50 protein-coding genes and 2 riboswitches (1 of these 52 cut by a window edge) are annotated in these 43,214 nt (G+C 36.4%); of the genes, 24 read left to right on the top strand and 26 right to left on the bottom strand.

Annotated features, from left to right (window positions below):
* Positions 1 to 493 precede the first annotated feature (493 nt).
* Positions 494 to 595: riboswitch (TPP riboswitch) on the top strand.
* Positions 596 to 728: 133 nt separating this feature from the next.
* Together thiT and JOC83_RS17415 are read left to right on the top strand one after the other, a co-directional pair.
* Entirely contained in the window at positions 729 to 1,307 is a 579-nt protein-coding gene (gene thiT, locus JOC83_RS17420) for an energy-coupled thiamine transporter ThiT (protein ID WP_205188666.1), read from the top strand.
* 176 nt (positions 1,308 to 1,483) lie between these two features.
* Positions 1,484 to 1,675, top strand: a complete 192-nt coding sequence (locus JOC83_RS17415; RefSeq protein WP_205188676.1) for a hypothetical protein — start codon at positions 1,484 to 1,486, stop codon at positions 1,673 to 1,675.
* Here the strand turns inward: JOC83_RS17415 and JOC83_RS17410 are convergent.
* Positions 1,643 to 2,578 (bottom strand): DMT family transporter, encoded by a 936-nt coding sequence (locus tag JOC83_RS17410; RefSeq protein WP_338038940.1) that lies wholly within the window; start codon positions 2,576 to 2,578, stop codon positions 1,643 to 1,645. The genes JOC83_RS17415 and JOC83_RS17410 overlap by 33 nt on opposite strands.
* 168 nt (positions 2,579 to 2,746) lie before the next feature.
* Between JOC83_RS17410 and JOC83_RS17405 the strand changes: the two genes are divergently transcribed.
* On the top strand, positions 2,747 to 4,399 hold the full coding sequence (locus tag JOC83_RS17405) for an AMP-binding protein (RefSeq protein ID WP_205188664.1): 1,653 nt from the start codon (positions 2,747 to 2,749) through the stop codon (positions 4,397 to 4,399).
* A gap of 80 nt (positions 4,400 to 4,479) precedes the next feature.
* On the opposite strand, the gene JOC83_RS17400 is transcribed toward JOC83_RS17405, so the two are convergent.
* The 11 genes from JOC83_RS17400 to JOC83_RS17350 form a co-directional block, all read right to left on the bottom strand.
* Positions 4,480 to 5,181, bottom strand: a complete 702-nt coding sequence (locus JOC83_RS17400; protein WP_205188663.1) for an MgtC/SapB family protein — start codon at positions 5,179 to 5,181, stop codon at positions 4,480 to 4,482.
* 109 nt (positions 5,182 to 5,290) lie between these two features.
* The gene (locus tag JOC83_RS17395; protein WP_205188662.1) at positions 5,291 to 5,905 is read right to left on the bottom strand and encodes an NAD(P)-binding protein; all 615 of its coding nucleotides are present in this window, start codon (positions 5,903 to 5,905) and stop codon (positions 5,291 to 5,293) included.
* 1 nt (position 5,906) lies between these two features.
* Positions 5,907 to 6,650 carry a sirohydrochlorin chelatase gene (locus JOC83_RS17390; RefSeq protein ID WP_205188661.1) on the bottom strand — a complete coding sequence of 248 codons (744 nt, stop codon included), beginning with the start codon at positions 6,648 to 6,650 and terminating at the stop codon, positions 5,907 to 5,909.
* 14 nt (positions 6,651 to 6,664) lie between these two features.
* Positions 6,665 to 7,444, bottom strand: a complete 780-nt coding sequence (cobA, locus tag JOC83_RS17385; RefSeq protein ID WP_205188660.1) for a uroporphyrinogen-III C-methyltransferase — start codon at positions 7,442 to 7,444, stop codon at positions 6,665 to 6,667.
* 19 nt (positions 7,445 to 7,463) lie between these two features.
* Positions 7,464 to 7,664, bottom strand: coding sequence for a DUF3906 family protein (locus tag JOC83_RS17380; protein ID WP_205188659.1), 201 nt, complete (start codon positions 7,662 to 7,664; stop codon positions 7,464 to 7,466).
* Positions 7,665 to 7,682: 18 nt separating this feature from the next.
* Entirely contained in the window at positions 7,683 to 9,311 is a 1,629-nt protein-coding gene (locus JOC83_RS17375; RefSeq protein WP_205188658.1) for a nitrite/sulfite reductase, read from the bottom strand.
* Positions 9,312 to 9,324: 13 nt separating this feature from the next.
* Positions 9,325 to 9,924, bottom strand: coding sequence for an adenylyl-sulfate kinase (gene cysC / locus JOC83_RS17370; protein WP_205188657.1), 600 nt, complete (start codon positions 9,922 to 9,924; stop codon positions 9,325 to 9,327).
* A 12-nt stretch (positions 9,925 to 9,936) separates the two neighbouring features.
* Entirely contained in the window at positions 9,937 to 11,088 is a 1,152-nt protein-coding gene (gene sat / locus JOC83_RS17365) for a sulfate adenylyltransferase (RefSeq protein ID WP_205188656.1), read from the bottom strand.
* Positions 11,089 to 11,131: 43 nt separating this feature from the next.
* Complete coding sequence (locus tag JOC83_RS17360) at positions 11,132 to 12,208, bottom strand: inorganic phosphate transporter (RefSeq protein WP_205188655.1); 1,077 nt, start codon at positions 12,206 to 12,208, stop codon at positions 11,132 to 11,134.
* Positions 12,209 to 12,228: 20 nt separating this feature from the next.
* Positions 12,229 to 12,942, bottom strand: coding sequence for a phosphoadenylyl-sulfate reductase (locus JOC83_RS17355; protein ID WP_205188654.1), 714 nt, complete (start codon positions 12,940 to 12,942; stop codon positions 12,229 to 12,231).
* 97 nt (positions 12,943 to 13,039) lie between these two features.
* On the bottom strand, positions 13,040 to 13,183 hold the full coding sequence (locus JOC83_RS17350) for a YezD family protein (protein ID WP_205188653.1): 144 nt from the start codon (positions 13,181 to 13,183) through the stop codon (positions 13,040 to 13,042).
* Between the two features lie 103 nt (positions 13,184 to 13,286).
* Positions 13,287 to 13,393, bottom strand: a riboswitch (SAM riboswitch).
* A 170-nt stretch (positions 13,394 to 13,563) separates the two neighbouring features.
* Here JOC83_RS17350 and cdaS point away from each other — a divergent pair.
* The 4 genes from cdaS (at position 13,564) to JOC83_RS17330 (ending at position 17,210) form a co-directional block, all read left to right on the top strand.
* On the top strand, positions 13,564 to 14,190 hold the full coding sequence (gene cdaS, locus JOC83_RS17345; protein WP_205188652.1) for a sporulation-specific diadenylate cyclase CdaS: 627 nt from the start codon (positions 13,564 to 13,566) through the stop codon (positions 14,188 to 14,190).
* A gap of 255 nt (positions 14,191 to 14,445) precedes the next feature.
* The gene (locus JOC83_RS17340) at positions 14,446 to 15,864 is read left to right on the top strand and encodes an alanine/glycine:cation symporter family protein (RefSeq protein WP_205188651.1); all 1,419 of its coding nucleotides are present in this window, start codon (positions 14,446 to 14,448) and stop codon (positions 15,862 to 15,864) included.
* Between the two features lie 103 nt (positions 15,865 to 15,967).
* Positions 15,968 to 16,354: a VOC family protein gene (locus tag JOC83_RS17335; protein WP_205188650.1), complete on the top strand. Its 387-nt coding sequence runs from the start codon at positions 15,968 to 15,970 to the stop codon at positions 16,352 to 16,354.
* Positions 16,355 to 16,418: 64 nt separating this feature from the next.
* A complete protein-coding gene (locus JOC83_RS17330; RefSeq protein WP_205188649.1) occupies positions 16,419 to 17,210 on the top strand; it encodes a potassium channel family protein in 792 nt (263 codons plus the stop codon).
* Between the two features lie 22 nt (positions 17,211 to 17,232).
* Here the strand turns inward: JOC83_RS17330 and JOC83_RS17325 are convergent, their stop codons facing one another.
* From JOC83_RS17325 to JOC83_RS17315, 3 genes are all read right to left on the bottom strand, one after another.
* Positions 17,233 to 17,637, bottom strand: a complete 405-nt coding sequence (locus JOC83_RS17325; RefSeq protein WP_205188648.1) for a YugN-like family protein — start codon at positions 17,635 to 17,637, stop codon at positions 17,233 to 17,235.
* A gap of 114 nt (positions 17,638 to 17,751) precedes the next feature.
* Positions 17,752 to 19,101, bottom strand: coding sequence for a glucose-6-phosphate isomerase (locus JOC83_RS17320; RefSeq protein WP_205188647.1), 1,350 nt, complete (start codon positions 19,099 to 19,101; stop codon positions 17,752 to 17,754).
* A 359-nt stretch (positions 19,102 to 19,460) separates the two neighbouring features.
* Positions 19,461 to 19,736, bottom strand: a complete 276-nt coding sequence (locus JOC83_RS17315) for a hypothetical protein (RefSeq protein WP_205188646.1) — start codon at positions 19,734 to 19,736, stop codon at positions 19,461 to 19,463.
* Positions 19,737 to 19,951: 215 nt separating this feature from the next.
* Here JOC83_RS17315 and JOC83_RS17310 point away from each other — a divergent pair, with 215 nt between their 5' ends.
* Genes JOC83_RS17310 through mnhG form a run of 7 tightly spaced genes read left to right on the top strand, consistent with a single transcriptional unit; the run spans position 19,952 to position 25,721 of the window.
* A complete protein-coding gene (locus JOC83_RS17310; RefSeq protein ID WP_205188645.1) occupies positions 19,952 to 22,354 on the top strand; it encodes a Na+/H+ antiporter subunit A in 2,403 nt (800 codons plus the stop codon).
* Entirely contained in the window at positions 22,351 to 22,773 is a 423-nt protein-coding gene (locus JOC83_RS17305) for a Na(+)/H(+) antiporter subunit B (protein WP_205188644.1), read from the top strand. The genes JOC83_RS17310 and JOC83_RS17305 overlap by 4 nt, the downstream gene beginning before the upstream one ends.
* Positions 22,773 to 23,114 carry a Na(+)/H(+) antiporter subunit C gene (locus tag JOC83_RS17300; RefSeq protein ID WP_205188643.1) on the top strand — a complete coding sequence of 114 codons (342 nt, stop codon included), beginning with the start codon at positions 22,773 to 22,775 and terminating at the stop codon, positions 23,112 to 23,114. The genes JOC83_RS17305 and JOC83_RS17300 overlap by 1 nt, the downstream gene beginning before the upstream one ends.
* Positions 23,107 to 24,588 (top strand): Na+/H+ antiporter subunit D, encoded by a 1,482-nt coding sequence (locus JOC83_RS17295; protein WP_205188642.1) that lies wholly within the window; start codon positions 23,107 to 23,109, stop codon positions 24,586 to 24,588. The genes JOC83_RS17300 and JOC83_RS17295 overlap by 8 nt, the downstream gene beginning before the upstream one ends.
* Before the next feature lie 6 nt (positions 24,589 to 24,594).
* Positions 24,595 to 25,071: a Na+/H+ antiporter subunit E gene (locus JOC83_RS17290; protein ID WP_205188641.1), complete on the top strand. Its 477-nt coding sequence runs from the start codon at positions 24,595 to 24,597 to the stop codon at positions 25,069 to 25,071.
* A gap of 1 nt (position 25,072) precedes the next feature.
* Positions 25,073 to 25,357 carry a Na(+)/H(+) antiporter subunit F1 gene (locus tag JOC83_RS17285; protein ID WP_205188640.1) on the top strand — a complete coding sequence of 95 codons (285 nt, stop codon included), beginning with the start codon at positions 25,073 to 25,075 and terminating at the stop codon, positions 25,355 to 25,357.
* Positions 25,341 to 25,721 (top strand): monovalent cation/H(+) antiporter subunit G, encoded by a 381-nt coding sequence (gene mnhG / locus JOC83_RS17280; RefSeq protein WP_205188639.1) that lies wholly within the window; start codon positions 25,341 to 25,343, stop codon positions 25,719 to 25,721. The genes JOC83_RS17285 and mnhG overlap by 17 nt, the downstream gene beginning before the upstream one ends.
* Positions 25,722 to 25,763: 42 nt before the next feature.
* On the opposite strand, the gene JOC83_RS17275 is transcribed toward mnhG, so the two are convergent.
* Positions 25,764 to 26,927, bottom strand: a complete 1,164-nt coding sequence (locus JOC83_RS17275; protein ID WP_205188638.1) for an iron-containing alcohol dehydrogenase — start codon at positions 26,925 to 26,927, stop codon at positions 25,764 to 25,766.
* Positions 26,928 to 27,088: 161 nt separating this feature from the next.
* Between JOC83_RS17275 and JOC83_RS17270 the strand changes: the two genes are divergently transcribed.
* Positions 27,089 to 27,319: a DUF378 domain-containing protein gene (locus tag JOC83_RS17270; protein WP_110113728.1), complete on the top strand. Its 231-nt coding sequence runs from the start codon at positions 27,089 to 27,091 to the stop codon at positions 27,317 to 27,319.
* Positions 27,320 to 27,412: 93 nt separating this feature from the next.
* On the opposite strand, the gene JOC83_RS17265 is transcribed toward JOC83_RS17270, so the two are convergent.
* Together JOC83_RS17265 and yugI are read right to left on the bottom strand one after the other, a co-directional pair.
* Positions 27,413 to 28,609 carry an ornithine--oxo-acid transaminase gene (locus tag JOC83_RS17265; protein WP_205188637.1) on the bottom strand — a complete coding sequence of 399 codons (1,197 nt, stop codon included), beginning with the start codon at positions 28,607 to 28,609 and terminating at the stop codon, positions 27,413 to 27,415.
* A gap of 170 nt (positions 28,610 to 28,779) precedes the next feature.
* Complete coding sequence (gene yugI / locus JOC83_RS17260; protein ID WP_205188636.1) at positions 28,780 to 29,187, bottom strand: S1 domain-containing post-transcriptional regulator GSP13; 408 nt, start codon at positions 29,185 to 29,187, stop codon at positions 28,780 to 28,782.
* 464 nt (positions 29,188 to 29,651) lie between these two features.
* Between yugI and JOC83_RS17255 the strand changes: the two genes are divergently transcribed.
* On the top strand, positions 29,652 to 30,995 hold the full coding sequence (locus JOC83_RS17255; RefSeq protein ID WP_205188635.1) for a sodium-dependent transporter: 1,344 nt from the start codon (positions 29,652 to 29,654) through the stop codon (positions 30,993 to 30,995).
* 132 nt (positions 30,996 to 31,127) lie between these two features.
* Positions 31,128 to 31,508 (top strand): helix-turn-helix domain-containing protein, encoded by a 381-nt coding sequence (locus JOC83_RS17250; RefSeq protein WP_205188634.1) that lies wholly within the window; start codon positions 31,128 to 31,130, stop codon positions 31,506 to 31,508.
* 152 nt (positions 31,509 to 31,660) lie between these two features.
* On the opposite strand, the gene JOC83_RS17245 is transcribed toward JOC83_RS17250, so the two are convergent.
* Both JOC83_RS17245 and JOC83_RS17240 read right to left on the bottom strand, forming a co-directional pair.
* The gene (locus JOC83_RS17245; protein ID WP_205188633.1) at positions 31,661 to 32,821 is read right to left on the bottom strand and encodes an aminotransferase; all 1,161 of its coding nucleotides are present in this window, start codon (positions 32,819 to 32,821) and stop codon (positions 31,661 to 31,663) included.
* Complete coding sequence (locus JOC83_RS17240) at positions 32,821 to 33,321, bottom strand: Lrp/AsnC family transcriptional regulator (protein WP_205188632.1); 501 nt, start codon at positions 33,319 to 33,321, stop codon at positions 32,821 to 32,823. The genes JOC83_RS17245 and JOC83_RS17240 overlap by 1 nt, the downstream gene beginning before the upstream one ends.
* A 168-nt stretch (positions 33,322 to 33,489) precedes the next feature.
* Between JOC83_RS17240 and JOC83_RS17235 the strand changes: the two genes are divergently transcribed.
* Positions 33,490 to 34,314 (top strand): alpha/beta fold hydrolase, encoded by an 825-nt coding sequence (locus tag JOC83_RS17235; RefSeq protein ID WP_205188631.1) that lies wholly within the window; start codon positions 33,490 to 33,492, stop codon positions 34,312 to 34,314.
* 65 nt (positions 34,315 to 34,379) lie between these two features.
* On the opposite strand, the gene JOC83_RS17230 is transcribed toward JOC83_RS17235, so the two are convergent.
* Positions 34,380 to 34,643, bottom strand: coding sequence for a DUF1871 family protein (locus JOC83_RS17230; RefSeq protein ID WP_239583604.1), 264 nt, complete (start codon positions 34,641 to 34,643; stop codon positions 34,380 to 34,382).
* A gap of 110 nt (positions 34,644 to 34,753) precedes the next feature.
* Between JOC83_RS17230 and JOC83_RS17225 the strand changes: the two genes are divergently transcribed.
* Positions 34,754 to 35,926, top strand: coding sequence for a MalY/PatB family protein (locus JOC83_RS17225; RefSeq protein WP_205188630.1), 1,173 nt, complete (start codon positions 34,754 to 34,756; stop codon positions 35,924 to 35,926).
* A 72-nt stretch (positions 35,927 to 35,998) separates the two neighbouring features.
* Here the strand turns inward: JOC83_RS17225 and JOC83_RS17220 are convergent, their stop codons facing one another.
* Entirely contained in the window at positions 35,999 to 36,586 is a 588-nt protein-coding gene (locus JOC83_RS17220) for a superoxide dismutase family protein (RefSeq protein WP_205188629.1), read from the bottom strand.
* 113 nt (positions 36,587 to 36,699) lie between these two features.
* Complete coding sequence (locus tag JOC83_RS17215; RefSeq protein WP_205188628.1) at positions 36,700 to 36,909, bottom strand: hypothetical protein; 210 nt, start codon at positions 36,907 to 36,909, stop codon at positions 36,700 to 36,702.
* 82 nt (positions 36,910 to 36,991) lie between these two features.
* Between JOC83_RS17215 and kapB the strand changes: the two genes are divergently transcribed.
* Positions 36,992 to 37,381, top strand: a complete 390-nt coding sequence (gene kapB / locus JOC83_RS17210) for a kinase-associated lipoprotein KapB (RefSeq protein WP_205188627.1) — start codon at positions 36,992 to 36,994, stop codon at positions 37,379 to 37,381.
* 37 nt (positions 37,382 to 37,418) lie between these two features.
* Here kapB and kapD read toward each other — a convergent pair whose 3' ends face one another.
* Entirely contained in the window at positions 37,419 to 38,042 is a 624-nt protein-coding gene (gene kapD, locus JOC83_RS17205; protein WP_205188674.1) for a 3'-5' exonuclease KapD, read from the bottom strand.
* A gap of 387 nt (positions 38,043 to 38,429) precedes the next feature.
* On the bottom strand, positions 38,430 to 38,810 hold the full coding sequence (locus JOC83_RS17200) for a hotdog fold thioesterase (RefSeq protein ID WP_205188626.1): 381 nt from the start codon (positions 38,808 to 38,810) through the stop codon (positions 38,430 to 38,432).
* Positions 38,811 to 39,088: 278 nt separating this feature from the next.
* Between JOC83_RS17200 and JOC83_RS17195 the strand changes: the two genes are divergently transcribed.
* From JOC83_RS17195 to JOC83_RS17185, 3 genes are all read left to right on the top strand, one after another.
* Positions 39,089 to 39,370, top strand: a complete 282-nt coding sequence (locus JOC83_RS17195; protein ID WP_205188625.1) for a YuzC family spore coat inner layer protein — start codon at positions 39,089 to 39,091, stop codon at positions 39,368 to 39,370.
* A gap of 210 nt (positions 39,371 to 39,580) precedes the next feature.
* Positions 39,581 to 40,117, top strand: coding sequence for an HD domain-containing protein (locus tag JOC83_RS17190; RefSeq protein ID WP_205188624.1), 537 nt, complete (start codon positions 39,581 to 39,583; stop codon positions 40,115 to 40,117).
* A 129-nt stretch (positions 40,118 to 40,246) separates the two neighbouring features.
* Positions 40,247 to 40,438, top strand: a complete 192-nt coding sequence (locus JOC83_RS17185; protein ID WP_205188623.1) for a hypothetical protein — start codon at positions 40,247 to 40,249, stop codon at positions 40,436 to 40,438.
* A gap of 41 nt (positions 40,439 to 40,479) precedes the next feature.
* Here the strand turns inward: JOC83_RS17185 and JOC83_RS17180 are convergent, their stop codons facing one another.
* A complete protein-coding gene (locus tag JOC83_RS17180) occupies positions 40,480 to 41,796 on the bottom strand; it encodes a Na+/H+ antiporter family protein (protein ID WP_205188622.1) in 1,317 nt (438 codons plus the stop codon).
* Positions 41,797 to 41,974: 178 nt separating this feature from the next.
* Between JOC83_RS17180 and JOC83_RS17175 the strand changes: the two genes are divergently transcribed.
* Positions 41,975 to 43,214, top strand: partial view of an FAD-dependent oxidoreductase gene (locus tag JOC83_RS17175; RefSeq protein WP_205188621.1) — the 5' portion only. The gene runs 86 nt beyond the window's last position; only the first 1,240 of its 1,326 coding nucleotides appear in the window; the start codon lies at positions 41,975 to 41,977; its stop codon lies off the right edge, out of view.

Raw genomic sequence — 43,214 nt, 5'->3', positions numbered from 1 at the left:
CAAACTCTCCGAAGAAATGTTTGACTTGCTCATAATTTTAAAACTTGAATTAACGTTGACGTTTGTCGCTTTGTTCAGTTTTCAAAGTTCAACCGCCGCTCAGAAGCGACTTTATTATCATAACAAGTTGTTAATTGAATGTCAACAACTTTTTTATTTTTCTTTGTCGCTTTGTTTTACCTCTTGGCGACGAAATTAAATATACCACGATAATTTTACAGATGCAACAATTTTTTAAAAGTTTTTTTAAGTTTTTTACATTACTATTAATAAGCATAACCGCACTCCTTACTTCTACTACATAATAGAACAACCTTCCTTATATGCATCTCATTCAAAAGAACTTATTTAAGTATAGTGTGTACAACTTCTCTACATCCCTAAAGTAAGAATATATCAAGCCTCAGCAGAGCTATATATTATCATTTTTACTGTTGTAGTGTGATATTTTTTTTTGTATAGTTAACAGTATCTAAGAAAAGCAATGTAAATAAACATCCACAAGGGGAGCCACATGGCTGAGAGTGATCGCTAGAGTTCTAACCCTTTGAACCTGTTAGTTAGTACTAACGTAGGAATGTGGCTTCGTATGGTATGCAATGTAGGTTACCTTAACAAGCCCTACATTGCTTTTTTTATTTACCGCGAGCATCTTTTATGGTTGCAAATCTTTTGTAAGCATTAAATGATTGCTCAACTTAACATATACGAAGGGAGCTTTTTTAGGTATGAAACGCAGTAACATTCTTTTTATAGTAGAGGTTGGAATGATGAGCGGACTTGCTTACTTATTAGATTTAGTAGCAAGCTTTCTTTCTTTAAGACTTTGGCCTCAAGGGGGTTCTATTTCTATTGCAATGGTTCCAGTCTTCATTATGTCCTTTAGATGGGGGCTAAAGGGAGGCATGTTTACCGGATTTCTTCTTGGCCTTTTACAAGTCACACTAGGTCCCGCTTATGTTGTACACCCTATTCAAGCATTCTTAGATTATTTTGTTGCTTTTACAGTAGTAGGATTAGCTGGTGTTGTTTATAAACAAATTCAAAGATTGAATATTGCAACTCAAAAAAAACAACTATTATCTTTTATTTTTCTAGGCGCATTTATTGCTAGTTTAGCAAGATATATAACTCATACAATTGCAGGGTTTGTGTTTTTTGCTGAAGCTGGATCAACAAAAACACAGGCACTGATTTTCTCAGCTATCTATAATGGCACCTATATGCTACCCGCATTTCTTATCAGTGCAATTATTTGTTATATCATTATTAACATGACGAAGCAGCGTTTTTTAACTACACCTTAATAACTAGAAAAGAGCATGAAACAAGCGATCAAACTTGAATTATGCTCTTTTCTATGTTTTTAGCTTTTCCATCGGAGACAATGATTCAACTTTACATACTCTTAAAAAGAGTTGCATAACTTTTCTTCCTCTATCATATTGTCTAGTAAACTATTCTTTTAGTGGAGGGAACATTTGTGAACAGTGCAGCGGAGTTGGCAATGCTTATTTCATTTTTCATGTCCATTCTATTAATCTTTTCAGCTTATTGGGAAGCCATTCACATATGTAATACACCTGGACAAGTAAAAGGGGCTTCCTTTATCTTTTTTACTACATCCGGCTTTATTTTTTCCTTATTCGCTTCCTATTTTCATAAGTTTATTTGATGCTAGAATACCCTTATTTTCTGAGAGGGTATTTTTTCTTTTTTGAATTAAATAAAGAGAAACGCCTAGAAAGATAATGCCACTACCCACTACTTGCATAGTGGACACTTTCTCATTTAATAGTAGATAAGCAAGCACCGCTGCACCAATAGGTTCAAATAATATTGCCATAGATATAACCGTTGTACTTACAAACTTTAAACTCCAATTAAGCAATGAATGGCCTAATAAAGTTGGAAAGATGGCAAGTAAGATAAAATAAATCCATTCCTGATGAGAAATAGGTATAAGAGATTGATTTGTACTTATTACATATATAAATAAAGTAACAGTACTTACACTGTAAACAATAAATGTATATGTAGTTACACTAAGCGCCCCCCTTACTCTCTGTCCACATAATAAGTAAACAGTGATAAATAAACAGGCAAGTAAGGCTAACGCATCTCCGAACAAAGCTTGTCCACTTATGTTTAAATCATTCCAACCAATGATAAAACTTCCTGCTAATGCTAGTAAGACACATCCAATCTCTAGTAAGGTTGCTTTCTCTTTAAAAAATAAATATGCACCGATTACTGCAAAAATAGGTTGTAAAGTGACCATAACAGTTGAACTTGTTACAGACGTAAATCTCAGTGATTCAAACCACAGAATAAAATGAAAAGCTAACAGTACTCCCGCTAATATAGAATAAATCCAACTCTCTTTCGTTAGCTTAATTTTTTCTTTTCTACTTGTTAAAACGAACACTGGAGCAATTATGAGCACCGAAAACAATAACCGATAAAAAGCAATGACACCGGCGGGTGATTCCGACAGCTTCACAAAAATAGCTGATGTAGAGATAAATAATATAGCTATTCCAATTACTAAGTAACAACGAATGAGCAGTGAATACACATCGACACCTCCATTTGAAAATTTTGTCGAAGAGATATTTTTGAATTTTTTCATCTCTCTTTGTTAAGATACTTGTAAGCGTATTCAAAAAATTCTGATATAATAGAAACTGTATCTATCATATCAGCTTTTTGAATATAGTAGATAACTTTTTACAGGAGGCGAACTATGACAGGCTTAAAAAAGGTAACAATAGGGGAACTACTTTTAGAAACCACAAATCAGTTTGGTTCACAAGAAGCAGTCGTATATTCAAAAGAGGGGATTCGCTATACGTACAAAGAATTTTATGACGAAACAACAAAAGTAGCAAAGGCCCTGCTCGGACTAGGCATAAAAAAAGGCGATCACATCGCTGTATGGGCTACTAATGTTCCAGAATGGCTTTTATTACAATTTGCCTCAGCAAGAATTGGAGCAGTTCTTGTAACAGTAAATACAAGCTATCAAGAGAGTGAACTCGAATATTTATTAAAGCAATCAGACTCTACTACTTTATTCTTCATCGATGGTTTTAAAGGTACATCTTATCTATCTATTATTCAACAACTAACTCAAGAAAAGACACTACACCCTACTTCAAAAGAAATCACATACTCCCGCTTACCTATCTTAAAAAATTTAATTTACTTAGGAGATGAATGTGCTGATTCAGCAATCACAACTTGGTCTATGTTTATGCAACATGGTCATGATATTAGTGATAAAGAATTAGCAGAACGCGAGCAATCACTCCACTACGACGATGTTATTAATATGCAATATACATCCGGAACTACTGGATTCCCTAAAGGCGTTATGCTAACACATTTTAATATTGTAAATAACGGATACCTTGTAGCACAATCAATGAAGCTATCTAATAACGATCGTTTATGTATTCCCGTACCATACTTTCATTGCTTCGGTTGTGTATTAGGCGTCCTTGCTTGTGTATCTGTTAGTGCGACAATGGTACCAATTGTTGAATTTAATCCCGAGCTCGTATTAGAAACCGTTGAGAAAGAAAAGTGTACAGGCCTACACGGAGTGCCAACTATGTTCATCGCTGAGCTCAATCACCCTGATTTCTCAAAGTATGATTTATCACGACTGCGCACAGGAATAATGGCTGGTTCTACATGTCCAATCGAAGTAATGAAACGAGTTATGAATGAAATGAATATGTCTGAAATTACAATTGCTTATGGACAAACAGAATCTTCACCTGTTATCACTCAAACAATCACTACCGACTCTATTACTAGAAAAGTAGAAACAGTCGGAAAGGCTCATCCTCATGTTGAAGTCAAAATAATTGACCCTGTAACAGGACTAGAAGTAGAACGCGGTACTCAAGGTGAATTGTGCACAAAAGGCTATCTTGTAATGAAAGGTTACTATAAAATGCCTGAAGCAACTCAAGAAACGATTGATCAAGATGGATGGCTACATACCGGAGACTTAGCGACAATGGATGAAGACGGCTATGTCGTCATTACAGGTCGATTAAAGGACATGATTATTCGTGGTGGAGAAAACATTTATCCGCGTGAAATTGAAGAGTTCCTTTACCGCCATCCTGATATTTTAGATGTACAAGTAGTGGGAGTTCCAGACCAAAAGTACGGCGAAAGAGTAGCAGCTTGTATTAAGGTAAAAGAAAACACTACTTTAACGGAGGAAGATGTTAAAAGCTTTTGTAAAGGAAAACTATCTCACTACAAAATTCCTGAATACATCATGTTTGTTTCATCTTTTCCAATGACCGCCTCTGGAAAGATACAAAAGTATAAATTAAGAGAGCAAGCCGTTGAATTAACGAGTCAACTTTCAATCTAAAGAACTTGTGATTTAAAAAGTGTAGCATGACCCTCTTTTCGGTCATGCTACACTTTTTATACATGCTTGAATTCTAATTACTAATCCAGACTTTCTACTTCTACTTTTAGTACTCCTGTTAAGCTCTTTAATTGATAGTAAACATCCGTTGTATAGACACCCTTACGAGTAATAATAATACAATTAATGAGAATATCATTTTTCTCTTCCTTTACCTTCACTCCTTTTACACCTAACTCTTTATTCTTAATTTCAATAAGAAGCTGTGTTAAATCCGTTGTTTTTTCTATCCATAGTCGACCTCTAATCTCTCGCTCTTTTAATTTTTTTGGTCCAATCCATTCAAATAGCAAAGGTAAAACTTTAATACCGAATATAATGAACAGCACACCCAATAAAGCTTCTATGTAAAAACCTGCCCCAATGGTAATACCAATGGCAGCTGATGCTAGTACAAGAGCAGCTGTTGTTAGTCCTGAGATTGCCTCATTGCTTCTACGAAGAATAACACCAGCACCTAAAAAACCAATTCCACTAATTACATAAGAAGGGATCCGCCCTGGGTCCATCGGCCGCGAGTATTCTTTTGAATACAAAAAAGCTGATTCGTAGGAGACAATGGTTAATAAGCAAGCAATGACCGATACAATCAAACACGTTTTTAACCCTAGTGGCTTGCCTTTTAATTCTCTTTCTAATCCAATAATAACTCCACCCACAGCAGCTAAGCTCAACTTCAATAAAACGTCGTTATAGACAATCACTTGCAGCAGTTCTCCCATTCCTTCTCCCTCCTCATTTTTTATTGTCCTTTTACTATCCTACTGTTTAGAAGTAAAAATATGTACAAAATTAGAACTTGTACATGAAGAGAAAACAACAAGCCTCCCTTCACAAAAGAGAGACTTGTTGTAATTCTTGAATAAATTCCGTTTGCAACGTAAGCGAATGACGATACTCATCGCGTAATGCTTTCTGTAAAAGCTGGCGCTTTCTCTTTGCATCAAACGTACTGTGTTTAATAATAGAACGACATTCATATAGAAAATCCATATATTGCTCATAGGAATCATCGTATTGCTCTTTGAGGTTTTTAATTAGCCCCTTTGCTAACAACGGACTCGCACCATTTGTTGAAACAGCAATTGATAACTTCCCGCGAGAAAACTGCGCAGGAAAGGTAATGTTTCCGTTCTCAGGTTTTTCTACAACGTTTACTAATTGCGAAGGCGATGCGCACTTCACAATCGCTTCATTCACTTGTGAATGATTTGTCGCTACAATAATTAAAAAAGCTGCTTCAATATCTCTTTTTTCTACTTCTTTCCTAATTAATTGAACTTTTCTCTCTTGTTCTAGTTCCAGTAGCTCCTCCGTAAACCACGGAGCAATCACTGTAATATAGGCTCTTTCTTTCAATAACGATTGAACTTTTCTCGTAGCTACACTGCCACCACCGACAATTACAATATTTTTATGTGTAAGATCTATCATTACTGCATACATGTTACTTCACCAACGAAGAATGTAGCTGATGTACTTGCTCAACTAACAAATCAATAAGATTGGAATGGTATCCTAAATAATTTGTTAAGATGATTTGCTGAGAGGAGGAACTTAGTTTCTTCACTTCCTCTATCACTTCACTCATTAAGACACCTGTAAATAATAAGTAGGGAATCACAAATACTTGTCGATAGTGTAACGTAGTAGCATTCAAAAGCCCTTCTTTAAATGTTGGTGTGGCTGCAGCAAGAAAGCATGTATTCACTCGTTGAAACTTACTTCTTTCTTCAAGTTGCTGTGCAATCTCTTGGAATTGCATCAATGCCTCTTGATCACTACTTCCTCTTCCAACTAATAAAGCCATTGCTTGATCAGTTACTTCTTGGTTTGTGTCCTTTACTTTTTCAAGCAAGATGTCGATGATTTTTTCTTGTACCCCAAACGGTTGACCATAAGATAACTCAACATGTGGATATCTCATAATCATCTTCTTTAACACATTAGGGATATCTTGCTTTGCATGAGCAGCAGTGAGTAAAAGAATAGGGATTGCCATAATACGAGTAGCACCTTGCTCTACACAGCGCTCAAAAGCTTCTTCAATGGTTGGCTCCGCTAATTCTAAAAATGCTGCTTCTTGAATAGGAATTGATACTTTTTCTTTACATCGTTGCACAAAACTCAATGCTTCACGACATCCTTCCTTGACTCGACTGCCGTGACAAATATACAACACTGCATCCATTTCTATCGCCCTCTTTAATATGCTTCTTGTGCGTAAGAGTAGTATTGTTGAGCTGATTTTTGAAACCAACTCAGTTTACTATGAAGCTTTACCACTTCTCCAATGATAATCATACTAGGATTTTCAATTTTTTCTTTTTGGACCACTTCTACAATATTACTCAGCGTACCAGTCACTGTTCTTTGTGTTTCACACGTTCCCCAATGAATTAATGCGATTGGTGTATTAGCGCTTTTTCCGTATCGTAATAGCTGTTCACAAATATAAGGAAGATTACGAACTCCCATATAAATGGCCAGTGTATCGACGCCTTTAGCCAAGCTCTCCCATCTAATTTCTTCGTCTTCTACTTCTTTTCGATGACCTGTGACAAAAGCAAAGCTTGCACTATAGTCTCGATGCGTAACTGGAATGCCTGCATAAGCAGGAGCGGCTACTCCTGAGGTGATACCTGGAACAACTTCAAATGAGACACCATTATTCACAAGTGCTTCAGCTTCTTCTCCGCCTCTTCCAAAAATAAACGGATCGCCACCTTTTAGACGCGTGACCACTTTACCTTTTTTTGCATATTTAACAAGGAAACTATTAATCGTTTCTTGCTTTAATGTATGATAATTCGGTAGCTTTCCACAGTAAATAAGGTCAGCATCACTTTTAGCATGTTCTAGTAGCTTTTTATTAACGAGCCGATCATATAAGATGACATCTGCTTCTTGAATGCACCTTAACCCTTTTACTGTAATTAAATCTGGATCACCCGGTCCTGCTCCTACTAAATACACTTTCCCCATGAATATCTCATCCTTTCAACTAGTTGCCGAGAACGAAACCTGTACCACCTCGTATTCTCTTCTTTTCATATAAAACTGTTTCTTTTACATCTGGCATCTTTAAAAAATGCTTTTCTAATTCAACGTCTACAAGTTCAAATGCATGTTCGTCGCTATTCGCTACAATGATAACGTGCATGATTTGATCCGAAATTGTGACTTCAAAGCGATACAAATGCACGCAACTCACTTCCTTTAATTACGATACTTTTTCATCTAGCTGCTCAAGAATTTCATCTAATTTTTCTTGGAGTGACTCAATACCTACTCGATTAAAAAATTCATGAAAATTCTCGCCTAATAACTTCTCTTCCTTAAAATGTGTGAGAAAATCAGCCAAAACATCAATGAGCTGTTCAGCATTGACTTTTCCTTTTAACTTCTCATTAAACTTTCCACCTGCGTTTAGTGTTCCACCTACATATATCTCAAATGCTTCAACCATTTGTTTATCTTTTGTTCGCATTTTAATTCCCTGTAAGCCAATGTCTGCAATTTGGCGCTGACCACAGGAGTTTGGACACCCAACCATATGGAAACGAACAGGAACATCTAATGTAATTGTTTGGTCAAGCTCTTCTGCAATGCGTCTCATTCTTTCTTTTGTTTCAACGAGTGCTAAATTACAATATTCAATCCCTGTACATGAAACAGAGTAACCAATAAATGAATTTGGTCTAACTGTGATGCGTTCAAATATTTTTTCTTTCAACAGTTCATCTGTTTTTTCGTTCAGAACATTCGGAATGATTAAATTTTGAGAATTACATGTACGAATTTCTCCGTTTCCGTACTCTTTAGAAATACGAGCTAACTCTAGCACTTCATCTGCATCTAGTCGACCGACAGGAACATTAAAACCTAAATAGCTTAGTCCTTCTTGCTTTTGCTTTTGAACGCCATAGAAATAGCCTGCATTCCACTCTTTTGTAGGCTCTTCCCCTTTAGATAGTAGCGGACCTGTAATCCCTTCTAGCTTCTCTTTAAATTTTTCTACGCCCCAGTCTGCAACGAGAAACTTCAAACGAGCGAGATGGCGCTTTTCACGATAGCCGTTATCGCGGAAAATCGTTGTAACCGCAATGGCAACTTCTTTGACTTGTTCGGGCTTTACAAACACATCTAATGTTTGAGCTAGAAACGGCTTAGATGATAAGCCTCCACCTACTTTTAAGTGAAAGCCGACGACTTGCTCACCTTCTATTTCTTTTACTGCCGGTGTAAATGAAATACAGTTAATCTCAGCATTCGATGCATTTCGCACGTTTGAACTAATAGACATTTTGTATTTTCGAGGCAAATTCGAAAAGTCTTCATTGTGTTGGAAAAACTCGTATACATCTTTTACAATGTCTGATGTATCAAATAATTCATCTGGGTCAATTCCTGCTAACGGGTTCCCAACAATGGTTCGAGTAATATCTCCACACGCTCCTGCCGAAGAGAGGCCAACTGCTTCAAGACGATTAAAGATATCTGGAATTTGTTCAATCTCTAACCAATGAAACTGAATAGCTTGTCGTGTTGTAATATCAAAAACACCTCGTCCGTAGTCTTTCGCAATATTTGCTAATGCGACTGTTTGTTCATTCGTTAAAATACCCGAAGGAACATTGACACGCATCATAAAATAACCTGCTTCCTTCGGCCGTTGTAAATAAAGGCCAGCCCACTTAAATAAATCCCATTCCTCTTTTGGAATTGAACTAAATCCATTTTTCGCATAATGAGGAATATCATTAAAAATTTCCAAGCCATCTTTTTCTAGCTTTTTCTTCTCTGTCGCATTAATTTTCTCATTGTTTTCCCATGTTTTTACGTAAGCCAAATGAAGTCACTCCTTAAATAAAATTCTTACTTCTCAAGTAAACTATTACTTCGTTCGCGCACTCTTCAATGCTATTCTCACCCGTTTTAATAACTAATTCTGGATTTTGCGGACGTTCATATGGTGAATCAATGCCTGTAAACTCTTTAATTTCACCACTTCTAGCTTTTTTATAAAGCCCTTTAGGATCTCTTTTCTCACACTCTTCGATTGGACAATCTACATAAACTTCAATAAACTCGCTCTCTTCTAAGATATGCCTTACTTGATCACGATCTTCTTGAAAAGGTGAAATAAAAGCGGTCAATACAACTTGCCCACTATCCACGAACAGTTTTGAAACCTCACCAATACGGCGAATATTCTCCGTGCGATCTTCTACAGAGAACCCTAAATTTTTATTTAAGCCAAAACGGATGTTATCTCCATCTAATACATAGTTACGAATTTCTCTATTGTATAGCTGTTTCGCTACCGCATTTGCAATGGTCGATTTACCAGACCCTGATAACCCAGTGAACCACAACACAAAGCTGTGATGATTATTTTGTTGTCGTCTTTGTTCCTTTGATATACCTGACTCATGCCATGTAATATTGGTTGATTGACTCATTGTTTTCCCTCCTTACTTTTGTGAAAGCACTTGTTTGTGTAGTCCTTTAATTAATACTTCAATCACTTCTTTTCGACTAAACGTACTTGGAGGAATTTCCCCATTTCGCAGCATTTCTCTTACTTTAGTACCTGACAAAATAACATGATGCTCTTGACTATGTGGACATGTCTTGGTAGATGCCATCCCTTCACACTTTTCACAATAAAAGCTATGTTCAAAGAATAGAGGAGTAATACCCAATTCATCTGGTGTAAAATGATTAAAGATTTTCTGAGCATCATAAGTTCCATAATAATCCCCGACTCCTGCATGATCACGACCTACAATGAAATGGGTACATCCATAATTCTTTCTCACTAATGCATGAAAGATTGCTTCTCTCGGTCCAGCGTAACGCATTGCTGCTGGAAAGACAGCTAAAAATGTTCGATCGTGTGGGTAATAGTTTTCTAGTAATACTTCATAACTCTCCATACGAATATCAGCCGGAATATCATCTGATTTTGTTTCTCCTACAAGAGGATTTAAAAGGAGACCATCTACAATTTCTAATGCTGTTTTTTGAATGTACTCATGAGCTCGGTGCACTGGATTACGCGTTTGAAACCCAACTATTGTTTTCCACCCTCGTTGCTTAAAAACCTTCCTCGTTTCGGCAGGATCTAAATGATAAGTAGAAAATCTTCCTTTTTCTGTGCGTTTAATCAATTTAATTGGCCCTGCAATATAAATATTTGGACGCTCAAACACTTTACGCACCCCTGGATGAGCAAGTTCCATTGTTTGATAAACAAGTTGAGCTTCTTTCTCTTTATTAGGCTCATATATTTCTTCAATGGTTAACACACCATATACAACGTTATTCTGGACTAACTTAACTTCCTCTCCTACACTCAATGATGAAGCTTTTTCTTCATCCACTGCCAAAGTAATTGGAATGCTCCAAACTGTACCATCCGCTAGCTTCATTTTCTCTACTACTGAATGATAATCAGCTTGATTTAGAAAGCCTGTGATTGGGCTGTATCCCCCTATTCCAATCAACTCCAAATCACTCAACGCTGTATTGTCTAGCTCAATTTCCTTTGTTAATTCTCCATAGTTATAACTTGGCTCGTATAAATTAATTAATTGCCCACCATGCGCTTGAATTGTACTCATTTAAAATTCCCCCTAATTTATTATTCATATAAGTTTAGTTGGTTTAAGAAGTGGCTTTCTCCTCTTTTGAAAAGCTTGGCTTCTTATTTCTGGCTGTTTTCATTAAGCTAAGAATCCCTACTGTTGCAATACAACCACTTATTAATACAACAAGTGAATAAACATCACTTTCTAACAAGAGCTTTACTAATCCATAAGAAATGACTAATGAAAAAACGGGTGAAACAATCCAAACTTTTAACATTTGTACAATCACCTTTTGTTGCCATATATAAAATCCTTCTTTAGCTGCACCGATTGCGATAATAGATGACGTTGTTACTTGAGTAAGCGGTACTGGTAATCCAAATACAGAAGCGATTGTAACAAGAGACGCGCCTGTTCCAGAAATAACAACCCCTTCGCCAAGTGAAAAGTTAGTAATTCTCTTCCCATTTGTCTCAATCACTTTTTCACCTAGAAAGAATGCACCTAACGCTACAAAGAATGCCCCATATAGAATACCATTCGATGCGTCAATCAAACCTGCCCCAACGAGCGGTCCAATTGCATTTGCAACGTTATTCATACCAGCCGAAAAGGCCTCAAAAAAACCTGTAGCAATGACAAGGAACGTTAAAAATGGCTTCCACTTCGACCGTTTCTCACCTTTTTTTCGATTGAACTTCTTCATTAAAACGCCAATAATAAAAGCGGTGAGAAAAGCTACAATTGGAACAATAATCCAAAATGAAACAATAACTAATAATTTTTGAACATACACGGATTGATAAGCAATACCGACTCCAACAACTGACCCAACTGTTACCTCACTTGTAGATAAAGGAATACCAATGACATTTGCAATAAAAAGAGATAGCGTAGCAGAAGCTAGAATAATAATAACAATCTCTACTGTTAAAACATTTTTTGGAACAATCCCTGATCCTATTGTCTTAACAACCTCTCCTCCCCCTAATACTGCTCCTAAAAATACGCCTATTGCACAAATAAATAGTGCTAACCTTCTGTTTTTTATAGCCCCAGATCCATAGGATACTCCCAGTGAAGCCGCTGCTCCACTTGCTCCTATATTCATAGCGAAAAAGAAAGCAATTATGAAAGCAAGATATATCATCATTTACTACTCATCTCTTTCTTCTAGGATTCATGTAATCCACATTCTACTTTCTTTGTTCCTGCCCATCGTCCAGCACGTAAATCATTCAAATCATGTGTTGGAGCTGTACATGGCATACAGCCGATGCTTGGGTATCCTTGATCATGAAGCTTGTTATATGGCAAGTTATTCTTATACACGTAGCGCCAAATCTCCTTCCATGTCCAGTGAATAATAGGACATACTTTTATCTTTTGAAACTTGTCATCTTTGTTTAAAAAATTCATATGACTTCGAGTAGAAGACTGTTCTCTTCTAAGACCTGAAATCCAAGCTTCGTAATCACCTAACGCTTTTTTTAGTGGCGTAATCTTTCGTATCTGACAGCATAGGTTGGGATTGGTTTTCCAAAGCTCAGATCCATGTACTTCCTCTTGCTCCTTCAACGTTAGTTCAGGTTTTTCTAACCGAATATTTAGGTTTGGAAAGCGATTTTGAATTTGCTCAATTACTTCATACGTCTCTTTAAAATGAAGGTCTGTATCTAAAAAAACGAGAGTTGCATCATCTTTTACTTTCGCAATAAGATCGATGAGCACAATACTTTCAATCCCAAAGCTTGAAGCATAAACAATTGAATCTCCATAGTGCTTATACGCCCATTCCAATACAGGCAGTGCCCCTTTTGATTCGTCACTGTCTGAAAAAGAAGGGATTTCATCATTCCAACTTTTATATGTTAATAAAGAACTCATATTTTTCTCCTCCAAAACTTTGTTATCCGATAAAAAAAGGCGGTTTTAACTCAATAAAAAGTTAAAACCGCCTCTAGTTTCTCTAGTCAGCGAATCATTATTTAATTCTTACTTTTTCATTCTTTTCTAGTTGTACCACTTTACCATCTTGAACAACTAACGTAATTGAACCGTACTTCATTGCTTCAAGCATCTTTTCAACATTTTTAAAAACCGAATCAAGTTCTTCTTTTTGTACCATCACAGTCCCCCCTCAATTTACAAACAGTATATTCATTTATCCTATTTTTTTGACAAAAAATAAAAAAGTCTTTCCCATAGAAAGACTGTTAGGTAACGTATTTACCTTATCTTTCAAAATGGTTTACATTTTGCTGGAATTAGCACCTTGCGGAATATGCAGGTTGCCGGGTTTCACAGGGCCAGTTCCCTCCACCTCTCTTGATAAGTAAGTATTTTCTAAAAATTTTAGCATATTTAAAACTTTTGTCAATACAAAAAATTCCTTCACAAACTCTCTCCGTTATTAAATGTCCATCGATAACACTAGATGAACGAATAGTTATAACCATTTAGTAAATATTACAGTTAACGACTTGTAGTAATAATGGGGGCATAATGATGGAAGCTCAATTTTTCCCGTTTAGTGCATCAATTAAAGGACAATTAAAAAAACATTTACATACCATCTCAATCGAATCAGAAAAAATGATGAAGCGGTTAGATTATGAAGATCATTGCATATTGTGTGATTTTGAAGATTTACAAAAAACATTTCAAGATATTCAATCGATTGCTGCATCTTATTATTTGCAACGCTACTTATCACCTTATACTCAAAATTACATCGCTTTGTCACTAGCTGCTCATCATTTGTCAGAAAAGCGCCACGGGGCTTTAATTTTGATTGAAAGACAACAAAACGTTGACACGCTCATTCAAAGAGGAGTTTCGATCGATGCTACGCTCTCTTCTGCATTATTAGAAACCATCTTCTATCCTGGAAATCCTTTACATGACGGAGCTGTTTTAATAAGGGGCAATCAAATTGTTTCAGCATCTAATGTGTTACCTCTTTCTTCTCAATCAATTAGGAATAAGAAAATTGGTACACGCCATCGTGCTGCAATCGGAATGTCTGAGCAATCAGATGCTCTTGTACTCGTTGTTTCTGAAGAGACAGGAAGAATTTCATTCGGACTAGACGGGAGTTTATACCCAATTCATTCAAGCAAAAATACAGTTTAACGTTGAACTCTTCAACTATACAGTGAAAAAGATTGTATACAGTATTGCTATATCCAAATAAGACACGATATAATATTTCAATGTAAGAAAACCTTACATAAAGTCTCTGTTTCACTTACCTCGTTATTTCTATCTATTAAAGCGTGTCCTATTCTACTACTGTTTGAGTACTAATCATTCGCGCCTAGCTTAGATGACGATGTAAAAAGAAACAAGGCAGCGTCAAAGAAAATTCATACAGAGGTGATTACATTAATGGATATTTTTGAACCCTTCATAGGTTGGATGAACAATCTACTATGGAGCTATATTTTAATTGGTATGCTCATTACCTTAGGTTTGTATTTTACAATTCGAACAAACTTTGTTCAGTTTCGTTTAATCAAAGAAATGGTTCGATTGTTAGGAGAAGGCGCAACTGCAACAGAAAATCGAAAAAAAGGAGTTACTTCTTTTCAAGCATTTGCTATTAGTACCGCATCACGCGTTGGAACAGGTAACTTAGCTGGTGTAGCTTTAGCCATCTCTACAGGTGGACCAGGAGCGATTTTTTGGATGTGGCTTATTGCGCTGATTGGTGCAGCTTCTGCATTTGTAGAAAGTACGCTTGCACAAATTTATAAAGTGAAAGATAAAGATAGCTTTAGAGGCGGCCCAGCTTATTATATGGAAAAAGGATTGAACATGCGCTGGATGGGTGTCTTATTTGCCGTTTTAATTACCATTTGTTTTGGGCTTGTCTTTAACGCTGTTCAAGCTAATACGATTACATCTGCATTCGATGTTGCTTTTGGAACAGATCGACTTACGATGGGTATTATTCTTGCAGTGGCATTTGCTGCTATTATCTTTGGAGGGATTCGACGTATTGCACGAATCTCAGAAATTATCGTTGTCGTTATGGCTTTAATTTATATCGGGGTTGCTTTAATTGTCATTATCATGAATATCGCAGAAATCCCTGGTGTCATTTCTCTCATTGTAAAAAGTGCATTTGGACTTGAAGAAGCGGTTGGTGGAACACTAGGTGCTGCTTTAATGATGGGAATTAAACGTGGATTATTTTCAAACGAAGCTGGGATGGGTAGTGCACCAAACGCTGCAGCAACTGCAACGGTAAGTCATCCCGTTAAACAAGGTTTAATTCAGTCATTAGGTGTATTCACTGATACAATTATTATTTGTAGTTGTACAGCTTTCATCATTTTATTATCTAATGCTTACGTTCAGCCTGATCTTGATGGTATTCAAATTACACAAGCTGCTCTAAGCTCACATATTGGTGAATGGGCTACACAATTAGTTGCCATTACTATCTTGCTATTTGCTTTTAGTTCTCTTATTGGTAACTATTATTACGGTGAAACAAATATCGAGTTCTTAAATACAAATAAGTCGTTCTTATTCTTATATCGAATCGCGGTTGTTGCTATGGTCATCTTTGGCTCAGTTGCAAAAGTACAAATTGTCTGGGATATGGCTGATTTATTTATGGGGCTCATGGCAATTGTAAACTTAATTGCCATCTTCATGCTTGGCAAAATTGCGTTTGCTGCTCTTAATGACTATATGAAACAAAAGAAAGCAGGCAAAGATCCAGTTTTTTATAAAGATAGCATTGAAGGTATTGAAGACGTTGAATGCTGGAATTATTCAAAACAGAAAAGCTTGTAATTATGATTATAGAGTTAACCAGTCGGTTAGCTCTATTTTGTTTGACACCACCTTTTTTCAGAATTAAAATAATATTTATATTTTTGAAAAGTAGGTGGAATAAATGGGAATTAGAAAGTTGGAACATGTAGGTGTACAAGTAAAAGATATTGAAGCTTCCATCCAGTTTTATCAAGACATTGTAGGACTTCAATTGCTTGATCAATTTCCTCATACTGATTCTGCGTTACAACTAGCATTTTTAGGCTTAGATAATCAGATTATTGTGGAATTGATTGAAGGTTATAACCCTGATTTACCTTCTGAGGGGAAAGTTCATCATATTGCGTTTACCGTTGATAACATTACTTTAGAACGTGAACGGTTAAAGTCATTAGGTGTGCAATTTGTTGATGAAACCATTACGACCTTACCAAACGGAGCTCAATACTTATTCTTTTATGGCCCAGATGGAGAATGGATTGAATATTTCGAGCCTAAACAAAAATAACCCTTATACCTCTAACATTTAATGGAAATACTTATGGTACGATTCCTGTGTTGGAGGTTCTTTTATGCTCGAAAAGCTATTATTTCGCTTTTTTCGTCGCTCTATCTTAATACGTTTATTAAGTATTATTATTATTATCATTATTATGTTTGGAATAACAATTCATTTTATTGAACCTGAAAGTTTCACAACGGCGTTTGATGGTATTTGGTGGGTCGTGGTCACTATCTCTACGGTTGGATATGGAGATTTCGTCCCGAAAACCATTCTTGGGAAAGTGGTTGCAATTCTTTTAATTTTAATTGGCACAGGTTTTATTACAACGTATTTTGTAACGTTAGCAACCGTTGCGGTGTCGAAAGAAAATGCTTATATGGAGGGAAATTTAAAATTTTACAACAAGAATCATCTTATCATTGTAGGATGGAATGAACGAGCAAAACTCGTAATTGAGGAGTATAAACAAGCCTTTCATGAAGAAGAAATTGTCCTAATTGATGAAACCCTTACAACAAACCCTATGGTCTGTGACCGTGTTCATTTTGTCAAAGGAAGTGCTTCTCATTACAATATTCTTGAATTAGCAAATGTAAAACAAGCTCAAAAAATTCTAATTACCGCTGACCAACATAAAGGTGAAGAGTATTCAGATATGCAGGCTATTTTAACGCTCGTTGCGGTAAAAGGTCTAAATCCATCCATTTATAGCATGATTGAAATACTTACAGAACAACAAATGAACAATGCAGAGCACGTAGGGGCTAATGAAATAATTAAAACAAATGAATTGATTAGTAAAATGATGTATCATGAAATATTCACAAGAAAAACAGAAGGAAAAAAGGTGGAAAGTTAAACACGCTTTTTTCCTTTTCGTTTTAAGATAATAATGTTGCTTCTAGCTCCGCTACTAGCTCTTTTCCAATTGAAATATACTTTTCTGGAAATGACGCATCAGGATCTTGAGGCTCTGAAAATTGATCAAAAGATGCATTTGCATTACCGACATGAACATTATCGTCAAGTCCAATTTGATATTTATGAGACAGTAAGTAAGGTGTCCCAAATTTCACCGTTGTACCACGAGAATCAAGCTGACCATCTACAGCCTGAAAAGGAATTCGTAAAAACTGGTACCCTACTTCATCATCAATTTTATAATCAAAGTAGCCATGATCATAATCCCAATTCCCGCCGATACTATATCCTAATGGTTTTAATTGATCTTCTAATTGATAAAGCGTAAACGATTGTCCTTCAAGTTTTGATGACAATTCAATCATTTCATCCAACCCCTTTTTTCTTTATCATCTCCTCTTCCAGCTATTTTATCACCGTATAATAGAACGGAAAAAAAGACGTAAAAGAGCATAGCTCTTTTACGTCTTTTTACTTAATTATTTTAAGCGTTTTTCCAACTTTGCTTTTGTTTCTTCAAAGCCTGGTTTACCTAATAAAGCAAACATATTCACTTTATAAGCTTCTACACCCGGTTGATCAAATGGATTCACACCTAATAAATAACCACTCATCGCACAAGCTTTTTCAAAGAAATAAGCTAAGTAACCAAACGTATAAGCATCCATCGCAGGAATTTCAACAACTAAGTTTGGTACACCACCGTCTGTATGTGCAAGCATCGTTCCTTGGAACGCTTTGTTATTTACAAAGTCAACTGTTTCACCAGCTAAATAATTTAATCCATCTAAGTCATTATCTGCTTCTTCAATTGTTAGTTCATGACGAGGTGTTTTGACTTTGATAATGGTTTCAAATAAATCACGACGTCCCTCTTGAACATATTGACCTAATGAATGTAAATCCGTAGAGAAGTTAGCTGATGATGGGTAAATACCTTTTTGGTCTTTTCCTTCACTCTCACCAAATAATTGCTTCCACCACTCGGCAAAATATTGAAGACCTGGCTCATAGTTAATAAGCATTTCAATCGTTTTACCTTTGTTATAGAGAACATTACGTACAGCTGCGTATTGATAAGCAAGGTTTTCCTCTAATTCAGACTTTGAGAAGTCTTCGCGAGCTGCCGCTGCCCCTTTCATCATGTCTTCAATGCTTGATCCACTTACGGCAATTGGAAGTAAACCTACAGCTGTTAATACAGAGTAACGTCCACCTACATCATCTGGAATCACAAATGTTTCATAGCCTTCTTCGTCTGCTAACGTTTTTAATGCACCACGTGCTTTGTCCGTTGTAGCATAAATACGTTTACGCGCTTCTTCTTGTCCATATTTTTCTTCTAACAGCTTGCGGAAAATACGGAAAGCAATTGCAGGCTCTGTTGTTGTTCCTGATTTAGAAATAACGTTAATTGAAAAATCTTTCCCATCAAGTAAATCCATAAGGTCTCTCATGTACGTAGAACTAATATTGTTTCCTACAAATAATACTTGTGGTGTTTGACGCTTTTCTTTTGGTAGTGCATTATAAAATGAGTGTTGTAACATCTCAATCGCTGCACGAGCTCCTAAATATGAGCCACCAATTCCAATTACTAATAATACGTCTGAGTCAGACTTGATTTTTTCAGCACTTTTTTGAATACGTGCAAACTCTTCTTTATCATAATCAACTGGAAGGTCTACCCATCCTAAAAAGTCGTTACCCGCACCTGTTTTTTCATGAATTGAATGATGTGCTACTTTTACAGCATCACGTAAATATGTAAGTTCATGTTCGCCAAAGAATGATAATGCTTTTGAATAGTCAAAAAGAACATGTGTCATGATTTGTTCCTCCATTGTTAAAATGTTTTATCCCTTTACACTTTATCGGAACTGTAAAGCGAATTCAAGTTAATCACTATATGTAAGCGAATTCAAATGATTTTATTCCTTAATTGCTGAAAAGAAGCCGAAAATTTAAGTGTTTCGTTCACTTGATACATGGATAAAGACCCTTGAGAAGAAATAGAAAAAGGTCGTCAACACCTAGTGTTTTTGATAAACACTCCTTCTTTTCCGTTAATAAGTGAGGAAATGTACATATTTTCACCGTGTTCTTTCTATATTATTTAACCTTTTATTATCTCTAAAAGCAAAGTAAAAAGCGGTTAAAAGTGGCTAAGCCTCTAACCGCTACTACCTTATTCAGCAGACTGAATGGTTGGTTCTGCCTCAGAAATAACATACGTTGTCGCTCCTACCCTTACATACTCTCTCGGCTTAAATGGAGGGAGTGAAAGAGGACGTTTTACAATAGTTGTATTAGAGTCGGGAGAGGTAGACATATTTTCGTATTGAGCAAGGGGAAGAATTTGTTCTTCACTGTAGTCTCGCTTCGTTTCTTCATTTAAAAAGTATGCACCGATTAATAACGTTGTAAAAATGGATGCACTCACGATTGTATGCTTTCGATACATAGAAAGTCACCACCCTACTCATAGCGTGGTTAACTTCACTCTTTTTTATACAAAGTAAAAAAAAATTTTTCCGTAAAAAGACGAGTTTCTATTTATTTAATAAGTAAAGTAAAAATGGTTGATACTACTGAGTAGCATGGATGCAAGTAAAAAATTTTTATTATATAATCGTTTCTAGAAAATGATTATCAGTTTTGCATAAGGAGGTTTGTCTTTTGTCGTTGTTACACTTGGTGATTCTATCACCGTTTATATTGGCAATTTTTATTCCACTTTTCTACAAATCATTCCGAAACATACATACTGGTTGGTTTGTACTGCCACTTCCAATTATTCTTTTCGCGTATTTCACACAATTTTTTACTGGCGTTTCAAGCGGAAACGCATATTTTTATTCGTTTAATTGGATACCTAGCTTAGGAATAAACTTTGATGTTTATGTAGACGGCTTAGGTTTACTATTTGCCTTATTGATTACCGGAATTGGATCATTGGTTGTTTTGTACTCCATTTATTATTTGTCAAAAACAAAAGAAGCATTACATTCATTTTATGTATATTTACTCTTATTTATGGGTGCAATGTTAGGAGTAGTATTATCAGACAACCTGATTGTACTGTATAGCTTTTGGGAGTTAACAAGTTTATCTTCTTTTCTACTCATTGGTTATTGGTATGAACGTGAAAAATCACGCTATGGCGCTCAGAAATCAATGTTGATTACGGTTTCTGGTGGACTCGCTATGTTAGCTGGTGTTGTTCTTCTCTATTTAATGGGTGGAACGTTTAGTGTAAGAGAGCTCATCGCAAACTTAGACATCATTACAGCAAGTGAATTGTTTATCCCAGCTCTTATTCTAATTTTGTTTGGGGCGTTTACAAAGTCAGCTCAATTTCCGTTCCACATTTGGCTACCAGACGCAATGGAAGCACCTACACCTGTGAGTGCTTATTTACACTCGGCAACCATGGTTAAAGCAGGGATTTATTTATTAGCTCGCTTAAGCCCTATCTTTGCTGATCATGTGGTTTGGTTTGTATTGGTGTCATCAGTCGGTATTGTTACACTTTTCTGGGGGTCATTCTCTGCTGTTAAGCAAACCGATTTAAAAGGAATTTTAGCCTTTTCTACCATTAGTCAACTAGGCTTAATTACGTCATTAATTGGTGTTGGAAGCGCGGCTTTATACTATGACTTTTTAGATGATAATATTTATATTGTCGCTATTACAGCCGCTGTCTTTCACCTTATTAATCACGCAACATTTAAAGGAAGCTTGTTCATGGTTGTTGGGATCATCGATCATGAAACCGGCACGCGTGATATTCGTAAGCTTGGCGGATTAATGAGCTTAATGCCTATTACATTTACTTTAGCTCTAATCGGCTGTTTTTCAATGGCTGGTCTTCCGCCATTTAATGGTTTCTTAAGTAAGGAAATGTTCTTTACAGGAATGGTTAATGTAACCAAGATGGATATTTATAATCTAGAGACATGGGGATTACTCTTCCCTGTACTTGCCTGGATTGCTAGTGTGTTCACCTTTGTTTATAGCATGGTCATTGTCTTCAAGACATTCACAGGTAAATATCAGCCTGAAAAACTAGAAAAGAAACCACATGAAGCACCAATTGGTATGCTCATTTCGCCAATTATTTTGGCTTCATTAGTTGTCATTTTTGGGTTATTTCCAAATCTACTATCACACAGTATCATTGAGCCTGCCATGGCTTCAATCGCTCCTCGTTTATTAGGGCCTGGGGAACAGTTCTACGTCCATATCTATCATTGGCATGGCTTTAATACAGAATTGTTTATGACACTTGGTGTGATTGGTGTTGGTATCTTATTATTCTTAACACTTCAAAAGTGGTCAAGCATCTACAACGTGTTTCCAAAAGAGCTTACACTCAACAATTTTTATGACAAAGGAATCGTTGGAATAGATCGTAGCTCAAACAAATTAATGAAGCTTTTCATGACTGGATTTATTCGTGATTACCTTGTCATCATCTTTGCATTCTTTGGTGCACTTATGCTAAGTACTTTGTTTATAAAAGATGGATTCGTTGCAGACTTTAGCGATACAGCTCCGATTGGTGTGTATGAAGTGATTTTATCAATCGTTATGGTGATTGGTGCTGCTACTACTTTATTTGCTAGATCACGATTAACAGCCATCATTTCCCTTGGTGTTGTCGGATACACACTTTCTCTATTCTTTGTTTTATTCCGAGCACCTGACTTAGCCTTAACACAGCTTGTGGTTGAAACTGTATCAGTAGCGCTATTTTTACTGTGCTTCTATTACTTACCAGAGTTAAAGAAAAAATCAAAACGATTAAAGTTTCGTCTTACAAATTTAATTATTGCCGTTATGGCAGGTACAACCGTTACTCTTTTCGGAATTTCGGCTAACAGTACAAGATTATTTGATTCAATCTCAGAATTTTTCATTGAAGCAAGCTATAAAGAAGCTGGTGGAAAAAATATGGTGAACGTTATTTTAGCGGACTTCCGTGGATTTGATACAATGTTTGAAGTTGTTGTTTTAGGAATTGCGGCCTTTGGTGTATACGCTATGATTCGTTTACGTATAAGGGGGAACGATCGATGAAACCAAATGATCTTATTCTTCAAACGGTAACAAAGGTCGTTGCCTTTATCATTGCAATTTTCGCTGTTTACTTGTTCTTTGCTGGGCACTACACGCCCGGCGGAGGCTTCGTTGGAGGGTTAATGGCTTCTGCTGCCCTTGTGTTACTCTTATTATCTTTTGATATTAAGACGGTGCAGGAGGTCATCCCTGTTAATTTTCGAACCATTATTGCAATTGGTCTATTAATCGCTGTTGTTCCTGGATTGTTCTCATTCTTTTTTGGGGTTCCTTTTCTAACACATACATTTGGATACTTCAATCTCCCAATCATCGGAAAAACAGCGTTAGCTACTGTTACACTTTTTGAAGTTGGAGTTTTTCTTGTAGTAGTCGGTTTTACAATGACCGTTATTCAAACGATTGGAGAGAGTGAATAATGGAAATTTTAATGTCAATCGTAGCAGGTATTTTAGTCACTGCTGCTGTTTATCTCATGTTATCACGCAGTATTTTACGAATTATTATTGGAACTGGACTTTTAAGTCACGGAGCTCACCTCCTTCTCCTTACTATGGGAGGATTAAAAAGAGGGACGGTTCCTTTACTTGGTGAAGATGCTTCATCTTATACAGATCCACTTCCACAAGCACTAATTTTAACGGCGATTGTTATTAGCTTCGCTATCACATCTTTCTTTCTTGTATTAGCGTATCGCGCTTATCAAGAACTTGGTACAGACGATATGGACAAGTTAAGGGGTAATGAAAATAATGACTAACTTTGTAATTTTCCCGCTGCTTATCCCCTTGTTAACAGCTATTACACTGTTAATATTGAAGAACAAAATCGGTGTTCAAAAGGTAATCAGCGTTTTATCATTCATTGTAAATATTGGTTTATCAGCTTATTTAGTTCAACTTGTATTTGATAACGGCATTCAAACACACGAAGTTGGAAGCTGGGTACCTCCATTTGGAATTGTACTAGTTGCTGACATGCTTTCAGCTTTACTTGTATTAGCCACAAATATCATTAGCCTTTGTTGTGTGCTATATGCATTCCGCTCTATCGGTGAAGAGCGCGAAAAGTTCTATTTCTATGCAGCCGTTCAATTTCTAATCACAGGCGTAATCGGTGCATTCTTAACAGGAGACATTTTTAACCTTTTTGTCTTTTTTGAAGTGTTTCTAATGGCTTCCTATGTATTGATTGTACTAGGCGGAACAAAAATACAACTAAGAGAATCTCTTAAATATATACTCGTAAACATCATCTCTTCTGCGTTGTTTGTTATCGCTGTAGGATATCTATATGCTGTCACGGGTACGTTAAACATGGCGGATTTATCGGTGAGAGTAAGTGAAGCAGGTCAGCCTGGCATTTTAACAGGAATTGGTATGATGTTTTTCGTTGTATTTGGTTTAAAAGCAGCTTTATTTCCAATGTTTTTCTGGCTACCTGGTTCATATAGTGCACCTCCAACGGCTGTACTTGCATTATTCGGGGCGTTATTAACGAAGGTAGGGGTTTATTCTATTTTCCGAGTATTTACGCTTATTTTCTATCATGAGCCTCAATTCACACATGAAATTATTGGATGGGTAGCACTTCTTACTATCGTAATTGGATCAATTGGTGCTATCGCTTACTGGGATGTTAATAAAATCATTATTTATAATATTATTATCGCAGTAGGTGTTATCGTTTATGGTGTCACTCTTTCTACTCCTGAAGGACTAGCAGGTTCTATTTATTATCTGATTCACGACATGGTTATTAAAGGCGCTCTTTTCTTATTAGCTGGTGCCATCATTGTCATTACTGGAACATCGAAAATTAAAGACATGGGTGGATTAATAAAAAATCATCCTCAGTTAGGATGGATGTTCTTTATTGCAACTGTTTCATTAGCAGGTATCCCCCCTTTAAGTGGCTTTATTGGTAAGTTCCTTTTAGTACAAAGTGGATTAGAATCTGAAAGCTATACATTTGTAGCCGTGTTACTTGTTTCAAGTTTACTTGTGTTGTATTCAGCAATGAAGATTTTCATGAACTGTTTCTGGAGAGCACCAAAATTAACTGCACGAGAAGAAAAAGGAAGTACAAAAGGATTACTGTATCCTTCAGCCATCTTACTTGCTATCTCTATTTTTCTAGGGGTAGGGGCTGAATTTGTCTATCCTTATATTTCAATGGCAGCCGAGACACTAATGGATCCTTCTGTATACATCCAATCAGTATTAAAGGAGTAGATCTATATGTCATTTCAATTACTGTTAAACTTTTTGATTGCGTTCACTTGGATGTTTTTAAAAAATGAGTGGACAGGCACAAGCTTTCTTGTTGGGTTTTTCTGGGGAGCTCTTATTCTCTTAGCATTACGACGTTTTTTCCCTCAGAGATACTATATGGAAAAGGTTTATGCAATCGTAAAGCTTCTCTTTATCTTTTTCCGTGAGTTGTTTAAGTCAAATATCGCTGTTATCAAAGATGTATTACGACCTAAGTTAAACATTCAACCAGCTATCTTTGCTCTTCCGACTCACCTTGAAAAGGATTGGGAGATTACAACATTATCTTTATTAATTACACTAACACCTGGTACACTCGTCATGGATATATCTGATGATAACTCCACGTTATATATTCACGCAATGAACGCTGGAGATATTGATGAAACGATTGAAGACATTCGAAATACATTTGAAAAAGCAATTATGGAGGTGAGCCGATAAAATGTTAGATATGTTATTAAATATTGCTCTTATCATTATATCGGTGGCTACAATTGGATTTGTGTATCGCGTTATTAAAGGTCCCTCTACCGCAGACCGTGTTATCGCTCTTGATGCAATAGGGATTAACTTAATTGCTATCACAGCCATTATCTCTGTGATTCTCCGGACAGAAGCTTTTCTAGAGGTCATTTTGTTACTTGGAATCATCGCCTTCATAGGTACAATTGCTTTTTCTAAGTTTCTACAGAGAGGAGAGATCATTGAATATGACCGCAATCAGTAGTATTGTCATTGGTATTCTTATCATACTAGGGTCTCTTCTTACACTTGTAACAATGATTGGATTCATTCGACTACCCGATGTATACACGCGAAGTCACGCAGCATCTAAAAGTGCAACATTAGGTGTCATGCTCGTCTTAATTGGCTGCTTGTTATTTTTCTGGGTGGAAGAAGGATATGTAAGTGCTCGCTTAATTCTGGGTATCGTGTTTGTATTTATTACATCTCCTGTGGCAGGTCATTTAATTAGCCGTGCTGCTTATTATGACCATGTTCCTCTTTGGAATAAAACCGTCCGAGATGATTTAAAAGATAAAAACAAGCAAGCAGAAAAAGAAAAAAAAAAGCTAGTTCGTAGTCATTAATAAAAAACCCATGCCTTTTCTAAGGCATGGGTTTTTTATTATTTATAGAGAAGCTTTTAAAATAGCTACTACGTCTTCTTTTTTCAGTACTTTAAACTTACCAAACTCGCCATTAGCCATCGCTTTGTCTGCCATTAAATCAATCTTTTCATCATTGATGTCATAATCGATTAATCGTGAAGGAGCACCAAGGCTTGTCCAGAATTCACGTAATTTTTGAATACCTTCTAACGCCACTTCTTTTTCTGACTTTCCGTTAGCGTCTACATCAAACACTCGTTCAGCTAGTTGTGCAACGCGGGTAACATTTTCATCCATCGTATGTTCCATCCAGTTCGGGAATAAAATCGCCAAACCACCTGCGTGTGGAATATCATACACGGCAGATACAGCATGCTCAATATTATGAGTTGCCCAATCACCTTGATAACCCATTTGCAACATACCGTTTAGTGCAATTGTTCCATTATATAAGATTGTCTCACGTAGCTCATAGTTTTCTAAATCGTTGACAAGCTTTGGTCCAGCTTCAATAACGGTTCTTAAAACCGCTTCACACATGCGGTCTTGAAGAGGTGTGTTCGATACATGATGGAAGTACTGCTCAAACACGTGGCTCATCATGTCAACAATTCCATAGATTGTTTGATCTTTTGGAACCGTGTACGTATTTTCTGGATCTAGAATTGAAAACTTAGGGAATGTAACAGGACTACCCCAACCATACTTTTCGTTTGTTTCCCAATTTGTAATAACAGAGCCTGCATTCATTTCAGATCCTGTTGCAGCTAATGTTAACACTGTACCAAATGGTAGTGCTTCTGTTGCTGGTGCTTTCTTTGTAATAATATCCCATACGTCACCATCATACTTCGCACCAGCTGCAATTGCTTTTGTACAGTCAATTACACTTCCTCCACCAACTGCTAGCAAGAACTCAATATTTTGTTCTTTACAAATAGCTATCCCTTTTTTAACTGTTGTTAAACGGGGGTTCGGCTCTACACCTGCAAGTTCATGAACTTCTGCATGTGCCTCGTCTAAGATTGCCAGTACTTTGTCATAAAGACCATTGCGTTTAATGCTTCCCCCACCATAAACAAGAAGCACTTTTTTACCATAATGTTCTAATTCATTCTTAAGCTGGTCCAACTGCCCCTTACCAAAGATAAGCTTTGTTGGATTATAAAATGTAAAATTATTCATTGTAATACACTCCTTCTACGCCACATTATGAACAAGATAAAAAGCATTGTAAAGAAAATAGCCTCCTTATAATGTGATAACCAATTCCAATGACAACATGCATATTTTTTAAAAAATAAAACAACCTATTAGTGAAAGATTATTACAAGGAGGTTCACATCATGAGTGGTATTCAACGTATTGCACTTGTTCTTACAATTATCGGAGCTATCAACTGGGGGCTCATTGGATTTTTTCAATTTGACCTAGTGGCTGCTATCTTTGGTGGTCAAGCATCTGCTCTTTCACGCATTATTTATGGTTTAGTCGGCATCGCAGGTCTTATCAACCTTGGGCTTTTATTTAAGCCTTCTGCAGAAGTAGAGCGTACAGAGCCAAAGACAACTCATTAATTTCATAACATAGACAGTCACTAAAAAGCCCTACCATTTCATTCAGTCAATTACTGAATAAGCTGGCAGGGCTTTGTCGTATTTATTTATGATTTATTTTGTTAATACTTGCTGAATACGCTCAATTGCCCAATCTAACTCTTCTTTTGAGATAATAAGTGGCGGTGCAAAACGAATGACCGTATCATGTGTTTCTTTACAGAGAAGACCTTTTTCTTTTAACGCTTCGCAATACGGACGCGCAGCTTCATGAAGCTCTACTCCGATAAACAAACCTCGTCCACGTACCTCTTTAATAAGCGGGCTATTTATTTCGTTTAGCTTGTTTTTCAAGTACTCTCCAAGTTCTAATGAACGTTCGACTAACTTCTCTTCTTCAATCACTTCTAGAGAAGCTAAAGATACTGCACAAGCTAAAGGATTTCCTCCAAATGTAGAACCATGAGACCCTGGATTAAATACACCTAGAATATCTTTATTAGCAACAACACATGAAATCGGGAACACCCCTCCACCTAATGCTTTACCTAAAATCAATAAATCAGGTGTAATTCCTTCCCACTCATAAGCAAATAGCTTACCTGTACGTGCTAAACCAACTTGAATTTCATCTGCTACAAACAATACATTGTTTTCTTTACACACCTCATGTGCTTCTTTTAAGAAGCCGTCTGGCGGTAAGACAATACCAGCTTCTCCTTGAATCGGTTCAAATAAAAAGCCTGCTGTATTTGGTGTAATCGCAGCTTTCAGTGCCTCGATATCACCATACGGAATAAGCTTAATTCCTGGCAGCATCGGCCCAAAACCACGTTGATACTCAGCTTCTGAGGACAGAGATACAGCCGTCATCGTACGACCATGGAAGTTTCCTTCACAAGCAATAATTTCCGCTTGATTAGCTTCAATCCCTTTCACTTCATATCCCCAACGTCGAACTGCTTTTACAGCTGTTTCAACTGCTTCTGCACCAGTGTTCATTGGCAGTGCCATGTCTTTACCTGTTAATTGACAAATTTTTTCATACCAAGGTCCAAGTTGGTCATTATGAAAAGCACGTGATGTCAATGTAACACGATCTGCTTGATCTTTTAACGCTTGAATAATTTTAGGATGACGATGCCCTTGATTGACTGCTGAATAAGCACTTAGCATGTCCATATATTTATTTCCTTCTGGATCTTGCACCCATACACCTTCTGCTTTTGCAATTACGATTGGTAGCGGATGATAGTTATTAGCACCGTACTTTTCAGTTTGTTCAATAATGTTAGTTGTTACTGTTGCCATGACATATCCCCCTGCGTCTAAATTGTTTAAAATTCTGTCATTTTTATATTGAACGAATTTTGCAAAAAAGTAAAGAGAATCAAGGGTTTTTCATATACTTTCATCTACGCGTATAAAAAAACATCGGCACCCTCTTAAGGTACCGATGTTTTTTGCTCACTTTGCTAGCATTATTTTTTAATTAAATCATTACGGTTAGACTGATCGATCCACTCTTCTAACTTTTCTTTTAATGTATTGAAACCTTGTGGAGTTTCAGTGTGGTTTTGCACAGTCGCTTGACCTTGACGCTTTTTGTTAGCTGGCTTTTTTGGTGCAGCTGCTGGCTTTTCTGGAGCTGGCTCTGTTGCACGAATTGATAAACCGATCTTTCCAGTTTTATCGTCTACTGATAAAACTTTTACATTTACTTCGTCACCTACAGAAAGATGCTCACTAATGTCTTTTACGAAACCATGTTTTACTTCAGAGATATGAACTAAACCTTGAGTTTCTTCATCTAATGCAACAAACGCACCATAAGGCTGGATACCAGTTACTTTTCCTTTTAACACACTACCAATTTCAAACTTTGACATATAAACACTCCTAATTAAGTTTTATTTTCATATTTACAGGCAATATAAAATTATACCACAGTTTCAACCACGAATCAAAGAAGTCTATATCCATTTTTATTTTTTACATTTTTAGGATATTTATGTTCTTTTTTTACTCTTCTTTCCATCATACACGCTAAAAACCTTTCAATCAATGAATCCTCCACAATACATAAATTTCCCATCTCTCAAACAAAAACGCATAATCAAAAGAATGAATACTGTTGTCTTTAATAGAAACAAAAAGTTAGGCAATACTAACTAATATTTATGGTTCTTTTTACACAATTGAACTATTCGACAAGCCGTTAATGAGTTAAATGAAATTCATCATATAAATTGCAAGAAAAGTGTGTACTTTCAAAACTTCACGTAGTATTATGTAGAAATATGTCGTTTACATTGGATTTTTCACATAATCGTTAAGTTAGGAGTTAGCATAGATGAAAAAACATGAGCAATGGACATCTAAGATTGGATTTATTCTAGCAGCTGCAGGCTCAGCAATTGGTCTAGGGGCTATTTGGAAGTTCCCTTATATGACTGGAACAAATGGTGGAGGCGTATTTTTACTATTATTCATCATCTTCACTATTTTAATTGGTGCACCTATGTTGTTAGGAGAATTTATCGTTGGACGTCACACTCAAAAAGATGCAGTTAGAGCTTATCAAACGTTTTCACCTAATGGAAAATGGCACTACATTGGCTATTTAGGTGCAATATCTGCCGGTATTATTTTATCGTTTTATAGTGTCATTGGTGGTTGGATTTTATCTTACCTTTATCGTAGCATAACAGGTCAGATGCATGGACTTTCAAATTCACAGTACGAAGATTTATTCAATCAAATTATCTCAAATCCTTATGAAGTTGTGATTGCCCAATTTATCTTTATGATTATGTCTATTCTTGTTGTACAAGGTGGTATTCAAAAAGGAATTGAGCGGGCGAGCCGCATTATGATGCCTTCCCTTTTTCTACTATTTATCGTTTTAGTCATTCGCTCATTAAGCCTAGATGGAGCGTTGGAAGGGGTAAAGTTTTTACTTCAACCTAAGTTTGATCAAGTTACTCCTAATACATTTATTACAGCATTAGGACAAGCTTTCTTTGCGTTGAGTGTAGGATTATCGATTATGGTCACATACAGCTCTTATTTATCGAAAGAAGAAAGCCTTGTAAAATCGGCTTCATCTGTAGTGATTTTAAATATTATTATTTCTGTAATGGCTGGTCTGGTTATTTTCCCATCTGTTTTTGCCTTAGGATTTTCACCAGATGCAGGACCTGGACTTATTTTCGTTGTATTACCAGCAGTGTTTAATAAGATGATTTTTGGTTCATTTTTCTTCAGCTTATTTTTAATTTTATTATTATTCGCTACTTTAACATCCGTGTTTTCAATTTTAGAAGTCATTGTGTCTGTTGCTGTAAAGGGAAAACAAGAAAAACGAAAACAAGCAACATGGGTGACAGGAATTCTTACGTTCATCATTGGAATTCCCTCTGCCCTGTCATTTGGAGTGTTAGCAGACGTCACAATCTTCAACAAAACCATTTTTGATGTTGCCGATTATATTACAGCCAATATCTCATTACCTTTAGGGGCGTTATTAATTTCTATTTTTATTTCATTAAAAATCCCAAAACAAGTATTAAAAGAGGAATTTGCCATTGGTTCTAAAACATTAGCATCTGCGTTTGCTATTTGGTATTATTGCATCCGCTTCGTTGTTCCAATTGGTATTATCCTCATCTTCTTACAAATCATAGGAGTTTTCTAAACAACAGCAGCCTTTCTGGCTGCTGTTGTTTTATTTAAAATGTCATGATTTGTTCAGAATATTTAAAAACAAATCCTTTATTTAATGATATGATAAAGTAAAGAATCTTTTTATTATAATGGGGGCGATAGCATGAAATCAGTTGGGCAAAACATTCAAATGTATCGCGAGCTTAAAAAAATGAGTCAACAAGATTTAGCATTAAAAGTTCGAGTAGGCTTATCGGCCATTCAGAAATACGAAAAGGGAGAGCAGCTACCGGACACCCAAGTGTTGTTACGAATTTCTACTGTCCTTGATATTCCTGCAAGTGAATTAATGATTAATGATGAGAAGCATACCCTCTTTTCCTTGGATGAAGAACTGCTGTTGTTAATAGAGGAAATCGGGGTTAAAAAAGCAAAAATAGTGTTACGAAAAGTGAAAGAACTAAACGATGATGAATACCGTGATTTAATGAAGACCGTGTATAAAAATAAATACGAAGAAATAAATGCACCTGATTTGAAATGAATATCTAACTCCCCAAATGTTTCGTTAGCATAACACTCTCTCATATCTCCCTTTGTATAGATTGTAAGAAGCTCGCAGAAAGAATGGACTACGTCAAATGAAGCTCTTTTGGCTTTAATTGACGTAGTCCATTCTTTTTTAGATATCTTTCATTATTGTCGCGCATGTACAAATCGGCTAATTCTCTTCATCGCTTCTTCTAACGACTCCATTGAAGAAGCATAGGAACAACGGATATGGCCTTCTCCACCTTTTCCAAACACATTCCCTGGAACCACCGCTACACGCTCCTCTAACAGAAGCTGTTCTGCAAATTGCTCAGAGCTTAAGTTCGTATGTTTAATTGATGGAAAGACGTAAAAAGCACCACCAGGCAAGTGACAATTTAAGCCCATTTCATTTAAAGATTTCACCATATAATTTCGGCGACGACGATAACTTTTTCTCATTTCTTCCACATCTTGTTTGCCGTTTTTCAACGCTTCAATTGCTCCATACTGAGCCATTGTTGGCGCGCACATCATCGTGTACTGATGGATTTTCAACATTGCTTCTGCAATCTCTTTTGGAGCACAAAGGTACCCAAGACGCCACCCTGTCATTGCAAATCCTTTTGAAAAGCCCGATACAATAATGGTTCTTTCTTTCATTCCTTCTAAAGAAGCAATAGACGTAAATGTATCATCATAGGTTAATTCGGCATAAATTTCATCTGCAATAACAAGCAGGTCATGAGCTCTAACAATTTCGGCGATTGCTTCTAATTCTTTTTTTGTTAAAGAGCTACCCGTTGGATTGTTTGGCGAACATAAAAGAAGCGCTTTTGTATTGTTAGTGATGACTTGCTCAATTTGTTCTGGCTGAAGCTTAAATTCTGTTTCTTCCGTTGTTCCAATTGCTACCGCTTTTCCTCCTGCAAGTTCAATTAATGGACTGTATGATACAAAATTAGGCTCAACAACAATAACCTCTTCGCCAGGATTTATAATGGCTCTCATCGCCAAATCCAAAGCTTGACTTGCACCTACTGTAACAATAATTTCATCTGTTGAACGATACGAAACAGAGAAGCTTTCTTGCATATATTTCTCTATTTCACGACGCAATTCTAAAAGTCCTGCGTTGGCTGTATAAGACGTATAGCCTCTCTCTAAAGATAAAATACTCGCTTCTCGAACTGCCCACGAAGTAACAAAGTCTGGCTCTCCTACTCCTAAAGAGATGACATCATCCATACTAGCTGCTAAATCAAAGAAGCGGCGAATACCAGATGGTTTCAATTGCTGTACTTTGGATGACAAACGGTCTTTCATTACGGAGACACCACGATTCTACGATCTTCATCGCCTTGTTCATAAATCGTTCCATCATGCTTATATTTTTTTAAGATAAAATGCGTCGTTGTCGATAGAACTGAATCAAGAGTCGAGAGCTTTTCTGACACAAAATAAGCAACCTCTGACATCGAATGACCTTGAACAATGACGGATAAATCATATGCCCCAGACATTAAGTACACCGATTTCACTTCTGGAAAGCGATAGATTCGCTCTGCAATCTCATCAAATCCTACTCCTCTTTTAGGTGCTACTTTTACATCAATCATTGCTGTTACACCTTCATGTCCATCTACTCGTCTCCAGTTAATGTCTGTAGAATATTGAACAATAACTTTTTCTTTTTCCAGCTTTTTTACAATTTCTTCTGTTTGTTCCACATTTAAATCCACCATTTTTGCAATGCTATCTATTGATATACGGCTATTCTTTTCAAGGATCTCAAGAATCTCCAATTCCTTTTCCTCTAAAAACATACACATTACCTCCTGTATTCTATCTATTTTGACTTTTCTATTATATCAGACGGAAAGTATCTCACCAATCTACCTTACGATATAACGAAGAAATTGGTAAAAGAAAAAATGAGCGATTTTACACCCAGAAGGGCACACTACAAAAAAACAAAGCTGGAGTGAAAAGTGATGATAAGTAAAACATCTCATATTCGCCCTATTAATGGTGTGAATATCTATTATGAAACGTACACATCTAATCCTCATAAACCAACCATGGTGCTACTTCACGGTTTTTTATCATCAAGCTTTAGCTACCGTCGTTTAGTACCATTATTATGTTCAGAGTTTCAGGTTATAGTGATAGACTTGCCTCCTTTTGGACAAAGTGAGAACTCTCTCACCTTCCTTTATTCTTATGACAATCTCGCTAAAACTGTTGTCACATTGATAGAGGAACTAAAATTAAAGGATGTAGTATTAGTGGGACATTCAATGGGAGGACAAATTGCCTTAAATGTTGCGAAACAAAAGCCAGAGATTGTTTCAAAGCTCATTTTATTATGTAGCTCTGGATATTTACAACGAGCACATTACGGACTTATTATGTCTTCTTATGTCCCATTCTTCCACCTATGGGTTAAAACATGGCTTGCTCGTAAGGGTGTAACCGGTAATCTACAAAATGTTGTGTTTGATCATCAACTTATTGATGATGAAATGATTAAAGGATATACACAGCCATTTTTAGACGATACCATTTTTATGGCTTTAACAAAGATGATTCGAGATCGAGAAGGAGATTTATCTTCCTGCGATTTAAAGAAAATTGAACACCCAAGTCTTCTTGTGTGGGGAGAGGAAGATCGTGTCGTTCCTTTACAAGTTGGAAAGAGGTTACAAAAAGATTTGAAAAAATCGACGCTCATTTCCTTTGCAAAAACAGGTCATCTATTACCAGAAGAGAAGCCAGAGATTGTTTCAAATCATATGCTGGAATTTTTGTTTGGATAAAAAGATCGCGTCGTAGCAGAAAACGTCTTTCTGCTCGACGCGACTTTTTCTATTGAGCACCCTGCTTATAATTCACAAGATCCACTATTTTTAATAAACAACAGTTCTTGTGCTTTTTTCTTACACGTTGAGAGAGGGATTAGCTCTTCAAATGAAAACTCATAAATATCTTGAATTTTTTGTGCTAATATCGAAACAGAATCATACACATGTACAGCTTGTAAAACATCTACTACTTCTGTTTCATATGAGTCTTCTCCGTAGCCTAATGGATCCCAATTTAATAAGTTCTCCATGATTTGTATGTTCATTTGTTGTGTTTTATCCATTTTTCATCACCTACTCTATTTTCAATAAGCCAATTTAATTGACAACTCTATCTACAAACAGGCAATCTAATTGTACATTGCCATTCATGTAAAGGAGGCTTTTTTCTCTTATGTCACACTATTCGTTTGATCATGTAGTTAATCGCAAGCAAACACAATCAGTGAAATGGGACAAAACAGACACATTTTTTGGTTCATCTGACGTGTTGCCTTTATGGGTAGCAGATATGGATTTCTTAGCACCACCTGATGTTCTTAATGCTCTGCAAGAACGTGTTAATCACGGCGTTTTCGGTTATTCAGCAACATCATCTGAAACATCTAGTGCGTTAACGCAATGGCTGCAAAGAAAACATCAGTGGAGTGTTAATGAAGACTCAATTGTATATAGCCCTGGAATTGTCTTTGCTATTAGCATGGCTATTCAAGCCTTCACTAAGCAAGGAGATCACATTTTAATTCAATCTCCAGTATACACTCCCTTTTTTGAAATGGTAAAGTTGAATGACCGTCAAGTTGTGGAAAATCCATTACATTTAAAAGATGATCGCTACGAGATTGATTTTACAGATTTAGAAGAAAAGCTAGCTAACGATATAAAATTAATGATTCTTTGTAGCCCACATAATCCAGTGGGGAGGGTTTGGACACGAGAAGAATTAACGAAGATAGCTGCTCTTTGTATCAAATACAATGTACTTTTACTATCTGATGAAATTCATTCTGACCTTATCTATCAATCACATAAACACATACCCATTTCTTCATTAGACGATCAGATTGCAAAGCAAACCATTACTTGTGTTGCACCTAGCAAAACGTTCAATATTCCAGGCCTACAAGCTTCTGCGATTATTATTCCAAATGAACAGCTGCGCGAAGCCTATAACAAGCAGCAGCAAAAACAAGGCTTTTTCACGTTAAATACATTCGGAATTATTGCCATAGAAGCTGCTTACCGTAAAGGCGATGCTTGGTTAAATGATTTACTTTTATACTTAGAAGAAAATGTGAAGCTTGTTGAATCATTTATTCAATCCAAACTTCCAGATTTACGTGTCATTAAGCCAGAGGGAACCTATTTAATGTGGATTGATTTTCGCAATCTTAACATGACAGATGAACAGTTCAATCACCTTCTTCTTCATAAAGGGAAAGTAGCAGTAGAACCCGGTACGAAGTATGGAGAAAATGGAAGTGGATTTGTTCGTTTGAACATCGCCTGCCCTCGCTCAACTCTTCTCGAAGGTCTTGAGCGTATAGAACGAGCTCTTTCCACCTAAAAAAAGAGAATACCCTACCTGCTCTAGCTATGTCGTGTACATGGCTAGAGCAGGTAGGGCTTTTTATCATCATTAATCTTCTTTTCCTGGTTTATTTTGACCTTCTTTTCCTGATTCTCCTTCTTTCTCTTGCTCTTGTTTATTCTTTGAGATAATGCCACATGCAATTCTTTTACCCGAATCTCCAGATGGCTGTGTCATTCCATCGTCAGGCTTATTGGTAATAACAATGGAAGAACCTTCCATACGTTTCATCAGAGACATTTTCCCTTCTTTCATCGTTACGCCAGGGGCAGTTAAACTTCCTTCAAACTTCCCATCATCCTCCACAATGATATTCGGTAGATCCCCGGCATGAGCTCCTTCAGGGTGTAACAAACCATGTGGCTTTTGATCGGGATTAAAGTGATTACCCGCTGTTTTAAATTCTGGTGCGTCACAATTTCCTTTTTCATGAATATGCACACCATGTTCACCAGGAGGCAGACCATCCATTTTAAAATCAAGCTTTACTCCATCGGCTTCCTCTTCGACCGTTATAGTCCCTACTTTATCTCCGACATCGTTATGTATTTCAACATCTTTTTTTGTGACTTCTTGTTCCATACACGCTGTTAAAAGAAAAAAAGGGATACAGCTGCTAATGATTATCTTCTTCATGACAACCTCCATTACATCAATCTTTTGAATAAATGCGACAAAAAAGCAGTTTTCTCAACATAGGTTGTCCAGGAGAACCTCGTTTTAAACGTTGAGAAAACTGCTTTATCTATTTACAAAAGCTTGTCATTTTCACTATTCAATTTTAGCTTTTCTTCAAATTCTTTTGCTTGTTGCGCTTCTTTCTTTGATACTTTAATGATAATTCTCCACGTCACAATCGCCCCAATAATAAAAACGGCCATTGTAATGGAAGCTGGAAGGTATTCGGATTTGTCTTCTGGAAAATACAAAAACAACTGTAGAATTAACGTGGTTATCAATTTGTACACCCTTTCATTATGATACAATCTACCATATCCTTTATACTATCATTATATCGGACAATTAAGGAGTGACAAGATTATGAACAAGACAGAATTAAAAATAGGGGATACCGTGTCAGCCATTTATAAAACAGGGAAATATATTGGAGAAATTACAGCTATTCGTGACCAACATTATGTAGTACGTGTAAAAGCCGTACTAAGACACCCTCAACAAGGAGATTTGCATAATCCGAAACAAACAGACGTACCATTTTTTCATGAACGTCGTGCATTAGCTTTTCGTGAGCAAGCTAATATCCCAAAGCAAATGGTTCACCTTTATGAAGAAGACGTACCCGATTATGAGTCATCCTTAAAAGGAGCTATAGACGCTCTTTATGAATCACTTGAACAAGACGATAGCGAATATGCAAAGCAAAGCCAACAACGATTAAATAGTCTAAAAGCTGATTATTTTCGCGCTTAACGATAAAAGCCAAATTCACTAATAGGTGATTTGGCTTTTATAAAGCAAATTTATTTAACACTTTTGAGAAATCAATTCGATCTCCAATTGTAGTAGGAGCCGGCTTGGATAAATACCTTTTGTCATTCTCTACTAACTTAAAAATGTTATACGTAGTCAGCGCATCATCTAATGCACAATGATGTTTTCCTGTTCCCTCTTTCCCATACTCTTGAACAGCTTTCCATAACCCTGTTTGGTTTTGATCTCCAAAGAAGCGCTTATACTCCATTGATAAGTCAATTTGCTTTCCTTGGAACGGAAAAACAAGGTTATTTTTTTGACAGCTATGCTTTAATACTTTCATATCCATGTTTCCCCATGTGATGATCGTGCTTGAAGTTTGAGTTTCATATTGAAGCATCTGATTAATTAATTCCGCAAAACTAATTCCGTCATCAACTTGCTCTTGTTGAATAGTTAAGAAGTTTTTACATCGTTCAGTTAACGTTGGAAATTGTGTCGGTTTTACAAAAGATGAAAACCTTTCACGTATTTCTTGATTAACGACTAACACAAGCCCAACTTCGATAATCTCTGGATAAAAACCTTTTGGATTTCCCTTTGACTCAGGCATTGTAAATTCAAAATCAATAAACAAGTGTTGCTGATTCGTGTCCACTTTTTTCACCTCTTTCACCTTTATTCGTACATAATCGTTACTTTTATTATATCATGACATTTATTAATATAGGCCTCTTTTTTACATACACATTAAAATATTCTAAATATTCATTTATTATACAATAAAATTTTTTTCTTACACTACTTTATTCAGAAGCGTGTCTAAATGATTGGTATGATTGCCTTATTTCTATAATTTTTATTTTTTTTGATGATGAAACCATACATTAGTAAAGGATATTTATGTATAAAAAGGGGTTCTTAGGCTTCATAAAGGCTATAAATAAACTCCCTTGCTCCATCTATTCATGTTAACTAGATTAAGCAAGGGAGTTCATTGTTGAAATCAAATCGAAAGTTCTACTCTTTTCGAGGCAGCTCTTTCTTATTTAGTTAATACAGCTAACGTACATCTAGAAATACATATTAACTTTTGCTGTTCGTCGACAATCTTTACTTCCCATATCATGGTTTTCTTGCCTTTATGTAAAGGTGTAGCGATTGCGGTGACGATTCCATCTTTTTTTGCGCGAATATGATTCGCATTAATTTCTAAACCTACACATGCTTCACGATCTTGATCAATCGATGCAAATCCTCCAATGCTTGCTACTGTTTCTGCTAATGCGACCGAAGCTCCCCCGTGTAATAGCCCGAACGGCTGTCTAGTTCGACCGTCCACTGGCATAGTGGCTTCCACTCTCTCACTACTCACATGTGTAATTTCAATTCCTAGCGCTTCCATTAATGTATCTTTTAATTCCATCGGTTCTCCCCCTTTATTAAATGTGTACAACTATCATACGTTTACTTCTCCATTCTTTCCACTATCTCCTTTTAGACCCCTTCCTCTCTCTATTTACTCATCCGAATATCGAATAATTCAATGAAATACATATATACATAAAGTAATCTTACTTCTATTAAAAAGGAGCGCTTTCACATATGAATAGATATACATACCCCTCTTTTCCTTTTGTATGCACCTATCCCATTTATCAATACAGACCACACTCTTTCTACTTCACGAGAGATTTTCCTCCAGTGGATACTTCTACATTTAAACGATCTCTTAAAATAATGCCTAAAGCGCTAGCCGATGTTAGCTTGTTTGTTGAAAAAATGAATGGACAAAAAGATTTGCCCTATAAAATGAAAGAAGCCGCACAACAGTCAAATAAAAATGAAGTTCAAAGGCTCATTAAATCGACTGGTGTTCAATCTGATGTTGATGTTTCTTTTAATCCAGATAATATCCGGATTCTCTTCTTATTTAACAGAGATGACTTTGACTGCTGTCACATTACATTAGCAATTAAGTGGTAAAACATCTTTCAAACCCTTCATGTTTTAACCTTTTACCATCAAAAATAAAAAGTTGGACGGTCCCTTTTAGTTTTTGAAGAATACTATAGATAATATGGAATAAAAACACATGTAAAAACTGATTACACCCTTGTTGTATTTATTTAACAAATATGATAGTGTTGTTTGAAATATATCTTTCACACTATTTTATATAGGAGGGTCTATACGATGAGAAATGTTACGTTACTTGAGATCTTCACACATCCAATTGCTCAAAAGTATTTAACGAGATCTGGTGTAGCTCACGCTATTTCCGTTGCATATCACGCTCTTCGCCTTTCTAAACAATTTAATGTTAATCCAGACTTAGCCACAAAAGCAGCTCTATTACATGATATCGGTCATTATGAATGGTATACAGATGGCCAATGGGATTATGAAAAATATAAGAAAAATGATATTCACGCAATTAAAGGTGCGGAGCGTGCTCATAAGCTATTAATTAGGCTCGGTGAAAATCCACAGCATGCAAAAGAGATTGCCCTAGCAATCCTACTTCATACAGATTCCTATCTTCCTGAAGGTGAGCTCCAGAAACGTCCGTTGCAGACCGTTGTACGATTAGCAGACGAAGCAGACGAAGAACCTGGAGGAAATCATCACTATCGTCATATCGATCATCACCAAGCCATAAAACAAATTAAAAGATTAGATGAAAAAGTTGAAAAAACCTTAAAAGTCACGCATTTTAAACGCCTAGGTTAAAAAAGGAGCTGTAAGAAAAAAACAGCTCCTTTTTATATTGCTTACATAGGACAACTTGTTCAATCTTCTACTCATAAATTCCAAAAATAAACTCATACTATAATCGAATCATTAAAGGAGGAATCCGTTATGCAAAAAAATGCTAGAGGGTATGTTCAAGACTCTTGTACTGCACTTAATGAAGCCAAAACTTGCTTACAAAGTGCTCTACAAACGGTTGAGGAACAAGGAAATCGCCAACGAATCGAACAATCTTTGCAAGCAGTTGAAAGCGCATTAGGTCAATGCAGCGGTACAGCTAATATTCTTGAGCAAAAATAAAAAAAGCAAGACTTTACAAACACTTGTAAAGTCTTGCTTTTTTATAAAATAACAGCCGCTAACCAACCGAAAATAATTAATGGAATGTTATAGTGTAGAAATGTTGGAACACAAGTTTCCCAAATATGATTATGCTGTCCGTCTACATTTAATCCTGATGTAGGTCCTAATGTACTATCTGATGCTGGTGAGCCAGCATCACCAAGAGCACCAGCTGTTCCAATAATAGCAATGGTTGCTAAAGGACTCATTCCTAATTGCATACATAACGGTACAAAGATCGTAGCAATGATTGGAATCGTGGAAAATGATGAACCAATTCCCATTGTAATAAGTAGACCTACTAATAACATAGCAAGTGCTCCTAGTGACTTGTTACCACCAATGACATCTGCTGCACTTTCCACTAACGTCTCCACGTGACCAGTTTCTTGTACAACGCTCGCAAAGCCTGCTGCTGAAATCATGACAAATCCGATAAATGCCATCATTCGCATACCACCTGTTAGAAGTGCATCTGCTTCATTCCACTTAATTGCACCACTAAAATACACAATGACAATCCCTGCTAACGCTCCAAAAATCATAGAGTCTAGTTGAATTTGAACAACTAGTGCAACAATAATGGCTGCAAGAGAAAATAAAATACCTCTTGTCGTATAGTGTTGTCCTTCTTCTTGTTCAGCAATTTCAATATCATTATATACTCTAGGTTTTCGATATGAAATGAATGCTGCTATCAGTAAGCCCAATAACATGCCTAATGCAGGTAAAGCCATGGCCACTGGAATGTCACTTGACGAAATCGTTAAACCATTTTGTTCAATGTTTCCACGTACAATATCATGATAGATACTACCAAACCCATAAGGTAAGAACATATAAGGAGTAATAAGTCCAAACGCAATAACTGTTGCAATGAGCCTACGATCAAACTGTAGCTCGTTGAACACCTTTAATAAAGGTGGAATGAGTAATGGAATAAACGCAATGTGAACAGGAATTAAGTTTTGTGAAAAGCATGAAATAATTAAGACAATAAGGACAATAAGTACTTTTGAAAGTGCTTTTCTTTTTGTATCACCTTTTTTACTTACAATCTTCAGCGCTAGCCTTACAACCGCATCAGGTAGTCCTGTTTTTGATACCGCTACAGCAAAGCCTCCTAATAAAGCATAGCTTAAGGCGACCGAAGCACTGTTACCTAAACCACTTGTATATACTTCTACTGTTTTATCTAATCCTAAACCGCCTGTAAGTCCTCCTGCTAATGCCCCAATTGCAAGTGAAAATACCACATTCACTCGTAATAAGCTAAGCACTAACATAACGAGTACGGCGATGATAACTGCATTCATCATGAAACCCCCAAAATCTTTAGTGTGCTAAATCGTTAGAGAATTAAATCAATAAACTCATTATAGTACGAAATATAAAAATGTCAATGGTAAATCTAAGTAAGCTATCTATTGTAAAGAGAGTTTATAAGTTTGAATATTGAAGCAAGTGGAAAATACATACATAGGTGGTGATTGTTTGAAAACAAATGTCTTGATACATGGTGGAGGAATTGGCGGATTAACCGTCGCACTAAAACTAGCAAAGTGCGGTATTGATGTATGCGTTGCCGAACAATTAAAAGGACCTTCTCATTCCTATAAAGGAGAATTGCTACAACCTAAAAGCTTAGACATTTTTCATCGAATGGGTATCTTTGGTCGCGTTCAACGCATCTCCCATAAAATTAATCATATTGATGTGATTGAAATGATAACCGAACAAAATGACGTTAAAAAAATTGGACAAACAAAGATGAGTTATGATGTCATTGATTACCCTTTTAACTATGCATTCATGACTCCTCACGAAGAGTTAAAAGACGTACTATTAAAAGAAGCACAAGCTTATCCAAGCTTTCATTATCTACAACCTGCCCGTTTTCAAGGTTTTCATAAAAATGGCGCACGATTAAAAATGGCTAATGGAGAAATTGACATACAAGCTGATTTTTACATTGGCGCTGAAGGTAGGAAATCGAAAACACGTGAAGAAATGAACGTGAATCGAAAAGAACATACGTATGACCATCACTTTTTAACCGTCACATTTCCAAGACCCCCTTCTATGACGGAAGGAAAAATCATTTCAACTCCCGATACGTTTTTAGGTCTCTTTCCTTTACCTAACAACATGGTGCGAACAGTCTATTTAATTCCGTCAGGAGAGTATAAAAACATTCGTCAAAAAGAAATATCTTTTCTTCATCAAAAATATATAGAGCTTTGTCCAGAGTTAGATGGTTATGTGACACAACTAACCGATTGGAAGTTAATTCAACTTATGATTCCTGTTCATTTTCACGCAGATCAATACGTAAAAGATAACATAGCCATCCTTGGCGATGCTGCTCATAGTGTGCATCCAATGGCAGGTGAAGGCATGAATCTAGCTATTCAAGATGGCGATGTATTAGGAGAACTTCTTTGCTGGATGTATAAACACAATCTCACAGATCATTCCTATTTAACATGGTACGAGAAAGTAAGGAAGCCCCGTACAAAAGAAATATTAAAGATTAGCCATTTATCTGCCCTTGCCTACTCAAAACCATTTAAATCATTTACGACCGTTCGTTATCGAGTAATGAAGCAAATGACGACTGATTCAAAGCTTCATACAAAGCAAATGCTAAATATCTCCGGACTCGGGTTATGGAAAGAAAATATTGTCGATCGCTTCATTCAAATTGGGCTTTTTCCTCCAAGAAAGAATACAA

Source organism: Priestia iocasae, assembly GCF_016909075.1.
Lineage (GTDB): Bacteria > Bacillota > Bacilli > Bacillales > Bacillaceae_H > Priestia > Priestia iocasae.
Note: the sequence above shows the minus strand (reverse complement) of the source record. Positions and strands in the feature narration are given on the sequence as shown.

Bases quoted from the DNA above. Each gene is read 5' to 3' on its own strand.
- thiT (WP_205188666.1), top strand. From the start codon at position 729: ATGAAACGCAGTAACATTCTTTTTATAGTAGAGGTTGGAATGATGAGC.
- JOC83_RS17405 (WP_205188664.1), top strand. From the start codon at position 2,747: ATGACAGGCTTAAAAAAGGTAACAATAGGGGAACTACTTTTAGAAACC.
- JOC83_RS17400 (WP_205188663.1), bottom strand. From the start codon at position 5,181: ATGGGAGAACTGCTGCAAGTGATTGTCTATAACGACGTTTTATTGAAG.
- JOC83_RS17395 (WP_205188662.1), bottom strand. From the start codon at position 5,905: ATGTATGCAGTAATGATAGATCTTACACATAAAAATATTGTAATTGTC.
- JOC83_RS17390 (WP_205188661.1), bottom strand. From the start codon at position 6,650: ATGGATGCAGTGTTGTATATTTGTCACGGCAGTCGAGTCAAGGAAGGA.
- cobA (WP_205188660.1), bottom strand. From the start codon at position 7,444: ATGGGGAAAGTGTATTTAGTAGGAGCAGGACCGGGTGATCCAGATTTA.
- cysC (WP_205188657.1), bottom strand. From the start codon at position 9,924: ATGAGTCAATCAACCAATATTACATGGCATGAGTCAGGTATATCAAAG.
- sat (WP_205188656.1), bottom strand. From the start codon at position 11,088: ATGAGTACAATTCAAGCGCATGGTGGGCAATTAATTAATTTATACGAG.
- JOC83_RS17360 (WP_205188655.1), bottom strand. From the start codon at position 12,208: ATGATGATATATCTTGCTTTCATAATTGCTTTCTTTTTCGCTATGAAT.
- JOC83_RS17355 (WP_205188654.1), bottom strand. From the start codon at position 12,942: ATGAGTTCTTTATTAACATATAAAAGTTGGAATGATGAAATCCCTTCT.
- JOC83_RS17350 (WP_205188653.1), bottom strand. From the start codon at position 13,183: ATGGTACAAAAAGAAGAACTTGATTCGGTTTTTAAAAATGTTGAAAAG.
- cdaS (WP_205188652.1), top strand. From the start codon at position 13,564: ATGGAAGCTCAATTTTTCCCGTTTAGTGCATCAATTAAAGGACAATTA.
- JOC83_RS17340 (WP_205188651.1), top strand. From the start codon at position 14,446: ATGGATATTTTTGAACCCTTCATAGGTTGGATGAACAATCTACTATGG.
- JOC83_RS17335 (WP_205188650.1), top strand. From the start codon at position 15,968: ATGGGAATTAGAAAGTTGGAACATGTAGGTGTACAAGTAAAAGATATT.
- JOC83_RS17330 (WP_205188649.1), top strand. From the start codon at position 16,419: ATGCTCGAAAAGCTATTATTTCGCTTTTTTCGTCGCTCTATCTTAATA.
- JOC83_RS17325 (WP_205188648.1), bottom strand. From the start codon at position 17,637: ATGATTGAATTGTCATCAAAACTTGAAGGACAATCGTTTACGCTTTAT.
- JOC83_RS17320 (WP_205188647.1), bottom strand. From the start codon at position 19,101: ATGACACATGTTCTTTTTGACTATTCAAAAGCATTATCATTCTTTGGC.
- JOC83_RS17315 (WP_205188646.1), bottom strand. From the start codon at position 19,736: ATGTATCGAAAGCATACAATCGTGAGTGCATCCATTTTTACAACGTTA.
- JOC83_RS17305 (WP_205188644.1), top strand. From the start codon at position 22,351: ATGAAACCAAATGATCTTATTCTTCAAACGGTAACAAAGGTCGTTGCC.
- JOC83_RS17300 (WP_205188643.1), top strand. From the start codon at position 22,773: ATGGAAATTTTAATGTCAATCGTAGCAGGTATTTTAGTCACTGCTGCT.
- JOC83_RS17295 (WP_205188642.1), top strand. From the start codon at position 23,107: ATGACTAACTTTGTAATTTTCCCGCTGCTTATCCCCTTGTTAACAGCT.
- JOC83_RS17290 (WP_205188641.1), top strand. From the start codon at position 24,595: ATGTCATTTCAATTACTGTTAAACTTTTTGATTGCGTTCACTTGGATG.
- JOC83_RS17285 (WP_205188640.1), top strand. From the start codon at position 25,073: ATGTTAGATATGTTATTAAATATTGCTCTTATCATTATATCGGTGGCT.
- mnhG (WP_205188639.1), top strand. From the start codon at position 25,341: ATGACCGCAATCAGTAGTATTGTCATTGGTATTCTTATCATACTAGGG.
- JOC83_RS17275 (WP_205188638.1), bottom strand. From the start codon at position 26,927: ATGAATAATTTTACATTTTATAATCCAACAAAGCTTATCTTTGGTAAG.
- JOC83_RS17270 (WP_110113728.1), top strand. From the start codon at position 27,089: ATGAGTGGTATTCAACGTATTGCACTTGTTCTTACAATTATCGGAGCT.
- JOC83_RS17265 (WP_205188637.1), bottom strand. From the start codon at position 28,609: ATGGCAACAGTAACAACTAACATTATTGAACAAACTGAAAAGTACGGT.
- yugI (WP_205188636.1), bottom strand. From the start codon at position 29,187: ATGTCAAAGTTTGAAATTGGTAGTGTGTTAAAAGGAAAAGTAACTGGT.
- JOC83_RS17255 (WP_205188635.1), top strand. From the start codon at position 29,652: ATGAAAAAACATGAGCAATGGACATCTAAGATTGGATTTATTCTAGCA.
- JOC83_RS17250 (WP_205188634.1), top strand. From the start codon at position 31,128: ATGAAATCAGTTGGGCAAAACATTCAAATGTATCGCGAGCTTAAAAAA.
- JOC83_RS17245 (WP_205188633.1), bottom strand. From the start codon at position 32,821: ATGAAAGACCGTTTGTCATCCAAAGTACAGCAATTGAAACCATCTGGT.
- JOC83_RS17240 (WP_205188632.1), bottom strand. From the start codon at position 33,321: ATGTTTTTAGAGGAAAAGGAATTGGAGATTCTTGAGATCCTTGAAAAG.
- JOC83_RS17235 (WP_205188631.1), top strand. From the start codon at position 33,490: ATGATAAGTAAAACATCTCATATTCGCCCTATTAATGGTGTGAATATC.
- JOC83_RS17230 (WP_239583604.1), bottom strand. From the start codon at position 34,643: ATGGATAAAACACAACAAATGAACATACAAATCATGGAGAACTTATTA.
- JOC83_RS17225 (WP_205188630.1), top strand. From the start codon at position 34,754: ATGTCACACTATTCGTTTGATCATGTAGTTAATCGCAAGCAAACACAA.
- JOC83_RS17220 (WP_205188629.1), bottom strand. From the start codon at position 36,586: ATGAAGAAGATAATCATTAGCAGCTGTATCCCTTTTTTTCTTTTAACA.
- kapB (WP_205188627.1), top strand. From the start codon at position 36,992: ATGAACAAGACAGAATTAAAAATAGGGGATACCGTGTCAGCCATTTAT.
- JOC83_RS17200 (WP_205188626.1), bottom strand. From the start codon at position 38,810: ATGGAATTAAAAGATACATTAATGGAAGCGCTAGGAATTGAAATTACA.
- JOC83_RS17190 (WP_205188624.1), top strand. From the start codon at position 39,581: ATGAGAAATGTTACGTTACTTGAGATCTTCACACATCCAATTGCTCAA.
- JOC83_RS17185 (WP_205188623.1), top strand. From the start codon at position 40,247: ATGCAAAAAAATGCTAGAGGGTATGTTCAAGACTCTTGTACTGCACTT.
- JOC83_RS17180 (WP_205188622.1), bottom strand. From the start codon at position 41,796: ATGAATGCAGTTATCATCGCCGTACTCGTTATGTTAGTGCTTAGCTTA.